Here is a 57,262-nt window from a genome sequence, read left to right as displayed (position 1 = left end):
TTGTGTGGGTCGCCGGTCGCAGCGTTGCGGATGGGCACGATAGTCGTTGATGGCGTCTACCAGTTGCCGTTGCCCATCGGCGTGGGCGGGGCTTGCAAAAACGGGGAGCAGGGAAAACAGGCACAGCGAAGAAAAGCGCAAGGCAACGACAGTTTGGCGCATGGATGGACAACTCTGATGAGATGACAACGAAGAAAGTGGGGAAAAGCGCTGGGCTATGACTGGTGCCTTGAAACAAGGTTCACGGCGGGCAGCTGTCTATTTTCGGGCGAAGCCATGAGTCCGACGAAGGGTGTCGGCAGGTCTGTATGATGGGACTTTTTCGCCCCAGACAAGGATCAACCCATGGGTTTGAGCAAACGCGATCAGGCGCATATCGAACGGCGCCTGGTCGCCACCCTGACCGAGGCGTGCGAGACGGCCAAAGCGGAAATCGTCGGGTTCCAGTGGTTGACCCATATCGTCGACTACGCCCGGTTTCCGGCCAGCCTCAAGGTGGTTTGGGTCTTCGATACCCAGGCCAACCGGGAGCAGGCGCTGGCCAAGGGGCAGGGCGAACGCATGGTCGAATTCACCGCCATGGCCCTGGGTGAGGCGCAGGTTCAGCTCAGTCCGGTGGCGGCCCATGTGCTGTTCGACTCTGAAGAAGCCTGCCAGCGGGATAACGCCGGAAACTGGCAGCAAAGGCTGACACGCAAGCGTTAGGCTGGCTGATCGGTTTTGGCTGGAGCAGCCTCTGTCGCGACGTCCGGGGTTTCGCTCGGCCGCAACCTGAAGCGACAGACATGCCCGCCGCGTACCATGCACTCGCTGTGCTCGACTTCGCCGCCGCCCAATGCGCCGATCAAGGCCAGGTCCAGTTCGCAGACCACCGGGTGCTCGGCGGCGAGGCGATGGAACACGCAGTTATGCGCGACGATTTCCGGGGTGTCGCCCGAGCGAAAAAACACTTCGGCTTCGTAGCCCGCCTGGTTCATGTGCTGGACGATCCTGGCTTCATCCACGACCTGCTGTTCACGATCAGAAGCCAGCTTGCGGCCCATGCTGCGCATCAGTGAAGTCAGGGCTTCTGGACCGATGATGCCAGCCACTTCATCAATCAAAACGCTGGCCAGTAGCTGATAGTGGCGAGGGAACTGCTCCCGCGCGTGGTCGGTGAGCCGATACAGCTGCTCCGGACGACGCCCCGTCGGCCGGGTGTCGCCGCGCAACACCAGACCGTCACGCTCCAGCGCCGCCAGGTGTTGGCGGATCGCCGTGCGCGTGACGGCCAGGTGTTCAGCCAGCTCGTCAATGCTCATGCCGCCCCCATGGTGCAGCAGTGCATTGAGCAAGTCCTGCTGTGTTCGGCCCAGTCCTTCCAGCATGATGTGCCCTCGCGCGATATCAGAACTTGTCCGGGAATTGCTTGACCAGCGCGCCGGTCAACGCGTCGGCCAGGGCCAGGATGTGCGTGCGCATCATCGCCCAGGTGCGGGCTTCGCCGGCGTAATCGTGCGCGGCAAACTCATCGATCTGGGCTACGTGGTGACCGCCATGGGCCGACAACATGTTGACCAGTGTGGCTTCAGGCAGATTGGGGTTGGCGGTGGCCAGAAACACCGCAATCGCCTTGGCATTGCTGGTCAACTCGGTGACGGCGGCCTGTTTGCCCTTGGCGTCTTTGACGACGGTGGCATCGCTGTAGTGTTTCACCGCGCCCCAGTGACCGGCAAGCAGCTTGAGGAGTTGATCCGCCGCTGGTTGGCCGTAGAGCGGGGCGATGCTGTTGGCGATTTTGGTGGCGTTGTCGACCACCTGGTCCGCCGCGACTTTGGCTTGCTTTTTGTCGGCGGATTGATTGGCCAGCGCGTAGTTTCTGATCCAGAAAATGTGTTCGACCCAAAGGTCACGCTCGGCCAGGCGCGTGGTCAGCGCGGGGCTGTCGGCAGCGGCGGGTGAGGCGGCAGGCGTCTGGCTCCAGACCGGTTGCGCACAGAAAGCCAGCAGGAGCAAAGCCAGGGTTTTGATATTCATGACGGCACCCTCTGAGAGTGGGAATGTTCGACAATATCAATATAGGCATAAAAATATGTTTTTATTGGGCGTTGGCGAATTCTCGGATGAACGGCCATAGCCTGCCGCGGGAAGCGACTTGGCTGTTTGTGGCGAGGGGGCTTGCCCCCGTTCGACCGCGAAGCGGTCGCAAAACAGTGACATGCTGATTACCTGACATACCGTATCGTCTGGATTCGGGACTACTTCGTAGTCCAACGGGGGCAAGCCCCCTCGCCACAAAGATTGTTGTTCCCTTACAACCCATCCCCCAGCGCCTTGAGGTATTCAGGGCTTTCGCCAATCGAGTTATGCCCCGTCCCCGGTATCACCTGCAGCGACGCCACACCTTTGGCGAAGTGTGTATACAAACGTTCTGTGCTCGGGCGCGGAATCACTTCGTCATGCTCGGCCGCGATCAACAATGTCGGCACGGTGATGCGGGCGGCGTAGCGCCATGACGGGTATTTGTCCTTCAATAACCAGCGCACCGGAAACCAGCGGAACTGACGGGCGGCCAGCCCTTCGAGGCTGTTGTAGGGCGTGATCAGCACCAGTCGCGCGGCCGGGCGTTCGCTGGCAAGGCGCACGGCAACCCCGGAACCCAGGCTGCGTCCGACCACTGCCACATGCGGATGGCTGGCATACACCTGGTCGAACAAGGTGATGGCGTCGCGGGCAATGGCCTCTTCGGAAGGCGAGCCGGAACTCCCGCCATAACCCCGGTAATGCAGCAGGTACAGCGCGTAGTCAGGGAACGCTTGGGTGAACTCGGGCAGGTTGCGCGAGACGTCTTCGGCATTGCCACCAAAATAGATCAGCGCGTTGGGGCCCTCGTGCGGTCGGACGGAGACCAGCACCTGTGCGTCGGCGACCGGCAGGGTGAGCAGCGTTGCGGCTGTCCCGACGGCGCGCGGTTGCGGGTAATAGATCAGCGCCCGTTGAAACACGAACAGCGCGACGCACAGCGCCAGGTACAGCGCGGCGACGATGACAACGAGTAACACCAGGGTGCGTGACATTCGACTAACGTTAGTGGGCGGCATGACTGCTCGGGGTTTGAAAGTGGCTAGCGCAAGGCTTCCTGAGTGTAGTCAATCGACCCTTGGCGCGGGTTATCCGGGGTGTCGGCGCAACAGGCCGGACCCGAGCGACTGGTGAGAAGCGTTTTATGAGCCATCCTGAGGGTTACACCCGTAGAGAAGTACTCACGCTGGCTGCCGGTGCTTCGGCGGTCTTCACGTTCGGTCCGGTGGGTGCACAACCCGAGCCGTCGACGGGAACAGGAGGCAAGACCATGCAGACCCGCGCCATTCCCTCCAGCAACGAGTCCTTGCCGATCGTAGGGTTGGGCACTTACCGCGGATTCGATGTCGAGCCTTCGCAACCGGCCTACAAGGACTTGCCCGCGGTGCTGGATGCCTTGTTCGACAAGGGTGGCAAGCTGATCGACAGCTCGCCGATGTACGGTCGCGCCGAACAGACCATCGGCGAGCTGCTGTCGATCCATGAGCCGCGCTCGCCGGCCTTCCTGGCCACCAAGGTGTGGACCCGGGGCCGCGAAGAAGGCATCGCGCAGATGGAACAATCCTTCGCCCTGTTGCAAACCGACCGGATCGACCTGATGCAGATCCACAACCTGCTGGACTGGCAGACGCACCTGCCGACCCTGCGCCACTGGAAGGAAGCAGGGCGTATCCGCTACATCGGCATCACCCATTACACGGCGTCGGCCTATGAAGAAGTGGAAGCGGTACTCAAGGCCGAGCCCCTGGATTTCTTGCAGATCAACTATGCCCTGGATGATCGCGGCGTCGAGAAACGCCTGCTGCCGTTGTGCCGCGAGCGGGGGGTGGCGGTGATCTGCAACCGACCGTTTGGCGGTGGCGGCTTGCTGGCCAAACTCAAGGATAAGCCGCTGCCAGGCTGGGCGGCGCAAGTCGGGGTCAAGAGCTGGCCGCAACTGGCGCTGAAGTTCCTGCTGTCGCATTCGGCGGTGACCTGCGTGATTCCGGGCACCGGCAACCCGCGCTACATGGCGGAAAATGCCCGGGCCGGTTTCGGCCCGATGCTGACCGATGCCCAGCGTCAGCAACTGATTGCGCTGGTGGGCTAACGACTAGCTCCAAGCGTTGCGGCGAGTCGTCGAACCTCTCCTATACTGTCTCGCGTCCATGCCGTTTAAAGCGCAATCGTTGCCCTGACGGCGTCCCTGTCCATCACTGCAAGGAGATCGAACATGGCTATCCGCATTGGCGACGAAGCACCGGATTTCACCGCCGAAACCACCGAAGGCACCCTCAATTTTCACCAATGGATCGGCGATGGTTGGGCCATCCTGTTTTCCCATCCCAAGGATTTCACCCCGGTATGCACCACCGAACTGGGTTACCTGGCCAAACTCAAGCCGGAATTCGACAAGCGCAACACCAAGGTCCTGGGCCTCAGCGTCGACCCGGTCAGCGACCACAACCGTTGGGTCGGCGACATCGCCGAGACCCAGGGCGCGGCGGTCAACTATCCGCTGATCGGCGATGAAAACCTGGTGGTGGCCAAGCTCTACGACATGATCCACCCCAATGCCAGCGGCGGCGCGCGCACGGCGGTGGACAACGCCACGGTGCGTTCGGTGTTCATCGTCGGCCCGGACAAGAAGGTCAAGGCCATGCTGATCTACCCGATGAGCGCCGGGCGCAACTTCGATGAAGTGCTGCGCCTGCTCGATTCCCTGCAATTGAATGCCAAGCACACCGTTGCCACTCCGGTTAACTGGCGGCCGGGTGAAGACGTGATCATCCCGACCTCGGTGTCTGATGAAGACGCGAAGAAGAAATACCCGGATGGCTTCAAGACCCTGAAGCCGTATCTGCGGACGGTGGCTCAGCCGAAGTAGTCACCTGCAGTGATACCGCCATCGCGAGCAGGCTCGCTCCTACAGGTTCCTGAGTCGTTCACAGACAGGTGTTTCGACCCGGACCCTGTGGAAGCGGGCTTGCCCGCGATGGGGCCAGTCTTGCTGGCCTAAGACTTTTATTCAAACCAGATACTTTTAAACCACCCCAACGTCCGCTCCCACGCCGCCGTAGTGCAGCATCACCGGGGCCTTGATTCGGGGCACCCGCGGTCAGACCGCCGAAGGTAAACAGCGCGGCGCGGTCGAGAAACTCCCGGCGGTTGATCTTGCCGTGGGCGTAGTAGTCGTAGAGTTCCAGCAGTTCAGGGGCGAAGTCTTTGGCAGTCAGACGGGTCATTGTTTCAACTCCTCTCGGCTGGTTTAACACGGACCCTGTGGGATCTATGGTGGATGTTTGGTATGCATTCTGTTCATTTCAGGCACTGCGCCCCGGCCTTCGCGACTTGCGCATCCTGCCCGGGCTTGACACCCGACACCCCGACAGCACCAATCACCTGCCCTTCGAAAACAATCGGTACGCCACCCTCAAGCGAAGTCAGCAAGGGGGCTGACAGGAAAGCGTAGCGCCCGGCGTTGACCATGTCCTCATAGCTTTTCGATTCGCGCCGACCTAGGGCCGAGGTGCGCGCCTTTTCGGTGGCGATGTAGGCACTGCCCGGCGCACAGCCGTCGAGGCGTTCGAGGGCCAGCGGGTGGCCGCCGTCATCGACCACCACTATGGTCACGGCCCATTGATTGGCCTGTGCTTCGGCGCGGGCAGCGGCGAGGATCTGCTGGACTTCGGTCTGGCTCAGGACGGCTTTGCTGTTCATGGGCATCTCCAGGATTCGGTTAAGGCAGGGCGGCTTCGACCAGTTCGATCCAGTGCCGCACCGGGGTTCGGCCCGCGCCGTCGAGGTGCGACTGGCAGCCAATGTTGGCCGTGACAATGACCTCGGGATGGCCGCTCTCCAGGGCGTTGAGCTTGTTGTCGCGCAGTTGCCGCGACAGTTCGGGCTGGGTCAGCGAATAGGTGCCCGCCGAACCGCAGCACAGGTGTCCGTCGGGGACGGAGGTCAGGTTGAAACCGAGTCCGGTCAGCAGCGCTTCCACGGCACCGCCGAGTTTCTGCCCGTGCTGCAAGGTGCAGGGGCAATGGAAGGCCAGGCGTTGCGAGGCGTGGATGCCGAGCTTTTCCAGCGGTTCGCCGCGCAACACCTCCACCAGGTCCCGGGCCAGCTCGCTGACCTTTTTCGCCTTGTCGGCATAGGCCGGGTCGCTGGCGAGCAGGTGGCCGTAATCCTTGATGAAGGCGCCGCAACCGCTGGCCGTCTGCACAATCGCCTCGGCGCCTTTTTCGATGCCCGGCCACCAGGCGTCGATGTTGCGTCGGGCGCGGTCGAGGCCGGCGGCCTGGGCGTCCAGGTGGTAGTCCACGGCGCCGCAGCAACCGGCTTCGCGGCTCGCGATGACGCTGATCCCCAACCGGTCCAGCACCCGCGCCGCCGCGGCATTGGTGTTGGGAGACAGGCTGGGCTGCACGCAACCTTCGAGCATCAGCACCTGACGCTCACGCAGGGTCATGGGCCGCGGCTTGGCTGGGTAGACATTGCGTGGCAACTTGCTTTGCAGGGTGCCGGGCAGCAGCGCGCGGAACACCTGACCGCTATTGACCAGGGTCTTGAACAGCTCTGGATGCGGCACGGTCTGCCGCAACCCCTCGCGCAACAGGCGCTGACCAAGGGGGCGCGGCACCGCCGCATCGACCACCGCGCGGCCGATGTCCAACAGGTTGTGGTAGTCGACGCCCGACGGGCAGGTGGTTTCGCAGTTGCGGCACGACAGGCAGCGGTCCAGGTGCTGTTGAGTCTTTTGCGTGACGTCGTTGCCTTCCAGCACTTGCTTGATCAGGTAGATACGGCCCCGTGGTCCGTCCAGTTCATCGCCGAGCAATTGATAGGTCGGGCACGTGGCATTGCAGAAGCCGCAGTGCACGCAGGTGCGCAGGATGCTTTCGGCTTCCGCGGCGCGGGGCAGATGGCTGGCGCGTTCACTCAAGGTCGTCTGCATGGTTCAAAGCTCCGCGTACAGGCGTCCGGGGTTGAAAATGCCCCGTGGATCGAGTTGTTGTTTCAGGTTGCGGTGATAACGCATCAGCGCCGGGGGTAGCGGATGGAAGGGGCTGTCGCTCAGGCCGTGGCTGAAGCAGGTGACATGGCCGCCGACCTCGTCGACGACCTGGCGGATGTACGCTGCATCGGCATCGGATTTCAGCCAGCGCTGGGCGCCCCCCCAGTCGATCAACTGGTGCCCCGGCAGCGACAGAAGCGGTGTGTTGTGTGGCAGTGACAGGCGCCAAAGCGGCTGGTCTTGATCGAAGAAACTCAAGCGCTGTTCGTTGAGATCGTCCCACCAGCAAGCCTCCAGCCGTTCACCCCCGAGGCGCTCATGGGCCGCCGCCACCGAACCTTGACCGCCCTCAAGCCGCAGGTGCAGGCGTGAACCGTCGTGACAGGCCGCGCTGATCGGCAACGGCTGCTGGCCCCATTCCGCCAGGCGCAACAAGGCCCGCTCGGCGTCCATTTCCAGGCTGATGCTTAAGGCTTGCCGGGGTTTTGGCAGCACTTTGAGGGAAACTTCGGTGATCAGCCCGAGGCTGCCGTAACTGCCGGCCATCAGGCGCGACAGGTCGTAGCCGGCGACGTTTTTCATCACCTCGCCACCGAAGCGCAATAGCTTGCCCTGGCCGGTGATGACCCGCGTGCCAAGAATGAAATCCCGCACCGAACCGACCCACGGGCGCCGAGGTCCGGATAGCCCGCAGGCGATCATGCCGCCGACGGTGGCGCCGTCGCCGAAGGAGGGTGGCTCGCAGGGCAGCATCTGTTGCGCGGCGTCCAGCACCTGCGCCAGCTGCGACAACGGTGTGCCGCAACGGGCGGTGATCACCAGTTCAGTCGAGTCGTAGCTGACGATGCCCCGGTGCGAGCGGGTGTCGAGAATTTCCCCGGCGGTGGTGCGGCCGAGAAAGGCTTTGCTGTTGGAACCCTGGATGCGCAACGGCGTGGCGTTTTCCAGCGCCTGATTGACCTGCTCCAGGAGGCACTGGCTGTCATCGAAATCTTCAGGGCTGCGCATCAGAAACGCTCCAGCTCGGGGAAGGGCAATTGACCGCCGTGTATGTGCATGGCACCGAATTCGGCGCAGCGGTGCAGGGTCGGAATGTTCTTGCCGGGGTTGAGCAGGCCGCTCGGGTCGAAGGCGGCCTTGATGGCATGGAACAGGGTCAGCTCATCGCTGTTGAACTGCGCGCACATCTGGTTGATCTTCTCGCGGCCCACGCCGTGTTCACCGGTGATGCTGCCGCCGACTTTCACGCACAACTCCAGAATCTTGCCGCCCAGGGCTTCGGCGCGATCAAGTTCACCCGGTTGATTGGCGTCGAACAGGATCAGCGGATGCATGTTGCCGTCGCCGGCATGGAACACGTTGGCCACCCGCAGGCCGTATTCGTTCGAGAGCTCGGCGATGGCGTGCAGCACGCCGGGCAGTTCGCGACGGGGGATGGTGCCGTCCATGCAGTAGTAATCCGGCGAGAGGCGGCCCACCGCCGGGAAGGCATTTTTGCGCCCGGCCCAGAAACGCACGCGCTCGGCTTCGTCCCTGGCCTGGCGCAATTCGATGGCGCCGGCCTGTTGCAGCACCTGGCGCACCCGCTCGCAGTCATCTGAGACATCGGCTTCAACGCCATCGAGTTCGCACAGCAGAATGGCCTGGGCATCCACCGGATAACCGGCGTGGATGAAGTCCTCGGCGGCGCGGATGACCAGGTTGTCCATCATTTCCAGGCCGCCGGGGATGATGCCGGCGGCAATGATGTCGCCGACCGCGCGCCCGGCTTTTTCCACGGAATCGAACGCCGCCAGCAGCACTTTGGCGGTCTGGGGTTTGGGCAGCAGCTTGACCGTGACCTCGGTGATCACTCCGAGCAGGCCTTCGGACCCGGTGAACAGCGCCAGCAGGTCGAAACCGGGGGAGTCGAGGGCGTTGGAGCCCAGGCTCAGGTGCTCGCCATCGACGGTGAGGATGTCGACCTTGAGCACGTTGTGCACGGTCAGGCCGTACTTCAGGCAGTGCACGCCACCGGCGTTTTCCGCGACGTTGCCGCCGATTGAACAGGCGATTTGCGAGGACGGATCCGGCGCGTAATACAGGCCGAAGGGTGCCGCCGCCTGGGAGATCGCCAGATTGCGTACGCCGGGCTGAACCCGCGCAGTGCGGGCGGCGGGATCGATGTGCAGGATGTTGTTGAAGCGCGCCATCACCAGGAGTACGCCTTTCTCCAGGGGCAGCGCACCGCCGGACAAGCCGGTGCCGGCGCCACGGGCCACGACGGGGACGTGCAGCTCATGGCAGACCTGAAGCACCCCCTGGACTTCGTCGATGTATCGGGGCAGCACCACGAGCATCGGCATGGTGCGATAGGCCGACAATCCGTCGCATTCGTAGGGCTTGAGTTCCTCGCGCTGATGCAGGACTTCCAGGTTCGGCAAGCGGGTTTGCAGGGCCTGCAACAGCGCCTGTTTGTCGACGTCGGGCAGGGCGCCGTCAACGCGTTCATCGTAGAGAATGTTCATCGGTTCATGACTCCCGCTGGAGGCCACTGATGTACATCATTGGCCCGCAACGGCCGACTGTCCATGGGATGTTTGTCAGCCTGAAGCGAGCATTCATTCAATGAGTTTGCGCAGAAAATGCCAACGCCCGGGTGAAGGAACCCGGGCGTTGCAAGCGTTGGGAGCAGGGTGCGCAGACTCAATGCCCGCCCACCACCATATGGCTGAACGGCGCGACGTAGGCCTGCAACGACACCAGGCCGCCGACCAGGATCGCCAGCACAATCGAGTGGAAGAACACGTAGCGCAGGATTTCCCCTTCATGGCCGTACCAGCGGGTGGCCGTGGAGGCGACCACGATCGACTGGGCGTCGACCATCTTGCCCATGACCCCGCCGGAACTGTTGGCGGCGGCCATCAACACCGGGCTGATGCCCAACTGCTCGGACGTCACCCGTTGCAAGCCGCCGAACAGAACGTTGGACGCGGTGTCCGAGCCGGTCAACGCCACGCCGAGCCAGCCGAGCAGGGTGCCGAACATCGGGTAGAAAATGCCCGTCGCGGCGAAGGCCAGGCCCATGGTCGCATCCAGCCCCGAGTAACGCGTGAGGAAGCCCAGCGCGAGCATCGCCGCAATGGTGATCAGCGAGTAACGCACCACCCACAGGGTGCGCAGGTACTGGTGAATCAGTTGCGGGATCGAGTAACCCATCAGCAAGCCGCCGATGATCGCCGACAGCAGAATGCCGCTGCCGGTGGCGGTGAACCAGGTGAACTTGTACACCGCCTCTTCGGTTTTCGGCGCGGCCACCACGGGCGGGACTTTCTCAACCTGCAAATGCAGGGTGGTGAAGGTCACGACCGGCGCAAACAGCGGGTTCGCCTCGCGCATCGGCTTGCCCTGCGGATCGAGTTTGGCTGAGCTGGTTTGCGGGTCAATCGCCGGGCGGGTGTCGAAGGTGTTCTTGAAGCTCTGGGTGCCCCAGATGAACACGAAGACCGTGAGGATGATCCACGGCATCCACGCCCGCATCACTGCCGGTTTTGCCTCATTGGCAAAGGTTGCAGTGGGGACAGGCTTTTCGTCGTGCTCGACGTCGATCTTCGAGTCGTCGACCCGCCCGGACAGGGCGGCGGAAGTGTGCACAGTGGCCGGCTTCCACACCTTGAGGAAACCGGTCAGGCAGGCCATGGAAATCAGTGCGGCGATCACGTCCACCAGCATCGGCCCGTGAAAGTTGGACACCAGGAATTGCGGCACGGCAAAACTGACCCCGGCCACCAGGATCGCCGGCCAGATTTCCAGCATCTTGCGCCAGCCGGCAAAGGCCCAGATCAACCAGAACGGCACCAGCACCGAGAAGAAGGGCAACTGCCGGCCGACCATCATCGACAGCTCCATTTCATCCAGCCCGGTGACCTTGGCCAAGGTGATGATCGGCGTGCCGAGGGCGCCGAACGCCACGGGGGCGGTGTTGGCGATCAGCGCCAGCCCTGAAGCGGCGAGCGGCGAGAAGCCCAGCCCGATCAGAATCGCCCCGGTCACCGCCACCGGCGTACCGAAACCGGCCGCGCCTTCGAAAAACGCACCGAAGCAGAAGGCGATCAGCAGCAATTGCAGGCGCCGGTCATCGGTGATGCGCGCCAGGGAGTCTTGCAACACCTTGAACGAGCCGTTCTCGGTGGTCAGGCGATGCAGGAAGATGATGTTCAACACGATCCAGCCAATCGGCAGCAGACCGTTGGCCGCACCGAACAGCGCCGCCGAACCTGCCATGTTCGCCGGCATGCCGAAGGCGAATATCGCGATCAGCAAGGCCGAGGCCAGGGCGAGCAACGCCGCCAGGTGCGCCTTGACATGGAAAAACGCGAGGGACGCCAGCATCACCACCACCGGCACAGCCGCCATGAGCGTTGAAAGCACCGGGTTACCGAACGGATCGTAGACTTGCTGCCAGACCATGTTCCACCTCTGCATTTTATTGTTGGACGTGCAGATCCCCTGGGGGGAGGTGGTCTTCAGTATAGGTGGCATTGCGCCGCTGTCAGGGCAGGCCCTCCGGTCCAGCGGGTCGGCGCAGTTCCGGGGGCTGAGCTAGCATGGCCAGTAGGGTTTGAATTCAGTCAGGGGAGCAATGCAGTCATGACCGAGCGCCATATGGAGCACAAGGAAACGCTATCGAACGGATGCAACATCAAGGTCAAGGCCGAGATATTGAAGGATGGTTCGTTGGGCATGTTCATCGGTGTCTATCGGCCGGACGGCTCGACCATCGATGAAAACCACGATCCACGGCCGCACATGCTGGACATGGAAGCGGCGATGGATTGGGGGATCGATATTGCCAAGGGGATCGGCAACAGTCAGCGAACGTTGTGAGCGGTGCCGTCCGTGCCCGGGCGACCGGCGGTCGCTGTCAGAACCCGAACGAACGGGCCGAGCCTTTTGCCAGTTCGACATCCAGCAGATGCCCGACCAGCACGTCATTCAAAAACCGGAACTGATCATTGAGCCCGACCACTTCGTTGCTGAAGTGATGATCGGCTGCCGGGATCAGCAACGCCTCGAACTTCTCGTCGAACAGCAGAGTCAACTCTTTACGTGACTCGAATTCCTGCGCGTAGAAATTGTTGCCGAACACCGGAAAACGTACGGCGAGGGTGACAGTGTGAATCATGATGTTAGCTCCTCGCTCAGGACGTACCAGGCAAACACACCCAATGTGAACGCCGTCAGGGCCAGGCAGGTCAGCAGATGGATCAGCATGAAGTTCCCCTCCGATTCGGGGTTTCGTGTTGGCTTGGGATCGATCCTACGCTGACGGCCATCAAGCGGAAGGCAATCGCGGCGATGGTGATTATCAACGCAAGTGATGGTGGTTTTTTCGCTGTTGATGCGGGCCCTTTCGCGGGCTCCGGGAGACTGCCACCTATACTTAAACCGAAAGTTTCGCGTGTCGGGCATTTCGCCTGGTGCCAACAGCTGGAAGCCGCTATCTTGAACCTGCGTTCGCTGATCATTGCCGTGCTGGTGGTGTTGGCGGGGTGTGCCACGCCTGTGCGCGCGCCGGTGGAAGTGGCACCGGTCATCGTTCCTGCCAGCACCTGGCAACAAGTGGACCGGGAGATCGTCGCAGCGTCGCAGGCGGCCACCGAGGAGACCAAAATCTACGCCCGCGGCGCCATGGAATACTGGCGCACACGGGTCTATGAATTGACCGAACAGAATTTCATTCCGTGGTTCAGCAGTTACTGGACCCAGGAATGGCTGTCGATGAAGGTCAGCTGGTACACCGTCAGCGCCAAGGGTGAGCAGGACTCCGTGGAAAAACGCCTGGCGGCGTACCTGCTCGAAGCCTATCAGGAGAAGGTCCTGGCGCCGGTAGCCGTGGAAGTCGATCCCGATGCGATTCTCGGCCTGGCAGCGGCGTTCTATGTCGACATCCTCAAGGAAGAGCTGCAGAAAATCTCCAACCGCCACGGCGTGCCGATGGCCCAACTCAACGGGCGCATCCAGAAAGTCCCGGCCATCGCCCTCGGGCCTCCGCCGACGAGGGACGCTTCGTTGTACCAGGTCGTGCACACCGAACCGCTGAACTCCTTGCCGGCCTTCGCCGCGCTGATAGACAAAGTCCATAAGGCCGGTGGCGACAAGGGGGTGGGCTCGACCGACACCGCGATGGCGCCGGTGGCCAGGCGCGCCAGCCGGCGGATGGAAGCCGAGATGGCCCCGCGCGGGGCCGCCAGCGCCGTGGCCGCAGCGACCGGGAAACTGGCCGGTGGCTTGATCACGCTAGGGGTGGCTGGCATTCGCGCATTCATCCAGGCCTTTGACCGGCCCGATAGCGAGGCGCTGATTCGCCGTAGCCTGGGCAATACCTTCGACAAGGCCTGGACCAAACTGGTGCAGAGCCCGACCAGCGGCGTCATGGCCTGCACGCTTTACATGGCGGCGCAGATCGAAGGCAGCCTGGCGGACCGTACTGCACCGCCGGTCGGTTTGAGCACCGGCACTGTCGATCGGACGCCAGCGCAACCGACTATCCAGCAGCACACCCCATGACCCAAGGAGAGCACTCATGTCTTACGTCGATGGTTTTATCGCTGCCGTACCCACCGCCAACCGTGAGCAATACATCAAGCACGCCAAAATCGCCGCCTCGGTCTTCAAGGAAAACGGTGCCTTGAGCGTGGTCGAATGCTGGGGCGAGGATGTCCCGGAAGGCAAGGTCACCTCGTTTCCAATGTCGGTGAAGCTCAAGGACGGCGAAACCGTGGCCTTTGGCTGGATCATCTGGCCGGACAAGGCCACCCGCAATGCCGGGATGGACAGGATGATGCAGGACCCGCGCATGAAGCCGGACGTCAATCCAATGCCCTTCGACGGCCAGCGCATGGTCTACGGCGGGTTCGAAGTACTCCTCCAGGCCTGACGCCACACGCAGGGTCACTCCGGCGTCGGGGTGATCCTGCAACTCTTGCGCTGGCGGATCTCGTCGTCCGTCGGCCGCTCGCGGATGAACTCGAAGCGCGGCTCGCCTTCGCTGTAATGCACCAGCCAGCCCCATTCCAGCTTGAGTTCATCCTGGCCGGGCTCGGGCGGGCTGGCCCACCATGGTTCCTTGCTGATGATCTGTCGCATGGCCCCCTCCGGTTTTTCGGGATGCTAGGGGGCGTTCTCAATTAGTTTTCACGACGGGAAAACTAATTGAGAACACCCCCTGGAACTATAACGCGCATGTCCCACGGCGCCACAAATGCGCTGGCCGGTACGCAGGTGTTGAGTACACTCAGGCAGTCTTCCCACGAGGTGCCCTGCATGAACGACGAATCCCGCGAGCCGTTCAAGCGGCTGTTCTTTGCGCTGAACTGCTCCCCGGCCCAGCGTCGGGAGATAGCGCAGTGGCGCAGTGCGCTGCAACTGCGTAATGGACGGCCGGTGCCGGCGGAAAATTTTCACCTGACGCTGAAGTTTTTGGGGGCGGTGGGCGTGGCGCAGGTTGCCGAGATCTGCACCGCTGCGGCGTCGATCCGCACACCGGGCGAGCGCTTGACGGTGGTGCTGGACCGGCTGGACGTGTGGCGCAGGGCCGGGGCGCTGGTACTCGCGCCGAAGCAGGCGCCCCCGGCATTGCTGCGCCTGGTGTATGCCCTGGAACAGGCGATGTTGCCGTTCGGCCTGGAGCAAGCCCCAAGGGAATACCGTCCGCACCTGACCCTGGCGCGGGACTATCGGGCGCCGGTGCCGGAGTCCGCAACGGCGCCGGAATTCTTCCTGCGTGCCGACCGGTTCACCTTGTTCGAATCCCACAAGGGACGTTATCGGGCACTGGCGGAATGGCCGCTGCTTGATTCTGACCGCCCATAAAAAAAGCGCCCGAGGGCGCCAAAATTCACCTGAGCCGAGGGAGCCAGGTGAGACCGTTCTACTTGCAGGAGAGGCAGCGGTGGTAAGGCGCTGCGTGAACGGAAAGTGTTGAACCCCCACCGATTAAGTGTGGGGTTCTGGATTATTGGCCTAACTTCACCTTGGTCCAGCCACGGGTCATGACCCGCTGGACGGCGATCGGCTGGTCCGGCACGGCATAGAGCGTGGCCATCACTGCTTCCGGCGGGTAGGAGCCCGGATCGTTGCGGATCGCTTCATCGACCAGTGGCGTGGCCGCAGCGTTGGCGTTGCTGTAGCCGATGCTGTTGGTGATGTCGGCAATCACATCGGGGCGCATCAGGAAGTTCATGAACAGGTACGCGTTCTCGACGTTGGCGGCATCGCGGGGGATGGCGAGCATGTCGTAGAAACTGGCGGCGCCTTCTTTCGGGATGCTGTAGTCGATCTTCACCTTGTCCCCGGCTTCCTGGGCGCGGGCCTTGGCCTGCAGCACGTCGCCGGAGTAACCGACGGCCACGCAGATGTTGCCGTTGGCCAGGTCCGAGATGTATTTCGACGAATGGAAGTACGCCACGTTCGGGCGGATCTTCATGAACAGCGCCTCGGCTTCGGCGATGTGCTGTTTGTTCTGATCGTTCACCGGGTAGCCCAGGTAGTGCAGGGCGGTCGGGATCATTTCAGTCGGCGAGTCGAGGAAACTGATGCCGCAGGCTTTGAGCTTCTCGGCGTTTTCGGGTTTGAACAGCAGGTCCCAGGAGTTGGTCGGGGCGTTGGCGCCGAGCACTTCCTTGACCTTCTGCGGGTTGAAGCCGATGCCGATCGAGCCCCACATGTACGGGATGGCGTGGGCGTTATCGGGATCGCTCGCGGAGGCGTTTTTCAGCAGCACCGGGTTGAGGTTTTTCCAGTTCGACAGCTTCGACTTGTCCAGTTCCTGATAGACACCGGCCTTGATCTGCTTGGCCAGGAAGCTGTTGGACGGCACGACGATGTCGTAGCCGGATTTGCCTGCCAGCAGGCGTGCCTCAAGGGTTTCGTTGCTGTCGAAGACATCGTAGGTCACCTGGATGCCAGTCTCGTCCTCGAACTTCTTGACGGTATCCGGGCCAATGTAATCCGACCAGTTGTAGACGCGCAGAACCTTGTCATTGGCCTGGGCGCCAGTGGCGATTGCGCCCAATAAGGACAGTGTCAGCAGAGTCCTGCCAAACATTTTCATCGGTACAACTCCATTTCTTTTTATTCAAAAACAGTGAACACAAAACCTGTGACGAGCGAGCTTTTGTGGCGAGGGGGCTTGCCCCCGTTCGGCTGCGCAGCAGCCGTAAAACCAGTGCGTTAGGTGTAACTGAAACACCGCGGATTCCGGTTTTGGGGCCGCTTCGCGACCCAACGGGGGCAAGCCCCCTCGCCACAAAAGCCCCCTCGCCACAGTTAACTGAGCAGCGACGACTAGGCCGTGGCTTCCAGCATTTTCTTTTCAGGCTGCTGCCAGGATTCGCTGGCGGTCTGGTCCATGGCTTCCTGGATCGCGCGCTTGCGGGTGGCTTCGGCACGGCGGCTGAAGTACCAGACCATGAAGGTCACGATCGACACTGCCAACAGGATCAGGCTGGCCACGGCGTTGATCTCGGGCTTCACGCCCAGGCGCACCGCCGAGAACACTTCCATCGGCAAGGTCGTGGAACCCGGGCCGGACACGAAGCTTGCCAGCACCAGGTCATCGAGCGACAGGGCGAACGACATCATGCCGCCGGCCGCCAGTGACGGCGCGATCATCGGAATGGTGATCAGGAAAAACACCTTGAACGGCTTCGCACCCAGGTCCATGGCCGCTTCTTCGATGGACAGGTCCAGCTCGCGAAGGCGGGCGGAGACTACCACCGCAACATAAGCGGCACAAAACGTGGTGTGGGCGATCCAGATGGTGACGATGCCACGCTCCACCGGCCAGCCGATCAACTGCGCCATGGCCACGAACAGCAGCAACAGCGACAGGCCGGTGATCACTTCAGGCATCACCAGCGGCGCGGTGACCAGGCCACCGAACAGCGTGCGGCCCTTGAAGCGCGTAACGCGAGTCAGCACGAACGCCGCCAGGGTACCCAGTGCCACTGCCGCGATGGCGGTGTAGCAGGCGATTTCCAGCGAGCGCAGAACCGAACCCATCAACTGACTGTTGTCGAGCAAACCGGCGTACCACTTGATCGACCAGCCACCCCACACCGTCACCAGCTTGGAGGCGTTGAACGAGTAGATCACCAGGATCAGCATCGGCAGGTAGATAAACGACAGGCCGAAAATCAGCATGAACTTTGAAAATTCGAAGCGTTTCATCCCCGTGCCTCCATCTCTTTGGCCTGGCTGCGGTTGAACAGCAGAATCGGCACAATCAGGATCAACAGCATCACCACCGCCAGGGCAGACGCCACCGGCCAGTCGCGGTTGTTGAAGAACTCTTGCCACAACACACGGCCGATCATCAGAGTTTCCGGGCCGCCCAGCAGTTCCGGAATCACGAACTCACCGACCACCGGAATGAACACCAGCATGCAACCGGCGATGATGCCGTTCTTGGCCAAAGGCACGGTGATTTTCCAGAAGCTGTTGAAGGTGCTCGAACCCAGGTCCGATGCGGCCTCCAGCAGGCTCTGGTCGTGCTTGACCAGGTTGGCGTACAGCGGCAGCACCATGAACGGCAGATACGCATACACCACGCCGATGTAGACGGCGATGTTGGTGTTGAGGATCTCGATCGGCTGCGACGTCAGCCCGGTCCACATCAGGAACGCATTGAGCAGGCCGTTGTTGCTGAGGATGCCCATCCACGCATAAACGCGGATCAGGATCGCGGTCCAGGTCGGCATCATGATCAGCAGCATCAGGACGTTCTGCGCTTCCTTGCTGGCCTTGGTGATGGCGTAGGCCATCGGGAAACCGATCACCAGGCACATCACAGTGCTGAAAAACGCCACCTTCAACGAACCCAGGTAGGCGGACAGGTACAGCTCATCCTGGCCCAACAGGGAGTAGTTGCCGATGTTGAGCATCAGCTGGAATTTCTGCTCGGCGAAGGTGTAGATCTCCGAGTAGGGCGGAATGGCCAGGGCCGCTTCCGAGAAGCTGATCTTCATCACCAAAAAGAACGGCAGCATGAAGAACAGGAACAGCCAGATGAACGGAATCCCGATGACGAACTTGCGCCCGCTGGGGACCCACCTCAGGAATTGCTGATTGAAGGTTTTCATGCGCGCAGTACCACGCCGCTGTCGTCTTCCCACCACACGTAGACCTGATCGTCCCAGGTCGGACGCGCACCACGGCGTTCGGCGTTGGCCATGAACGACTGGACGATCTTGCCCCCAGGCAGCTCGACGTAGAACACCGAGTGGCCACCCAGGTAGGCAATGTCATGCACCTTGCCGGCGGACCAGTTGTAGCGGTTCTCCGGCTTGACGGTGCTGACCAGCAGTTTTTCCGGGCGGATCGCGTAGGTGATCGACTTGTCCTGCACCGACGTGCTGACGCCGTGACCGACGTAGATCTTCTGCTCCAGGTCCGGGCTGTGGATGATCGCGTGACCTTCCAGGTCCTCGACCACGGTGCCGTCGAAGGCGTTCACGTTGCCGATGAATTCGCAGACCATGCGGCTGACCGGTGCTTCATAAATGTCCACCGGGCTGCCGATCTGGGCGATCCAGCCCAGGTGCATGATCGCGATGCGCTGGGCCATGGTCATGGCCTCTTCCTGGTCGTGGGTCACCATCACGCAGGTCACGCCGACGCGCTCGATGATCTCCACCAGCTCCAGTTGCATCTGCGAGCGCAGCTTTTTATCCAGTGCGCCCATCGGTTCGTCGAGCAACAGCAGCTTCGGACGCTTGGCCAGGGAGCGAGCCAGGGCCACGCGCTGACGCTGGCCACCGGACAGTTGGTGCGGCTTGCGCTTGGCGTACTGGGTCATGTGCACCAGACGCAGCATCTCCTGCACCCGGGCGTCGATTTCGGCCGCTGGCAAACGGTCCTGCTTGAGGCCGAAGGCGATGTTCTGCGCCACCGTCATGTGCGGGAACAGCGCGTAAGACTGGAACATCATGTTGATCGGTCGTTCGTACGGCGGCATGTCGGTGATGTCGACGCCGTCGAGCAGAATCCGGCCTTCGGTCGGGCGCTCGAAACCGGCGAGCATGCGCAGCAGGGTCGATTTGCCGGAACCGGAACCACCGAGCAGGGCGAAGATTTCACCCTGGTGGATTTCCAGGGATACATCGTCCACAGCGGTGGTTTCGTCGAATTTCTTGGTGACGCGATCGATTTTCACCAACACCTTTTTCGGTGCCTGGTGACCCTCAAGAGCCTTCCTGTAGATGCTGGAGGCGTTTGCCATGTGAAACTCCCAACAGGTTTCAGTCGCCCGGCCAACACGGCCCGGCTTAATAGTGGATTGCAAACCCGTATCGGGGACTTCGGTCAGAACACAGGGATTTGCGTTTGCTGATCGAACTCACCCATACCGCTCGGGTTTATTCGGCGCCGCCATCCTGGCTGCCTGGTCGTACTTGTTGTTATTGCAGTGTGTTGTTTTCGCGAGCGGGGCACGCAAAAGCGCCTGCCCGCTCGCGTTGGGCAGTTAATCGTTGAATGTGGGTATCAGTTCGTCAGCTCGAGTGACGCAGTGCCGCCCGTTGCCGGCAGGCTTCGCCGAACGCCTGGAAAATACTCAGATAAGGAGGGTTGTTCAGCACTTGCCATTCCGGGTGCCATTGCACGCCGAGGGCGAAGGCCTTGCTGTGCTCGACCGAGATCGCCTCGATCAAGCCATCGGGCGCGACGGCTTCGGCGCGCAGACCGGGCGCGAGGCGCTCGATGCCCTGGCTGTGAATCGAGTTCACCTGGAACACCGCAGGCAGGTCCAGCGCTTCGAACACACCACCAGGCTGCACGTTCACCCCGTGGGCGGGAGCGTATTGCACGGCCAGGTCCGGATGGTCGGCCTCGCGATGGTCGAGGAAGCCCGGCAGTTCATGGACCTTCTGATGCAGGCTGCCACCGAACGCCACGTTCATTTCCTGGAAGCCACGGCAGATGCCGAGCACTGGAACGCCCGCTGCAATAGCGGCGCGGATCAGGGGAAGGGTGGTGGCATCCCGTGCCGGATCATGATCCGTACCGGGGGCGCTGTCGGGGCCTTGATAGTGGAAGGGTTCCACGTTCGACGGCGAGCCGGTCAGCAACAGACCGTCGAGCTGCGGCAGCAGGTCATCGATTTCGGTCAGGTCGCCTAAGGAAGGAATAACGACAGGCAGCCCTAGCGCGGCAACGCTGACAGCACGCAAGTACTTGTCACCGCTGATGTGGTAGGGGTGCAGGCCAATCTGTTTGACGCATGCAGTAACGCCGATCAATGGCTTGAATGCCATTTTTATCACCTCGAAGTTTCACACTTGAACGAGCTTTTCTGGAGCTTAGCCTTGTTGATTTTAATTAACAACTCTCATGTAAAAAATTCTAAACGCCGAACGTCCGATCTTCAGGGTTTACGCGTGTTTGAGGGCGTACCTGGCACTCCCGTCCTTCTGAAAGGCCCGAAAATAAACGCTGAACGGCCAGGTGTTCGCTATTGACTTCACTTTGCCTTTCGGATTGACTGGGCTCGTGAAAGGGCAGTGAACATAATAATTAACAGCTAAATAGGTGCAACATGTCGGTCCCTCTGCGTACCGTTCAACTCAACGAAGCAAACGCATTCCTTAAGAAATATCCTGAGGTTTTGTACGTCGACCTTCTGATTGCGGATATGAACGGTGTGGTGCGCGGCAAGCGCATCGAGCGCACCAGTCTTCATAAGGTTTACGAGAAAGGCATTAACCTGCCGGCGTCCCTGTTTGCTCTGGACATCAATGGTTCCACGGTGGAAAGCACCGGCCTGGGTCTGGACATCGGCGACTCCGACCGGATCTGCTACCCGATCCCCGGCACCCTGAGCATCGAACCCTGGCAGAAGCGCCCAACCGCGCAACTGTTGATGACCATGCACGAACTCGAAGGCCAGCCATTCTTCGCCGACCCGCGTGAAGTGCTGGCCAATGTCGTGCGCAAGTTCGACGACATGGGCCTGACCATCTGCGCGGCGTTCGAGCTGGAGTTCTACCTGATCGACCAGGACAACGTGAACGGTCGTCCGCAATCGCCACGTTCGCCGGTATCCGGCAAGCGTCCGATGTCGACCCAGGTGTACCTGATCGACGACCTCGACGAATACGTCGATTGCCTGCAGGACATCCTCGAAGGCGCGAAAGAGCAGGGCATCCCGGCTGACGCTATCGTCAAGGAAAGCGCCCCGGCGCAATTCGAAGTCAACCTGCATCACGTGGCTGACCCGATCAAGGCGTGCGACTACGCGGTCCTGCTCAAGCGTCTGGTGAAGAACATCGCCTACGACCACGAGATGGACACCACCTTCATGGCCAAGCCGTATCCGGGCCAGGCGGGCAACGGTCTGCACGTGCACATCTCGATTCTCGACAAAGAAGGCAACAACATCTTTGCCAGCGAGGATCCCGAGCAGAACGCCGCGCTGCGACACGCGATCGGCGGTGTGCTCGAGACCCTGCCGGCGCAGATGGCGTTCCTTTGCCCGAACGTCAACTCGTACCGTCGTTTCGGCGCGCAGTTCTACGTGCCGAACTCGCCGAGCTGGGGCATCGACAACCGTACCGTAGCGGTACGTGTGCCGACCGGTTCGCCGGACTCCGTGCGCATCGAACACCGCGTGGCCGGTGCCGACGCCAACCCGTACCTGTTGATGGCTTCGGTGTTGGCCGGCGTGCACCACGGCCTGACCAATCAGATCGAACCGGGCGCCCCGGTGGAAGGCAACAGCTACGAGCAGAACGAGCAGAGCTTGCCGAACAACCTGCGCGACGCACTGCGCGAGCTGGACGACAGCGAAGTCATGGCCAAGTACATCGACCCGCTGTACATCGACGTGTTTGTGGCGTGCAAGGAAAGCGAGCTGGCCGAGTTCGAGAACTCCATCTCGGACCTTGAGTACAACTGGTACTTGCACACGGTCTAAAGAACCACTCAAATCCCTGTAGGAGTGAGCCTGCTCGCGATAGCGTCATCACATTCAATAGTGATGCTGATTGATCCACCGCTATCGCGAGCAGGCTCACTCCTACAGGGGTCGGATTACCAAGTTTTGATGGATGGGCGTTCGCTCGTCCTTCATCTATTCCCCTGCGTCGAGTCACAACCATGACAAACACTCGCAGCGATTGGGAGCAGCGCTTCCAGTCCCTAACCATCGAAGGTCGCGCATTCATTGACGGCCAGTACTGCGCAGCCGCCAGCGGCGCGACGTTCGAATGCATCAGCCCCGTGGACGGTCGTTTCCTGGCGAACGTCGCCAGCACCGACGAAGCCGACGCCAATGCGGCGGTCGCCGTGGCGCGCCGTACCTTCGAATCCGGCGTATGGGCCAACCTGGCCCCGGCCGAGCGCAAGCGCATCCTGATCCGTTTCGCCGATCTGATCCTGGCGAACCAGGAAGAACTGGCCCTGCTCGAAACCCTCGACATGGGCAAGCCGATCAGCGACTCCATGAGCATCGACATTCCAGCGACCGCCAACGCGATCCGCTGGACCGCCGAAGCCATCGACAAGATCTACGACGAAGTCGCCGCCACACCCCAGGATCAACTGGGCCTGGTGACTCGCGAAGCGGTCGGCGTGGTCGCGGCCATCGTGCCGTGGAACTTCCCGCTGATCATGGCCAGCTGGAAATTCGCTCCGGCCCTGGCGATGGGCAACTCGTTCATCCTCAAGCCTTCGGAAAAGTCGCCGCTGACCGCGATCCGCATCGCGCAGCTGGCGCTGGATGCCGGCATCCCGAAAGGCGTGTTCAACGTCCTGCCGGGCTACGGCCATACCGTCGGCAAGGCGCTGGCGTTGCACATGGACGTCGACGTGCTGGCCTTCACCGGCTCCACGGCGATTGCCAAGCAGCTGATGATCTACGCCGGGCAGAGCAACATGAAACGCGTCTGGGCCGAAGCCGGGGGCAAGAGCCCGAACGTGGTGTTTGCCGACGCGCCGGATCTGCGCGCGGCAGCACAGGCTGCGGCCAGCGGCATCGCCTTCAACCAGGGCGAAGTCTGCACCGCCGGTTCGCGTTTGTTGGTGGAGCGTTCGATTCGCGAGCAGTTCATTCCATTGCTGGTGGAAGCCCTGCAAGCCTGGAAACCAGGTCATGCGCTGGATCCTGCAACCACCGTCGGTGCGGTCGTCGACCAGCGTCAACTGGACAACGTGCTGCGCTACATCGGCATCGGCAAAGAGCAGGGCGCCCAACTGATCGCCGGCGGCAGCCGCACCCTCGAAGACACCGGTGGCCAGTACGTGGAACCGACGATTTTCGACGGTGTGACCAACGCCATGACCATTGCCCAGGAAGAAATCTTCGGCCCGGTGCTGTCGGTCATCACCTTCGACACCTTCGATGAAGCCCTGGCGATTGCCAACGACAGCATCTTCGGCCTGGCCGCCGGCGTGTGGACCAGCAACTTGAGCAAGGCCCACACCTTCGCCCGTGGCCTGCGTGCCGGCAGCGTCTGGGTCAACCAGTACGACGGCGGCGACATGACCGCGCCGTTCGGCGGGTTCAAGCAGTCGGGTAACGGTCGGGACAAATCGCTGCACGCGTTCGACAAGTACACCGAACTCAAGGCGACCTGGATCAAGCTCTAACACCTTTACAGCGACGGCCGCCGACACGCTGTCGGCGACCCTCGGAGAAATGTATGAAACAAGACTCTTTTAACCAACAGCATGTAAACAGCTACTACGCCGCCACCCGCAACTTCACCGGCGATTTTCCGGTGCTGGAAGGGGCGGTGGACTGCGACGTCTGCGTGATCGGCGCCGGCTACACCGGTCTGTCCTCGGCCCTGTTCCTCGCCGAAGCGGGCTACAGCGTGACCGTGCTCGAAGCAGCCAAGGTCGGCTTCGGCGCCAGCGGTCGCAACGGCGGCCAACTGGTCAACTCCTATAGCCGCGACGTCGATGTCATTGAAGAGCGCTACGGCGACAAGACTGCCGAAATCCTCGGCAGCATGATTTTTGAAGGCGCCGACATCATCCGTCAGCGCATACAGCACTACGACATCCAGTGCGACTACCGTCCCGGCGGTATCTTCGCGGCGATGAACAAGAAGCAACTCAACGGCCTGGCCGAGCAGAAGAAGAGCTGGGAACGCTACGGCAACAAGAACCTGAAAATGCTCGACGCGGCTGACATCAAGCGCGAAGTGGGTTCCGATGCCTACGTCGGCGGCCTGCTGGACATGCAGGGCGGCCACATTCACCCGCTGAACCTGGCACTCGGTGAAGCTTCGGCCATCATCGGCCTGGGCGGCAAGATCTACGAGCAATCGGCGGCGGTGGAAATCACCTACGGCGAGCCCATCACCGTGCGCACCGCCAAAGGCGTGGTCAAGGCCAAGTACCTGCTGATCGCCGGTAACGCCTACCTGCCGCAGGGCCTGGACAACCGCGTGACCAGCAAGAGCATGCCGTGCGGTTCGCAGATCGTCGTCACCGAGCCGTTGTCGGAGCAGCAAGCGCGTAGCCTGATCAAGAACAACTACTGCGTCGAAGACTGCAACTACCTGCTCGACTACTACCGCCTGACCGCCGACAACCGCCTGCTGTACGGCGGTGGCGTGGTCTACGGCGCACGCGAGCCGGACGACATCGAACAACTGATCCGCCCGAAAATCCTCAAGACCTTCCCGCAATTGAAGGACGTGAAGATCGACTACCGCTGGACCGGCAACTTCCTGCTGACCATGTCACGCATGCCGCAATTCGGCCGTATCGAGAAAAACGCCTACTACATGCAGGGCTACAGCGGCCACGGCGTCACCTGTTCGCACCTGGCCGGCAAACTGATTTCGGAAATGATCCGTGGCGACGCCGAGCGCTTCGACGCGTTTGCCTCGCTGCCGCACATGCCGATGATCGGCGGGCGTACCTTCTCGGCCCCGTTGACCGCCCTCGGCGCCGTGTACTACTCGCTGCGCGACCGTTTCGGCATCTAAGCTTTACCTCGCCGGCGGCATCTCCCCAAAGGGTGCTGCCGGCTTTTTAATCCCTGAAACACCGCCGCCCTTTGTGGGAGCGAGCTTGCTCGCGATAGCGGTCTGACATTCGACATTGATGTTGACTGACCCGCCGCCATCGTCGGAGCGCCGCCCGGAGCAAGCTCGCTCCCACAGGTCTTGTGTCTTGGCTGAGAATTTTCATCAACCGGTTCTTTTCTTCTGCCGTTTATCGAACCTGCTGAGCATTACGAACAAACGTGATTTAATAGCCGCCTTTCACGTTTCCGGGACCGGAAAACGGCGTGATCCGCGCCTGCACTCCACCCCCATTACCCTTAAGTAGCACGCACATAAGGCTGTCATGGACACGGGCTCACGACTCAAATTAGTACGCGAAAGCTACAAAATGTCCCAGCGCGAGCTGGCCCGGCGTAGCGGCGTCACCAATGCAACCATCTCCCTGATCGAACAGAATCGGGTCAGTCCTTCCGTCAGCTCCCTGAAGAAGTTGCTGGAGGGCATCCCCATGTCCCTGGCCGACTTCTTCACCTTTGATCAGCCACCCCGCGAGCACCAGTACGTCTTTCGCGCCAACGAACAGCCCGACCTCGGCCGCCATGGCCTGCGCCTGCTGCTGATCGGCGCGTCCGTGCCAAGCCGGCAGATGCGTTTGCTGCGCGAGCAATACGCACCGGGCGCCAGCTCCGGTGAAGAGCCGATCGTGCATTCCGAAGGCGAGGAGTGTGGGCTGGTGACCCGGGGTACCGTGGAATTGACCGTGGATGGCCAGGTGAGCGTGCTCAACGCCGGGGATGGCTATTACTTCCCGACGACCTTGCCGCACCGGTTTCGCAATATCGGGGCGGATGAGGCGGAAATCATCAGCGCCAACACACCGGCGAACTTCTGATAAGCGCTTTTCGGGCAGGGTTCATCAACAACCAGCCGTCAAAAACCCGCATCTGATGCGGGTTTTTTTATCATTCGAATCGGGTGCCTGCCAGGCATCTTGAAGTGCAGCGCTGGTCATTCCCGCTGCTCAAGACGAAATACTGCACCCTTTGCGGGTTACTTCGATCTGTTGATAGTCGGCGCGGTTTTCTTTCTGCAGGGTGGCCAACAGAGCCAAAGTGGCTTGCGGATCATTGAGCGGTAATGTCTTGAGCACCTCGACATCAACATCCCACCACTTGCTGTCGATCAGCGCCTCAATCAACTCGGGTGTGTGCCGATACTTGACGACTTTTGCCGGGGTGCCGGCAACAATGGCGTACGGTGGCACGTCATGGGCAACCAGGGCGCGAGTTGCAATGACAGCGCCAGTGCCTATGGTCACGCCTTCCAGGATCATCGCGCTATGGCCGATCCAGACGTCATGCCCAATCGTGATGTCCACAACCTCCGGGTCGTAAACCAGCGCCGTGTCGGTATATTGGAAGGGATGTGAACTGAGCCAGTCCAACGGATGCGAGCTCTTTTGCTGGCCGATAAAACAGCTGCTACTGATGGAACAAAACCTGCCAATGGAGGAGACCGCCGAAAGGAAGCAGTCACTGCGGATATAGGTATGGGCACCGATTTCCAGCTTTTTCGACTCTATGACCACATTCCCAAGCGTCACGCCTTCTTCTATGGTCAGTGTCGTTCTTTTGTGCAGTGACAATAAACCGCCCGCCACTTTGCATTTGTGTTTGCGAATCCATCTTTTCCAGTAACTATTTCGCAAATAACTGATTATTTTTTTCATGAAAAGCTGTCTTGGATATCCGTTACAGGGCTTGGCCTGGCCCCATGAGCCAACAGTCGAGTCTAAATGAATCAGCTGCGAAATTGCACTCTACTTGACCACCCGCTTGCGTTCGACCTGACCACCGATTGCATCGGATTTGACCAGCACGCTTTGTAACCATGATCGGCAGAGAACGGCCAATAGCAGCCCTTCATGATCGGCTGCTATTGGCCAAAAGGTAGCACTGGCCTACACCGACCTACGGCGAGTGCCAGCAGATCGCAAGAGTCGCACTATTTCGATACCACCAGCGCCGGTGGCTGCCAACTGCCCTCACCCGCGGGAAGAATCGAAGGTGGCGTGGCTTTCGGCCAATAGAGGCGCATCACCAGATAGGCCGTGTCGTCAGGCGCGGGCAACCAATTGGACTCCTTGGTCTTGCCCGGCGAATCCTTCTGGATGTACAGCGTCAGTGAACCATCCGCGTTCTTTTTCATGGCCGACAGCATCGGCGAATTGATCAGGTAGCGGTTGATCGGATTCTTGATCAGCAGTTGGCTTTTGCCGTCGTACATGGTCACTGACCAGAAGGCATTGACTGGCGGCAATTTGCCGGCGGGGAAGGTGAGCGTGTAGCTGTGCTTGCCGGTATTCAACGTCTGGCCATTGCCATCGGTACGAGTAATGGGGTACATCGCCTCGGCGGCGTCATTACCGTACAGACCAGCCTTCGCGGCGCCAGACCGCATCAGCCAGTCGCCTTTGTAGAACGCCTGGTCGCCGAAGAACGCGCCAACACTCCAGCCGTTGATATTCTTCATTCCGCTCGAGAGGAATTTGTCGACCTTCTCGTCGCCGGCCTTCATCCCGAGCAGGACCACGGCCTTGTGCTCGAGCGAGAGGTCCTTGAATTCGAAGTTCCGTCCAGGACCTACGCCGATACTGGCCAGCCTGGCCCGGATCTCCTTGTCGTCATCCGATGCTGGCACATACTGCAGCGCGGCCGACAGGTACTCGAAGAAGTTGGCCTTGATGCCATCCGTGGTGGCCGGCACGAAATCAATCTTCGACGCAGCGAGCGGCGCAGGTTGATGGAGGAAGGCGGACAACGACTGGATCTTATAGCCCGCCTGCAACTTCTCGACATTTGGCATGTCCGCCGGATTGAACAGCTGGGTCCGGATCAGGGTCAGTGCGAAGGGAGTCGTGGAGCTGAACACCTTCTCGATGCCTGGAGGTGTCGCTCCCTTCCAGTCGGGGCCTGCAATCATGTAGCTCCCGGGCGCGCTGGCAGTTGCCCGGCTCCCGATGTAGCCGTAGTTGTAGGTGTTGCCGTCGATCAGTTGCACCGAGTAGTAGCGCTTTTTGGAGACGGCCGGCACGGTAATCACGAGTGGCTCTGCACGCAGGTCGGCCCAGAGTATCGAGTACGGCGTGTCGCTGTTGGGTGTAATGATGGCGGTGTCAGCCGGTGTCGCGACCCGATGATCGTTGTGCAGTTGGTTGAAGGGGGCCTTGAACTGGCTAGACTTGGAGTCCACCGCGAATTCGTTCATCACGGCGTAATTCATAACCAGCGGCAAGCCGTAGATAAAGCCTTCCTCGGCGATCGCCTTGGTTTGCTCCAGACTCGGCGCGGGCACGCCCTTGGCCTCATCCGCCTTATCTGCCTGCGTGATCGGATCGTTCTTGCTCGCACACCCCGCAAAAAGCGTTGAACCCACTACGACGAGTGCCGCAGCCATTGTCCAGCCCCGGTTAAACTTCCTGTTCATTTCTACCTCGTTAGTTTGAGCAAGCTGGCCCGTGGGCCTTCATGGCCACGGTGAAATAATTTGAATACTTCTTGTGGCGAAGCGCCTACTCACGCGCTCAGGGAGTGTAGATCACAATAAGCCAGCATCCCCTTGCGCAGCTGAGCAGCTCAGATTCAGTTCCGGAGTATTTACGCGCCGCCGTTACGGACCATTTGGCTTCGAGAACAGCCAATCGTGATCTGCAGCCAAAAAGCGGATGGTCAGAGATTAACTCTCGAGATCCGCCAAAGACCGCTACGGGTCGTTCTCTGCCGGTCATGGCCACGCAGCGTGATGGTCAAGTCCCATGCAAACAGCTGGTCAGGTCCTATGCAAACAACTGGTCAAGTCAGTGCAATTACCCATCGGCGGAGGAGATGAATTTTTTAGACGGTATTCAAAAACAGTTCCGGTGCGTCAGTCTGCTGATGGCTTCTGTAGCCAACTGAACGGTGGTCATTGAAAATCCGCAGAAATGCGGGTTTTTTGTGCTTGAAAAATGTCACTGCTTCTTCGGCCCCTCAAACCCCCGCTGCTCGATCACGCCAAACACATCCCGCACATCCTGAAGCAGAATCCGCGAAATGTTGGTGACGGTGTTGATGTCGTTTTCGGCGTAGTCGGGGAGGCTGGTGCAGGCCATGAGGTTGAGGTATTGCAGGACGGCGTTGAGGCGTTCGGCGGCGCAGTTGTGAAGTTCGCGCAGCGGGGCGTCGCTGTCGATGAGGAGGACGGGGTAGCTGGTGGCGATTTGTTTCATTGGGGTGAAGCGGCGGTGTGGGGTGTTCATCATTTTTAAGCTCACTCAAAAAATTAATGAAGCGCCACCTTTTTGCTGCGAAACAATTAGGTGGCAGTTATACGCAGGTTCGCAGACCGAGCCACAACCCAAAACCCGGCAGATCCGAAGATCTCCCACGTACAACCGCCATAAAACGTAATGCTGGCGAAGTTTGCCAGAATTGTTGTTTGACGGTGTAAGGGTGTGTGTTGTTTGGGCTGCGAAACCCAACCGCCAACTCAAGTCAGCGACCGGCGCACATTAGGCATCCATTTCGACGGCTGCAACCGGCCTGTAGGACGCCAAAAGCCCCCTGTGGCGAGGGAGCTTGCTCCCGTTCGGCGGCTCTGCCGCCGTAAAACCGGGCACTGCGGTGTGTCTGAGGAAATGAGTTGCAATGGATGAGGGCTGCTTCGCAGCCCAGCGGGAGCAAGCTCCCTCGCCACGGGGGGTAAATTCCTACATGTTTTTCGGATGTCAGGGATGTGTGATGAGGAGGCGCGGTGAGTTGCATATAATCGACAAGCCCCATCCATCGGCAAACGCCGGCAAGGCTTCGATCGGATGAGCGTAGACGGTTTGGCGGTGGGTGACTTCATGGAACCAACTTCGTCTATAACGTCTAAATTTCAGGGACTATTCCCCACCACGAAGGAATGAATCATGTTCAGGACTCGATCATTGATTGCAGCTGTTACCTGTTTGACTCTGGTCTGTGGCTCGGTGACGGCGCTGGCCGATCCCGGTAACGGCCAGGGCAACGGGAAGGCCAACCATGGCAACCAGGGTGGTCATGGCAACAAGAACAAGAATTCCGGCGGTGGCGGGGACTGGAGCAATGGCCCGAGCATCAACCGGGGCAGCGTGCTCGAGATCATTGGCGTGAATACCGGCTACTGGAGCCCCGGGCCTGACTTGCCACCGGGTATTCAAAAGAACCTTGCCCGAGGCAAGCCGCTTCCACCCGGCATCGCCAAAAAACTGGATGGCCGACTGGTCGGCAGGCTGCCCCACTATGATGGCTACGAATGGCAGCAAGTCGGCACGGACCTGATCCTGGTTGCGCTGGCCACCGGGCTTGTCTATGAAATTCTCGACGGTGCGTTTGATTGACGTGTGGAAGGTAGTCTTCCCGCTGATTCAAGGTGCTCCAGCCGTCTGTCGTGGTACTTGAACTGTTGGAGGGATATCGCGTCATACGTCACGCGATATCAACCTCCTACGGAAGCAATCATGCTTTTTAAAAACAAGAGTCTCGTTGCTGTAATGTCATGCGCCATGATGCTTGCAGCCGCCCCTTTGCTGCCTAGTGGCCTGTCGATCATGGGTTCCGCCTACGCGAAAGACGGCGGTGGCGGTGGCGGTGGCGGCGGAAACGGCGGCGGTGGCGGCGGTGGTAATGGCGGCGGAAATGGTGGCGGTAATGGCGGTGGAAACGGCGCAGGCCACGGCGGCGGCATGGGTGGCGGACACGCCGGTACAGGCCACTCCGGCAGTAACGGCCGCGGCAACGGGCTGGACAGCGACCATGCCGGCAAATCCGTGCGCGACCATGGCCTGAGCGGGAACCACTACGGTAGTGAGCGCAACGATGACAACGGTCATGGCACCACGACCTCAGGCATCGCCCATTCCAAGGATACTCGCGGCATCTCCAAGGCCAGGGCTATTTCGGCCTCGACGCCGGGTGAGCACAACACCAAAGGCTTGAGCAAAGCAGGGCTGTCGACCTCGAAAAAAACCCATTGAGTTCGCGACGACGGATCAGTTTCTAGAAAAGCAAAAAACCCGCTGCAAGGCGTAATACCGTTCATTTAAGAGATAGAGCGAGCAATAAGTAACCTGTGGCGAGGGAGCTTGCTCCCGCTGGACTGCGCAGCAGTCCCATTTTAGGGCCGCTTCGCGCCCCAGCGGGAGCAAGCTCCCTCGCCAGAGATACAGTGTTCGTCCTTAAGTGAACAGCATTACGCTGCAAGGCGGGTTTTTTATGCCTGGAAATTGATCGGCGACCACCGCGCATCTCGTTTTCCGCCAGCACAATGGGCATTACACGGACAGAAAACGAGCCACCTGGACACATCGCGCAGTGATTTGCGTTTGCAGGCGATTTGTCATGTTCAGCGCCATTTCAATGTAGATATTAGTCAGCCCAACGCGATTTCAATGAGGCTGCACTGTGTTCCAACGACTTGTGTGTTCGCTGTCTGTTTTGAGCCTGTCCATCGCTGCCGCCCAAGCTGCCGAGACAGTCCCCCTCAACACCCCGCGCCTGAAGAGCATCGACAACTTCCGCGATGTCGCCGGTCTCACCACCGCGTACACCACGGCCAATGACGGTACGATGCGTGGCGGGGTGTTTTACCGCTCCAACGCGCTGACGCCGTCGGCGGCGGATCTGGCGACCCTCAACGGCCTGGGCATCAAGGCGGTCTACGATCTGCGCACGCCCAGCGAGATCGCCGCCACGCCCGACAAGATGCTCACGGGAGCGACGTACACCAACATCGACATCATCGGCGGCTCCACGTCGGGTGCGAACGTCACCAACATTGCGTTCCACAGTGCCGCCGAAGCCACCGCCATGATGCAGGACACCAACCGTGATTTCGTCCGGAACCCGGGGATGCGCAGCGAGTTCAACCAGCTGTTCAATGAGCTCGCCACGGTTGACGGCGCCGCGCTGTTCCACTGCACCGCCGGCAAGGACCGCACGGGCTGGACCGCCGCTGTGCTGCAAAGCATCGCCGGGGTCGACGATGCCACCATCATGAGCAACTACCTGGCGACCAACGACTACACCGCCGCGCGCATCAAGGCGACCCTGGCGGCGTTGCCTCCGAGCCTGGCGACCATCTATGGGCCGCTGATCGGTGTGGAGGCCAGTTACCTGCAAGCCGGCCTGGACCAGGTGACCGCGCAATACGGCACGATGGACAACTACCTCAAGGAAGGCCTCGGCCTGTCCCAGGAAACCATCTACGTGCTGCGCGGCAAGATGGTGTTCTACAACAGCCTGCCTGGCGCAGCGGACCTGGCCGGCAACGCCGCGGCCGGCGCGCAGTTGTTGCAACAACTGCAGAACAGCAACCTGTCGGGCACCTACAGCGCCTACAACTACTACCTGCAGTCGGCCATCGATGCCCGCAGCCTCGGGGGCGTCGAGTCCACCGTCGGCGGTCAGGTGCATGCCGACGCCGCGAGCTATCTGCTGCGCCAGGGCGCGATGATCGAACAGGCCAGCGCGCCGTTCACCAGTGGCATCGACCTCAAGGCCGGGCAATATCGCCTGTGGAGCACCGCTCTGGCGGGGTATCTGGGCACCGATGGTTCGTCCCAGGCCTCCAGCAGCAACGAGCATAGCCAGGGCATGATGATCGGCCTGACCCAGCGCTTTTCCGAACAGCTCAGCGCCCATGCCGGCTTCGGCTACAGCAGCGGCAATGTCGGTGGCGCAGGTGGCGAGGCCGATACCGACCTGACCTTCTTCAGCGTCGGCGCACGCTTTGCCCCGAACGGCCTGGAGCGCGGCCTGTTTGTGGATGCCGATGCCAGCGCCGGCTATCTCGATTACGAGAGCAAGCGCGAATTGGGCGGTGGTCTGGGCACGGCCAAGGGCGACAGCCATGGCAACCTCACCGGCGCGACCCTGGCGCTCGGTTACCGTGTACCGGTAAACGGCGTGACCCTTGAGCCGAGCCTCGGCGTGCGGATCAGCCACGTCAACCTGTCGGGCTTCCAGGAAAAAGGCAGCGAGCTGGCCCTGGATGTCGACGGCATCCACGAGACCCGCAAGAGCGCGGTGGCCAACCTCAACGCATCCTTTGCACCTGTCGGCCTCGGTGCCTGGCAAGTGGTGCCGGGCGTGCAAGTGGGCTACGAGCATGTGTTGGGCGACCATGAAGTCGACAGCGAAGGGCAACTGCTGGGCCTGGACATCGAACAGCAAGCCGCCTTCGACAACCGTGACCAGTTCACCGGTGGCGTCAACGTCATGGCCAACCTTGGCCCGTGGAGCGTGGGGGCAGAAGTCGGCGCCAGCGGCGGCGGCGACAGCCACGGCTTCAATGGCGGGCTGAAGGCCAGTTATCTGTTCTGACGATCAGTTAAGGCAATTTGTGGGAGCGAGCTTGCTCGCTCCCACAATGTCTCAATTGGTCGCTATCGGCCGCGTTCGCAGGCCCTTTCTCACGTCTGCGGGGCTGATGCCGTAGGCACTCTGGAAATACTGGCAAAACCGGCCGACATTGCTGAAGCCAAGTTGCAAGGCCACGTCTGTCACCGACGGCGACACCCCTTGGGACAGCGCGGCAAAGGCGCGCTCCAGACGGACCTGGCGCTGATAGGCAACGATCGAGGTGCCCATGAAACGCTGAAAACCTTCCTGCAATGCGCGCAGGCTGACGTTGGTCAATTGCGCCAGCTCGGTGCCGCTGGCCAGGTGGTCGGGGTGCTCCTGGATGTACTCGACGGCCAGCTTCACATGCCGTGGCGCTATCAGTGGGGAAGGGCGCTGAAGAGCTTCGGTGAAGTTGTGCGGCCAGGCTTCCAGTACCGCATCGACCAGCATTTCGCGAAGGCGCGAAGGCATCAGCGAACCTGTGTTGATCAGCAGGTCGAACTCGGTGCCTGTGGCCAGTTCAATCAACGCCCGGATGCCCTGCAAGGCCGACACATTCAGGTCCACCACAGGTTCGAAATGGACCTTTTGCAGGATAGGTTTGCCCAGCAGCGTCGACAGGCGCTCGGTAATCAGCTGGCGGCTGATCGAAATCCCGTGCTGTGCGTGGTTGTCGACAAAGCGCGCCGAGCGGACCTCGGCTTTGTCGATCGCCAGGCCGATCTGCGCGAAACCGACCGACTCGGTAACGTGGTTGAAGATGATCTTCCCGGCGGTGGGAATGACAAAGGTGATTTCATCAAGGGGGGCGGGAAAAGCCACCGTGAAGTCACCGCGATAGTGCATGCGACGAAAACTGACACCTTCGTGCCGGCCGTAGACCCCGCCGATGATGATGTTTTTCGGCGGCGGCGGAGAGTCGCAATAGAGGTTGCCGAACAGGCTCGAGAACAACGCGCCGAAGTCGTCGCAGCTCATGTCGTTGGACCTGATGATGATTTGCTTGCGCGTCGTGCTTGCGTACACCTGAAGTGGCACCTTGAGCGGATGGGCAAAGCCCTGGTACAGGGAACCGGGCGATCAGAGATCGAGCGGATGCGGTTCGGGAAAGCGCTTGGACGTTATCAGTGAGTAATGACAGGCTTGTTACCGGTTGTTGCCGCCGGCCCCGGTTCCGTTCACCCGACGCCACCGCTCGCACCGGACAACCGGTGGCACGAGCGGTACCGGGGCGTGAGCCGACCTGAATCGGCCGCGGCTATTTCACCGGTTCTGTTGCCTTGATATCCCCGCAAAAGATATCGACGTTGCCATCGGTCGAAGCCGTTCGCACGACCACCGAATACTTGCCGTCAACCAGGGTTTGCAACGGCACAGGCGCGGTTCTGGTAAAAGACCAGCCGCGTACGGGCTGGCGTTCGGTGTTGACGGTGTCGTTCATCGCGTAGGCGACTGACCCGGGTTGCTCGCAGCTGCCATTATTGATGAAGGAGTAAAGACGCAGGGGCAGGGTAACCCCCATTGGAGCACCGCTGATGAAGAAACTGAGCCCGGTTTTCTTGTCCCAGTCGGTCAAGGTGACGGTGCCGATCTGGCCGGCGTTTTGCCGGGTGGCGACCAGGTTGACGTTCACGCCGTGGGTCGATGAAGTGGTGCAGCCGAAAAGGCTTGCCGCAACCATGAGTGCGGCCAGTGAGGTTCTGAGCTTCATTGCCAAACTCCTGAGTTGAAGAACTGCAATGGGGGGAATTAGCGGGTATAGCTCATTTATTGCTTTCATGACGTCGTCCATATAAGGCTTTCCATTTTTTAGTGGTGATGGTGGGGCGTCTGTCTCCTTCGCCAGCCATGTGGCGGCGTAGCCGTGCAAACCGGCTACATTTGTAACTGGTCGAGTCTGCGTGGATTGCTTGCTGGCACACGCGCTTCGATGCCGATGAAGGTTTGCAATGGTTATGCGTGCAGTTAACGGATTGTGCGGTCAGTTGAGCCCACTCATCATCCGCACGGGACGATTTGCCACTGGAGTGACTGATGAATCAACAAGGCAGCCATCCGCAAGAGCGGATTCCAGGCACCCCACAGCGGGGAACCTTGCGCAGCCTGTTGATCCCGGAGTGGCTCGGCAGCTACCGGCCAGACTGGCTGCGAGGCGATGTGGTCGCCGGGCTGACGGCAGCGGCCGTGGTCATTCCAAAGGCGCTGGCGTACGCCACTATTGCCGGCCTTCCGGTGCAGGTCGGGCTGTACACGGTGCTGGTGCCGATGGTGATCTATGCCGTGCTCGGCACGTCGCGCCCGCTTAGCGTCAGCACCACGACCACCCTGGCCATTCTCGCCGGCTCCGCGTTGGGCCAGCTCAGCCCCGATGGCGATGCGGCGACCTTGCTCGCCGGCTCCGCCACGCTGGCCCTGATGGTGGGCGCGATCCTGATTGTCGCCGGGCTGCTGCGCCTGGGTTTCGTCGCCAATTTCATTTCCGAGCCGGTGCTGGTGGGGTTCAAGGCCGGCATCGGCGTGGTCATCGTGCTCGACCAGTTGCCCAAGCTGTTGGGCACGCACATCGACAAAGGCGGCTTCCTGCACAACCTGGTGGCCACGGTCCAGAGCGTCGGCCATGCCTCGCTGCCGACCGTGGCGGTCGGCGTGTTCATGGTCCTGCTGCTGGTGGGAATGAAGCGCTTTACACCACGACTGCCAGCGCCTTTGATTGCGGTGGCGCTTGGCATCATCGGCATGAGCCTGTTTGGTCTGGAGCGCTTTGGTGTGTCCGCCGTCGGCGTGGTGCCGATCGGACTGCCCGCGCCGACCCTGCCGGTATGGTCGATGGCCGAGACCCTGTGGTCCTCGGCGATGGGTATCGCGCTGATGAGTTTCACCGAAACCATCGCGGCGGGGCGCGCGTTTGCCCGCAGTGACGAGCCCGCGCCACAACCGAACCGGGAGCTGCTGGCCACGGGCGTTGCCAACATCGGCGGTGCGTTTCTCGGGGCCATGGTCGCCGGTGGCGGGACCACCCAGACGGCGGTGAACCGCCTGGCCGGCGCCCGTTCGCAACTGGCCGCACTGGTCACCGCCGCACTGGCACTGGGCACGTGCCTGCTGCTGGCACCGCTTATTGGCCTGATGCCCAACGCCACGCTCGCTGCCGTGGTGATCGTGTATTCGGTGGGCCTGATCGAGCCGGCGGAATTTCGCGAGATCCTGTCGGTTCGCCGTACCGAATTTGCCTGGGCCGTGGTGGCCATGATCGGCGTGATACTGCTGGGCACGCTGCAAGGGATCGTCGTGGCGATCATCGTCTCGTTGCTGGCCCTGGCCTATCAGGTCTCGGACCCGCCCGTGCATGTCCTGGGACGCAAGCCTGGCACCAATGTGTACCGACCGCAGTCCGCCGAGCACATCGATGACGAACACTTTGACGGGTTGCTGTTGCTCAGGCCCGAAGGGCGGGTGTTCTTCGCCAATGCCGAGCGCATCGCCGACAAGATCCGGCCGCTGATTGACGTGGCGAACCCCAAGGTCGTGGTCCTGGACCTGCGCAGCGTGTTCGACCTGGAATACACCGCGCTGAAAATGCTCACCGGGGCGGAACAGCAACTGCAGGAAAAAGGCATTTCATTGTGGCTGGTGGGCATGAGCCCGAGCGTATGGGAAATGGTCATCAAGGCACCCCTGGGCCATGCGCTGGGCGAGGCGCGCATGTTCCTGAACCTGGAACTGGCGGTTGAACATTATCAGCGCAGTCGACGCTGAATGAACGCGGCCGGGGGCGCTCCGGACGCTATGTGACGCATTGAAGGAGTTAACGGGCATGGCGAAGAAGAAGGCGGCAAGCAAAAGCAAACCGGTTGAAAGCGGCAAGCTCAAGAACAAAGTGTATCTCGAGGAGCTGGCGCAGCTGCATGTCGAGATGGTCAAGCTGCAGGAGTGGGTGCAGCACACGGGCGCCAAAGTCTGCATCATCTTCGAGGGCCGTGACGGCGCCGGCAAGGGCGGGACCATCAAGGCGCTCACCGAACGGGTCAGTCCGCGGGTGTTCCGGGTAATGGCGTTGCCGGCGCCGACCGAGCGGGAAAAAAGCCAGATGTATGTGCAGCGTTATCTGCCGCACCTGCCGGCGGCTGGTGAAGTGGTGATCTTCGATCGCAGCTGGTACAACCGCGCCGGTGTGGAGCGGGTCATGGGCTTTTGCAGCGAAGAACAAGTGCGCAATTTTCTCACCGTGGTGCCGCGCGTCGAGCAGGCACTGGTGGAATCGGGAATCATCCTGATCAAATACTGGCTTGAAGTGAGCCAGGAAGAACAGACCCGACGCCTCAAGGAGCGTATCACCGACGGGCGCAAGATCTGGAAGCTGTCGCCCATGGACCTCAAGTCCTATAACCGCTGGTACGACTACTCCCGTGCCCGGGACGACATGTTCGAGGCCACCGACACCGAATTCGCCCCGTGGCGGGTTGCCAACTCGAATGACAAGCGACGGGCGCGACTGAACATCATCAGCGATGTGCTGAACAGTATTCCTTATGAAGAAGTACGGCGGGCGAAAGTGAAGCTGCCCAAGCGCCAAAGTCCCGGCAACTATCGGGATCCGAACTATCCGTTCAAGTACATCGCAGAGAAATTCTGAAGTCTGCCTGGTCTGTGCTGCCTGTTCCCGGTTCTGGACCGGGCGCAGGCAGTCATGACATTCCACCCCACCCCTGGTTTTCCTGGAAAACCGTATCGACTGGTTTCACTGCGACTGCATTGAGTCGCCTTCAAAGCACGCCAATAAGCTATTTGTAGGAAACTTCTTAAATAGCGTAGGGAAATTGCTTTTTATAGTGAAAGTAAGTTCCCAGCGCGGTGTGCGTTCGGTCTTTATATGTTTGTCGTGGGTAGAATGACTTCGTACGATAGTTCACCATTGCCTCCGGAAAGTTTTAAGCTTTTGTTTCATTGATTGCAGTTTCACTTCAAAAGGTTCATTTTTTTTGCGGCCGAGACAAGGTCGCGAACGATGGCTGTTAGTTTGTCTGGATATGTCAATGCAATGGCTGAACCAGATTTTTGTAGTTGATTATTTGTAACTGTGCATGCAGTTACAAATATCCAAGGAGGATTTATGGCTTCTGGTAGTTTTCAAAACGAAGTGCCAAAGGCACGAATCAACATCAAACTCGATTTGCATACTGGCGATGCCCAGAAAAAAACCGAATTGCCGCTCAAGTTGATGGTGATGGGTGACTACAGTAACGGCAAGGAACAGCGCCCTTTATCCGAGAGAAGCAAAGTCGCCATCGACAAGAACAACTTCGATAGCGTACTGGCCGAATTTTCTCCCGAGCTCAAGCTGGCGGTGGCCAATACCCTGGTGGAGGATGCCAGCGACGCGGAGGTCGTTCTGGGTTTCCAGAGCATGAAGGATTTCGAGCCAGAGCAGGTGGCCCGGCAAATTCCGCAGCTGCGCGCACTGCTGGCAATGCGCAACCTGCTGCGCGACCTCAAGTCCAACCTTCTGGACAATGCCAGGTTTCGTCTGGAGCTGGAGCGAATCCTCATGGACGAGGCACTGACTGACGAACTGCGAGGCGAGTTGGCTGCATTGGCTCCGCAAGCCGTTCGTTAATTAACCTCGGTCTGTTTAAAAGGAAGTTTTCACAATGTCTATCGAACATTCTCACATGCAATCGCGTGGCACTACGGTGTTGCCTGAAGAAAGCCAGGGTGTGTATGGCGCACTGTTTGGCAAGATCAATCTCAATCCGGTAAAAGCGTTGGGCGAGATTGAAATGTTTCAAAGCTCCGAGGCACTGTCGGACGTTTCTGTCGATGAGCGTGTTACCGCTGCGGTCAGTGTTTTCCTGAAGTTGATAAAGCAGTCTTCGCGCAAGGTCCGGCGTCTGGACCGGACACTGCTGGATGAACATATCGCATCGCTGGATGCGCAAATCAGCCGCCAATTGGACGCTGTGATGCATCACCCGGATTTCCAGCGGGTCGAGTCCACCTGGCGCGGCGTGAAATCGTTGATCGATCAGACCGATTTCCGCCAGAACGTGCGGATCGAATTGCTGGATATCAGCAAGGATCACCTGGTCCAGGATTTCGAGGATGCACCAGAGATCGCGCAAAGCGGTCTGTACATGCATACCTACACCCAGGAGTACGACACACCGGGCGGTGAGCCGATCGCCGCTGCCATTTCCAACTTCGAATTCGACCGCAGCCCGCAAGACATTGCCTTGCTGCGCAGTATTTCCAAAGTCTCGGCAGCAGCGCACATGCCTTTCATTGGCTCCGTCGGCCCAGCCTTTTTTGGCAAGCGCTCTATGGAAGAAGTGGCCGCCATCAAAGACATCGGCAACTACTTTGACCGTGCCGAATACCTCAAGTGGAAAGCGTTCCGCGACAGCGATGATGCGCGATACATCGGTTTGCTCATGCCCCGAGTGCTGGGCCGTCTGCCTTATGGCCCGGACACCGTTCCGGTGCGCAGCTTCAACTACATCGAAAGCGTCAAGGGGCCGGACCACGACAAGTACCTATGGACCAACGCCTCGTTCGCCTTCGCTGCCAACATGGTCAAGAGCTTCATCGCCAACGGCTGGTGCGTGCAGATCCGCGGTCCGCAGTCTGGCGGCGCGGTCACCGACCTGCCGATCCACTTGTACGATCTGGGCACTGGCAATCAGGTGAAGATTCCTTCGGAAGTGATGATTCCGGAAACTCGCGAGTTCGAGTTCGCCAACCTCGGTTTCATCCCGCTGTCGTACTACAAGAACCGTGACTATGCGTGCTTCTTCTCGGCCAACTCCACGCAGAAGCCGGCGTTGTACGACACCCCGGAGGCCTCCGCCAACAGCCGGATCAATGCGCGCCTGCCGTACATCTTCCTGCTGTCACGCATTGCCCATTACCTGAAGCTGATCCAGCGCGAAAACATCGGCACCACCAAGGATCGCCGTTTGTTGGAGCTGGAGTTGAACAAGTGGGTCAGCGGGCTGGTCACCGAGATGAACGATCCGGGCGACTCGCTGCAGGCTTCGCACCCGTTGCGGGCTGGCCGGGTCACCGTCGAAGACATCGAGGACAACCCGGGCTTCTTCCGCGTCAAGTTGTATGCCGTGCCGCATTTCCAGGTGGAAGGCATGGACGTCAACCTGTCGCTGGTTTCGCAGATGCCCAAGGCGAAAGCCTGATTCCTGCTCACACCCACGCCACTTCGTAGGGATACGACCTCATGAAAATCGACCGCCCCTTGTGGGCCGCGGGGGCATTGCTGTCCCCACAGCAATTCCAGCAGCAGGCGCGCTGGGAGGCCTGGGCCAACGAGTGCCTGGCTCGTCTTTGCCTGGTGCACCCTTGGGGCGTTCGCAGTGTCGCCTTCGACCTGGAAGCTCTGCGCCTGGGCACGCTCAAGGCCACCCGGCTCAATCTGCGGATGCCGGACGGTACCCTGATCGACAGCGATCAAGTGGATCGGCTGCCCCCCGGTCTCGACCTGTCGCGCCTGCAGACCGGTGACAGCCAGACAGCTACCTTGCTGCTGGCCCTGCCGCTGGAGCAGGCCAATGGCAACAACTGCCTGTTCGATGGCGGGCAAGGGGATCGGCCTACCCGATATCGCCAGGACTGGCGACGGGTGCAGGACATCTACACCGATGAGGTGCAATCGGTCGGCGTGCTGGAACAGGTGCTGAGCCTGCGCTTCGAGCACGACGAGAACGGCGATTACCTGACCTGTCCCATCGCACGGTTGATGCGCGACGGGCAGGGCGCCTGGAGCCTTGACCCCGATTACATTCCGCCGTTGCTCAGTTTCGCCGCGCACCCGGGGTTGCTGACGCAATTGGATAACCTGTTGAGCCAGCTGTCCTCCAAACGCCAGCGACTGATGGGCATGCGCCGCGAAAGCAATCAACGCATGGCCGACTTCGCCGTTGCCGACGTGTCATTGTTCTGGCTGCTCAATGCCTTGAACACTTACCAGCCGGTGTTGGCCGATCTCAAGGCCTGGCCTGCGCGACCTCCCGAGCAGGTCTATCTGGAGTTGACGAAACTGGCCGGCAGCCTGCTGACCTTTTCCCTCGAACACGATGTCGAGCAGATTCCGCCTTACCGCCACGAAGACCTGGAAAGTGTGTTCCCGCCACTTTTGCGCATGATTTCCACCTTGCTGGAGGCCAGCCTGCCTTCGCGGGTCATTGCCCTGGACCTTGAAGAAAGTTCGGCCAATCGCTGGCAGGTGCGCCTCGATGACCATCGACTGCGCGAGCCAGACAGCGCCGACTTCTACCTGTCGGTGCGTTGCCGCCTGCCAGCGGTGCAACTGCAGAGCCAGTTCCCGCGCCTGTGCAAGATCGGTACACCGGACGAAGTCGATCAACTGGTCAACGCCGCCCTCGACGGCGTGCCGTTGCAGTCCCTCAGCCATGTGCCGGCGGCCATTCCCCTGCGCCTGGAAAACCAGTACTTCGCCCTCGACCTCAACCATGTCAAGGGCAAAGCCATTCTGGCTCAGGGCGTTTGTGCCTTCTACGTCCCGAGCACCCTGGCCGACGTCAAACTTGAACTGTTCGCGGTACTACGTGCATGAACCTGATCGAAACGAAAAAACACGACGCGGTTGATATCGACGCATTGCTGCAGGACAGCTACCTGCTGGTGGTCGAGTTGCGGCTGGGTGCCTCGGCGCAGAACAGCGATGAAGTCAAAGCGTTGTGCGTGCAGCAAGTCGAACGCCTTCGCCAGTCGCTTGCAGAGGCGGGGCTGACGCAACGCAGCATCGACCATATCAGCCATGCGCAATGCGCGTTGCTGGATGAAACCATGCTCAACCTCACCCGCGACAATGCCCATTCGCGCTGGGCCAGCGAACCCTTGCAAACGAAGTTTTTCAATCGCCATCAGGCCGGGGTGTTCCTTTATGAGGACATGCGTGAGGTGCTGCGCGAACCCGCAGCGGATCCGCTTGTGTTGACTGCGTTCCAACGGGTATTGACCCTGGGCTTCAAGGGTCTTTATGCCGATATCAATGATCCGGAGCGCGAGCAACTGTTGACCACCCTGAATGAACGGGTCGCCCCTTTGCAATTGCATCGGCGGTCGACCGCAACGGTCAGCGGCGGTCGAGGCCTTACGGTGAGCCCGGGCCTGCGCTCGCCCCTGGTCAATGCCCTGGTAGCCGGCCTGTTGCTGGTCGGTGTCTGGTACGGGCTCGATCAGTGGTTGGGTAGTCTTGTGGCGACGCTATTGTCCGCAGCAGCCTGAGGTGAGCCAATGACGCTCAAACTCAAACAAGGGCTCTGGCTGTGGGCAGGGGCGCTGGCCTTGATGCTGCTGGCGATCATCCCGCTTGGCGGATGGACGCGTGTGGTCGGGGTCTTGATCGTTGTCGGCAGTGTTGCGCTGGCGTGGGGCCGGGCAGTGCGTCAGGCAGCGCTGCAACGGGACCTGCCCGGTTCGCTCGATGATTTCGCAATGCCACCGGCGAACTACCGCCATCCTGTGGTGCTGGTCTGTGGCGACGGCCTGTCCGGCCTGTTTGGCGAGGGGGGCGCCGATCATCCTGCGCAGCGCTTGACCGAGCAGGGATGTTACTTGCGGGTCTCCCGTGTGGAACAGCTGCCGGGGCTGGTCGACAGCATCATGACCTTGCGTCCCCAGTGGGGCGGACAGCTCAGTGTGATGTTTGTCGTCAACCCGGGCGAGCACACCAATGCCGGGGTGCTGGCCGGGCAGGTGCGCACCTTCAATCATCAGGTCGCGCTGACGCGCAAGCGCGGCTTTAGCTTGCCGTTGATGCTGGTCAGCTATCTGCAGTCCCCTGCAGCCAAAGGGGCCTGGTTCAGTTGGGGCGCCGGCCAGGACCGCTGCAACATTCTGCAGGCGGGGACCAGCTTCAGCCCGAACGACTGGTACCGGCAGTCCGCTTGCAGTGAAGTCCATACCCAACGTTTGCAGGCCGGCATCCAGCTCAACAGTGCAGCTGCCTGGCTGGACGAACATGTCCTGGCGCACTTCACCCGCCGTGAAGGTCGCCACGCTATCGGCCTGCCGCTGGTGTGGGCCTGCACCCTGGTGCCGACACTGCCCGGTTATGTGCCCGGCAACTTGTGGCGGCAATGGCAGCGGGACAAGACCGCGCTGCTGGACGCCGATGGCGCTATACAGGAAACGGGGGAGCCGTTGCCGTTTCCTGACCCTCTGCTGAGTCTGCTGCCCCGGCAGCCTCAACCATCACCCAAGCGTGGCGCAATCGTGATCGCGGTATGGGGGTTCACGTTTGCCACCGTTGTCGCCCTGATCAGCTCGGCCTGGCAGAACACCTTGCTGCTGCGCCAGGTCAGTGACGACCTGCGGCGCTACACGTCCATTGCCCCGCCGACGCGTCTTGAGCAAGCCGAATTCGCCCGGCGTGAGGATGCGTTGAACGTGCTGCGCGAGGACGCGGTTCGCCTTGACGCCTACTACCGCCTGGGCGCCCCCATGGCTCTGGGTTTTGGCCTGTATCACGGCGAGCGCCTGCGTGACCGGGTGTTGACGACCATAGCCGATCACAAGCAACCGTCGACCCGCCCGCTGGCGGCACGTACCGCGCGAACGGTGCGCCTGGACAGTCTGTCGCTGTTCAGCAGTGCCAGCGCCCGGCTCAAGCCCGAATCAACCAGGGTGCTGATCGATGCCCTGGTCGGCATCAAGGCCCAGCCTGGCTGGCTGATCGTCATCGCCGGGCATACCGATGCCGTGGGCAGCGACGAACACAACCTGCACTTGTCCCGTGCTCGGGCGGCAGCGGTACGTGAGTGGATGCAACGCATGGGCGGCATCCCCGACAGCTGCTTCGCGGTGCAGGGCTTTGGCAAGAGCCAGCCAATCGCGAGCAATGACACCGAGGCGGGGCGTCAGGCCAACCGTCGCGTCGATATCCGTCTGGTGCCGGAAGCGGGGGCCTGCGCGCTACCCACGGCCGGGGCCGACGTTCAACTCCCTGCCGCAAACGCGGCATTTGTGTACTGAGAAAAGGAGCTTCACATGGCAATTCCCGTTTACCTGTGGCTGAAAAATGACGGCGGTGCGGACATTAAAGGTTCAGTGACCGTGCAAGGTCGCGAAGGCAGTATCGAGGTGGTCGCTCACAACCACAGCGTCTACATCGCCAGCGACGATAACACCGGAAAATTGACCGGTACGCGGACCCATGCTCCGTACGTGTTCACTAAGGAAATCGATGCTTCCAGCACATACCTCTATAAGGCTGCTACTACAGGCCAGACACTCGAGAGCGCCGAGTTCAAATTTTATCGCATCGACGACGCTGGCCAGGAAGTCGAGTACTACAACACCCTGCTTAAAAAAGTGAAGGTAGTGAAGGTCGAGTCGAAAATGCACGACGTCAAAGATCCGGACAAGGCGAAACTCAACCACCTGGAAGAGGTTGAGTTGCGCTACGAGGAGATCTTCTGGGACTTCAAGGACGGAAACCTCAAACACGACGATAAATGGGACAAACGTAGTAGAGGGTAACGTTGAATAACCAGCAGGCAGGCCTCTGCCTGCTGGTTCCGGTGCACTGGGTTGAGCGTCTGTGCGCGGACGTTCAACCCAGCCCATCCCGACACTTTCCATCGCCCTGACCGACTATCCGCTGACCCTTCAGCACAAGGACGTACCTCCATGACCGACAACTCCACGCGCCTGCTTCGCCGCCTCAATCCTTACTGCGCCCAGGCGCTCAGTGCAGCGGCCTCCTTGTGTCAAAGCCGAGCCCATGGGCAAATCAGCATCGAACACTGGCTGCTCAAGTTGCTGGAGCAGGGCGAGGGCGACCTGACCCTGATCGCCCGTCGTCATGAATGGGACATGGACGCACTGTGGCGCGGTCTGCTTGACCATCTCGACAGTCTGCCGCGCAGCGTGCAAGGCAAGCCGCAGTTGTGCGGCAAGTTGCACAAACTGATCGAGAGCGCCTGGTTGCGCGCGTCGCTGGAAGGGCATGACAGCTTGCGATCGGCGCACCTGCTGGGCGCGCTGCAGGACAGTCCGCAACTGCTGGATAGCGATGCGGCCTGGCTAATGCTGAGCCTCAGTGAAATCCAGTTGCAGCAGCTGTCGACGCTGCTCGATCAACACTCCGAAGAACGCCCGCAAGTCCAACAGCAAAGTGCGTTGGACCAGCCCCCGGCGTTACCTGTCCCCGGAGCTGCCGTGCACGATGCCTTGCAAGCGGTACTGGACAGGTTCACCCAGGACATCACCGCCAAGGCGCGGGCCGGGCAGATCGACCCGGTGTTCGGGCGTGACGATGAAATCCGCCAGGTCATCGACATCCTCAGCCGGCGGCGCAAGAACAACCCGATCCTCGTCGGCGAGCCCGGCGTCGGCAAGACCGCGCTGGTCGAAGGCCTGGCCCTGCGCATTGCCGATGGCAACGTGCCGGACAGCCTCAAGGCAGTCAGCGTGCGCACCCTGGACCTTGGCCTGCTGCAAGCAGGCGCCGGGGTAAAAGGCGAATTCGAACAACGCCTGAAAAACGTCATTGACGCCGTGCAGCAGGCGGCCAACCCGGTGCTGCTGTTCATCGACGAGGCTCACACCCTGATCGGCGCCGGTAACCAGGCGGGCGGGGCGGATGCGGCGAATCTGCTCAAGCCGGCCCTCGCGCGAGGCGAATTGCGCACCATCGCCGCGACCACCTGGAGCGAATACAAACAGTACTTCGAGCGCGATGCCGCCCTGGAGCGGCGCTTCCAGATGGTCAAGGTCGACGAGCCGGACGATGCCAGCGCCTGCCTGATGCTGCGCGGCCTCAAGGCCCGTTACGCCAGCCATCACGGCGTGCACATTCAGGACGCGGCGGTGCAGGCCGCGGTCAGCCTGTCGCGGCGCTACCTCACGGGCCGCCAGCTGCCGGACAAGGCCGTCGACCTGCTCGACACCGCCAGCGCGCGGGTGCGCATGAGCCTCGACTGCGAGCCCCAGGCACTGGTGCGGCTCAAGGCCCGGCATGCCGCGCTGGAGCTGGAGCGGCGCGCACTGGAACAGGATGTGCAACTCAATGGCAGCGACTTGAGCGAACGATTGACGCTGATCGCCGGGCAGCAGGTCGAGCTGCAACAACAGCAGGATGACCTGCTGCACCAGTACCGCTACGAACTCGACCTGACCTGTCAATTGCTCGATGCCCGTCAGGCTGAACCGGTCCGCAGCGACCTCTGCGCGAAACTGCAGGAGCAATTGCTGCGGGCCCAGGGCAGCCAGCCAATGCTGTCCCTCGACGTCGATGCATGCAGCGTTGCCGAAGTCATCGCCGACTGGACCGGCGTGCCCCTGGGCAGTTTGCTCAAGGACGAACAGGCCAGCCTGCTGGACCTCGAACAGCAACTGGCCGAGCGAGTGATTGGCCAGGACCATGCCCTCGGTGCCCTGGCGCAGCGCCTGCGCGCGGCCAAGACCGGCCTGACCGAAGAGCAGGCGCCGCTCGGGGTATTTTTGCTGGTCGGCACCAGCGGCGTCGGCAAGACGGAAACCGCCCTGGCGCTGGCGGACTGCTTGTTCGGTGGCGAAAAATCGCTGATCACCCTCAACCTGTCCGAGTACCAGGAAGCCCATACCGTCAGCCAGCTCAAGGGCTCGCCACCGGGTTACGTCGGTTACGGCCAGGGCGGCGTGCTCACCGAAGCGGTGCGCCAGCGGCCCTATAGCGTGGTGCTGCTGGATGAAGTGGAAAAGGCCCACCGCGACGTGCTCAACCTGTTCTACCAGGTGTTCGACCGCGGCTTCATGCGTGATGGCGAAGGACGTGAAATCGACTTCCGCAACACTGTCATCCTGATGACCTCCAACCTCGGCAGCGATGAGCTGCAAAACGGTCTGCGCGAACAGCCCGAAGCCAGCGACAGCGACTTGCACGAATGGCTGCGACCGCTGCTGCGCGAGCACTTCCAGCCGGCGTTGCTCGCCCGCTTCCAGACCCTGATCTACCGCCCGCTGCTGGCCGACGCGCTCAAGCATATCGTCGCCTTGAAACTTGCCAAGGTCGCCAGGCGCCTGCACAGCCATTACGGCCTGACCTGCCAGGTCGAGGATGGCCTGCACGATGCATTGGTCGCCGCCTGCCTGCTGCCCGACACCGGTGCGCGCAACATCGACAGCCTGCTCAACCAGCAGATTCTGCCGGCGCTCAGCCAACAGCTGCTGCAGCGTCAGGCCGCCAAATACAAAACCCTTGGCGTGACCCTGGGCTTTAGTGAAGAGGAGGGCATCACGCTGCAATTCACCGACGGACCTTCAGTCGTTGCACCTGAGGGCCGAGCATGAACCCTGTCTTCGGCCACAACCGCCACACACTCAAGATCGACAAACTCGACACCCACCTCGACGTCCTCACCTTCGAGGGCCATGAGTACCTGAGCCAACCGTACCTTTACCGCATCGAATTCACCGCCAGCGACCTCGACATCGGCGCGGAAAAATTCATCGGCCAGTACGCCGAGTTCAGCCTGTACGACGCACCGTCCAACGTGCCCGTGTTCGACTGGGAAGTGCCCAAACCGCCCAAGCCCCTGCGCACCGTCTATGGCCGCATCACCGCCTGCCAGCGCCTGTCCGGCTCAATCGACGAAGCCCGCTACGAAGTCACCCTGCAACCGCGCCTGGCCCTGCTCGATCGCGGCCAGCAAACGCGGATCTATCAGCACCAGTCCGTGCCAGACATCGTCAAAAGCATTCTGCGCGACCGCCACGGTCTGGACACCGGGCACTTTCGCTTCAACCTCAAGCGCGAGTACCCGCCGCGCGAGCAGGTGATGCAGTACCAGGAAAGCGACCTGGCTTTCATCAGCCGGATCCTGGCCGAGGTCGGCATCTGGTACCGCTGCATCCAGCACGAAGAGCTCGCCTTCGACGTCGTCGAGTTCTGCGACGACCAGCGCTGCTACCAGTTCGACGTCGAACTGCCGCTGCGCTCGCCGTCGGGCTTCAGCAACAGCGTCGAGGACAGCGTCTGGGCCCTGCAAACCCGGCATAAGGTGGTGGAACAGCAAGTTAGCGTGCGCGCCTATCACCCCGAGGACAGCCGCGCCTACCTCGACGGCGAGGTCGACCAGACCCTCGGCGAGCCCACCACTCACGGCGTGGCCACGACCCGTGGCGTCGCCGATAACACCTACGGCGACGCCTACCACTACGCCGAACCCTACCGCGTGCTCGGCAAGTCCCACCTGCGCGACGAAGACCTGCAAAGCGAAAGCGGCTTTTTCTATGCGCGCCTGCGCCACGAACGCTACCTCAACAACCAGACCCACCTGAGCGGCACCAGCAGCAGCGCCACCCTGGCCCCCGGCCAGGTCCTGACCATCAGCGGCGACGCCCCCAAGGCCTTCGCCTCCCGGGTGGTGATCACAAAGATCACCACCCGCGCCGCCCGCGACCGCAGCCTGACCTGCGATTTCGAGGCCATGCCCTACGCCTTGCGCCTGTGCTTTCGCCCAGAGGTCCCACCCAAACCACAGATCGCCGGCACCCTGCCGGCACGCATCACCCACCCCCAGAGCAACCCCCTCTACACCGAAATCGACATGCAAGGGCGCTACCGGGTCAAGTTCCTCTTCGACCGCGACACCTGGCCCGCCGGCCGCGAAAGCAAATGGCTGCGCCAGGCCCGCGCCTACGCCGGCGACACCTACGGCCTGCACCTGCCACTGATCGCCGGCACCGAAGTGGCCATCGCCTTCGAGCAGGGCGACCCGGACCGCCCCTACATCGCCCACGCCCTGCACGACGATCAGCACCCGGACCTGGTGACCCAGCGCAACGACCACCGCAACGTGCTGCGCACGCCGGCCAACAACAAGTTGCGCATGGATGACACGCGGGGGCAGGAGCACGTCAAGCTCAGTACCGAGTATGGCGGCAAGAGTCAGCTGAATCTGGGGCATCTGGTGGATGGCCAGCGGAAGAAGCGGGGGGAAGGGTTTGAGCTGCGTACGGATGATTGGGGCGCCATCAGAGGCGGCAAGGGCGTCTTCATCAGTGCCGATGCGCAGCTCAAGGCGCAAGGCCCGGCGCTGGATATGGCGCGTGCATCCAACCAGATCGACGGGGCGAAACAGCAAATTGCCGACTGGCAAACCATCGCCCAGGCCCACCACAGTCGTCAGCCGGGTATCGACGGTCTGCAGCAATTGCAAGCCGATACTCAAGATCTCAAAGCCCCGGCGATTCTACTCAGCGCGCCTAACGGCATCAGCGCGGTGACACCCGCCAGTGCGCTGTTGAAAAGCGGTGATTCGTTTTATCTGCAAAGCAACAACGAGATCAATCTGGCCGCTGCTCAACGCTTGTCTGCCCACGCCAATCAAGGCATTTCCCTGCTGGCCCAGCAGGAAGGCATGCGCCTGGTGTCAGGCAAGGGACCGCTGGAAATTGAATCCCATGGCGACCTGATGAACCTGATTGCCCAACACGACATCACCATGCAATCGGTGCAGGGCCATCTGCAACTGACGGCCAGAAATGGCATCACCCTGGGCTCCGGCGAAGGCTGTATCCGGATTACCCCGCAGGGCAGGATCCAATTCCTCAGTCCAGAGGTGATCGACTTCTACGGGCGATGCATTTTCAGTCCGCCCGCCGGCGAAGCGTTTCCGTTGCCTGAACTGCCAGGCTCGGTGTGCAAGGCGTGCCTGAAGAAGGCTCAGGCGAAAGCTCAGGGTTTCGTTCTCAGGGAGGCACGAGGATGACGGCTGTTGCTCACACAAATTGGCTGGAGCTGCTGGAAGTCTCCTGCGCCAAGGCCTCTATCAGCTGCCTGGACGTCATCATCGACCAGGCGGGCAGCGCCACCCCGTGGCTGCCCAGCGTGCTCAGTGTCGAACCGGCGATTCCCTGGCATTCATTGTTCACCGGGTTACCGGAGGCCGGTGCCGATGAACTGGCTCCGTTGTTGGTGCGCATCGATCTGGCGCAGCCACTGCAACGGCAATGGCTGATCGGGTTGATGCAGGCGCTGCGGGGTGGCTCGCAACTGTTGGTGCTGGCCTCCCATTGGCCTTTCCAGCACTTGGCCGAGTGCCTGGGGCGCTGCCTGGAAGCCGTCAACGGCGGCTACCCGGGACTTCTGCGTTACTACGATCCGCGGGTATTTCCGTTGCTGTTCAGTCACGTGCTTGAACCTGCTCAACAGCACATCCTGCTGGCCCCGGCGGTGTTCTGGAGCTGGCTCGATCGCGATGGCTCACCGCAGCGCCTCCTGGGGAGCAGCCAACCGCCGGAAAGGCCCGAGTGTTTCAGCCTCATCGAACTCAGTGACGATCAATTGGACATCCTTGGGTGTGTCAGCGATGCCACTTTGGTCGTGAAACGACTGAGGGATGCCTTTCCTTTGGAGTGGGGCGCCGAACGTCGTTTCCGCGCTTGCTACGTGGCCATGATCGAGGCAACTGAAGCCGGGTTGCTATCTGAGTCTCAGCGAGAAGCCTTTGTTCTTGAAAAGGTGCGAACCACAGGAGTGGAGTCACCGTGGAAACCCGCGAAATGAAGCCTATGCCTAAATCATCAGTCGCTAGTCATTGGGGGACAACCTTTTGCGTTCTGATCGGTGCTTTGTTTGCTCAAAGCACCCAGGCCAGCACGCTCGAAGCCATCAATCACACCCATTGGGCTATCAACCAGTTCAGCGTTAATGGCCGCTCGGGTCTGGATGCCATTGGTCCGTACCAAGGCGGGGGTGGGGGATGTTGTTACATCGCGCCTTCGCGTTGGCAGCCGGGGATGACAGTACGGGTCGACTGGGAAACAGGAGCTGGTAGCACGGCGGGGTACCCCGGCTTTGGTGATTGGCCCAAGTATCTGGCTTGGGTTGACAAAATCGAGGCTCAGAAACGTCGGCACAGCAAGAAGGTTCCTGTTCCCGACTACACCGGCCAGAAAGTCTGCGGCCTCACCGTGCACTTCCTGCCCTGCGATGAGCTGCAGGTCACCACCTCCTGCTACGCCTACGGCAGCCCCGAATACCCGATCAAGACCCCGTTGCAATTGCCGGAGCCCTCGTCATGTCCGAAGTAAAACACGCCCCCGTCTGGTACCCGCCGCAGTTCCCATTGCAGGGCCGCTTGCCAACCCGGGCCGCGCAGGTTCATCAGAATCAGCATCGCCAGAACAGTCAGGAGCATGACTACCACGACGCCTTGAGCATCGCGGCCGGTCGCCGGGTGTTGCCACCCTGCTGCAAGACCGTGCACATCAGCCTGTTTTTCGACGGCACCGGCAATAACCTCAACAACGACCTGTACCTGTCCAACCCCAAACACCCGACCAACGTCGCGCGTTTGTTCCGCGCCAGCATTGGCGACGGCCATGCCGGCGGCACCGCTCACGGTTCCAGTACCGCCCGCGGCCTGACCGACGCACCAGGCACCGGCAATGGCCAGTTTTTCAAGTACTACATGCCCGGCGTCGGCACGCCCTTTACCGAAGTCGGTGATCTGGACTACTACTGGATGGGCCTGGCGCTCGCCAGCTATGGCGAGGAACGCATCAACTGGGCGCTGATGATGATCCTCGACGCCCTGCGCCGTACGCTGGGTCAGCCGCGGCTGGACAACACCAGTTTGCTGGCGGCGGTCCGGGCCATGGGCAGCCTGCCGGGGCTGGAGTGGGCGACCGGTTCCGGCAACCGCCTTCGTGAGTTTTACAAACAGTTCTCCGCCCTGACTCGGCCGTTGCGCATCGCCCTGCAGCAGCACCAGCCCGGGCAGGTCAAGCTGCTGGGGCTCAAGCTTTATGTGTACGGATTTTCCCGCGGTGCGACGGCGGCGCGAGCGTTTGTCAGTGCGCTGAACCAACTGTTGGCCCGGGCCACGCAGAGCCTGAGACTGCTCGACCTGCACTTGCCGGTGAGCGTGGAATACCTCGGGCTGTTGGACACCGTGGCCTCGGTGGGGCTTGCCGATATCATCCCGGGGGCGAACGGCCATATGAGCTGGGCCGATGGCAATCAGCAGTTGCCCGCCAACCTGGTCAAGCGCTGTTTGCACCTGGTGGCCAGTCATGAGCAGCGATTGTGTTTTCCGTTGGAGTCGATTCGCCGTGCGCAGGGGGGCTACCCGGCGAACAGTGTCGAGGTGATCTACCCGGGGGTGCATTCAGATCAGGGTGGAGGGTATCCGCCTGGGGATCAGGGGAAGGCTTTTAGCGTGGACAGCATCGAGGGGGACGGTCTGTTGTTGTCGCAGATCGCCTTGCATGATCTGTATGCCGACGCGTTTGCTCATGGCGCACCGTTTAAAGTACCTAAGGATGCCCTACCTATAGAGTTACGCCAGGACTTGTGGCGGGCGATGGAATTTGATTTGCAAGAGCAGTATGACGTTTCTGAAATTTTGGTGAGCCGCTTCAACGCTTGGCGGCAGGTGACTCTCGCCCTTGAGCCCGCACTGGCCCCGCTTACCCTCCAACAAATCGAACACTACGAGCCACTCCTCGCCAGCGAAAGTCTGGAGCAGGCCCTGCAAACCCAGTTGGGCTGGATCACCGCCTGGCGCATCGACCGCTATGGGTTCGGCAGCCTGATCGGCACCGACTTCTACCGCGAGGCCAGCGACAAAGAAGCCGACCCGCAAGAGCGCAAGGACGCCGAGGACAAGCGCGACGCCAAGCAGAAAGAAGTCGAAGACCGGCGCAAGCTACAACACAACCGCGAACGCCGGGAGGATGTAGCAAAAACGCCGTTTGAACCCGGGGTCAAGGACTTCGATGCCGACATGGCGCAAACCCAGTTGCGCGAAGCCGCCGAGGAGTTCGCCGCGGCCTACCGGAGCCCCGGATCGCCGCGCACCATCGCCCGGCGCGTGGTCCTGCTGGCGCTGGGTCAGCAACCCTATCAGGCCTATGAAGGTATTCTTGCCGAGCATCTGCGCATGAAAGCTGCGGGGCGAGCCTTGGTCAGCCGGTTGTTCCCGGCCCCCAGCGACTGGGGCAACCACCGCGACGAACACACCCGCGGGCATGTGGCTGAACACCTCAACGCTGCGCAGCCGGAGGGCCTGCTGCGCGCCCTGTTCGACGATCAGGTCCACGACTCCCGGGCCTGGTTTCTCTATAACTTGGGGCGTGAGCCCGGAGGTCACTATTTCAACGAGCGCATGGTGTTCTTCGGTGACCTCGGCCGTCGGGATCTGGCGCTATATGGAGAAGAGGGTGCCGTTCAACTGGCGGGGGGCAAGACCGTACCCACGTCCGAGTCCGTTCGTTCAACGCCACCGGTGATGGATGCCGAGCGCCTCGCTGAAGTCCATCGCGCCATCGACGCGATCTGGGATGCCTATGACGCTAGCGGCGGCGAGGTGAACGATGCGCTGGTCTGAGTTGGCTGTCCGCCATTCGCGACAAAGAGTCGACATCAGGCTCACGAGGCGCCCGTTGCTCGGCACCCTGTGGGGCCTCGCCGTGACCTTGCTCACGCAAACCGTCCACGCCAGCACGATCGAAGGCATCAACCATACCCATTGGGCGATCAACCGATTCAGCGTCGATGGACGCTCGGGCATCGACATTATCGGCGCGTACCAAGGTGGTGGCGGTGGGTGTTGTTACATCGCGCCGTCGCGCTGGCAACCGGGGATGACGGTGCAGATCGATTGGGAGACTGGAGTGGCTTATCCCGATGGGTTCCCCGGTTTTGCTGATAGGCCCAAGTACTTAGCTTGGAGAGATGAAATGCGCTCCTATAAACGCCAACACACCCAAGTAGTCCCCATCCCCGACTACACCGGCCAGAAAGTCTGCGGCCTCACCGTGCACTTCCTGCCCTGCGATGAGCTGCAGGTCACCACCTCCTGCTACGCCTACGGCAGCCCCGAATACCCGATCAAGACCCCGCTGCAATTGCCGGAGCCCTCGTCATGTCCGAAGTGAAACACGCCCCCGTTTGGTACCCGCCGCAGTTTCCGCTGCAGGGCCGCTTGCCCACCCGGGCCGCGCAGGTTCATCAGAACCTGCATCGCCAGAACAGTCAGGAACGTGACTACCACGATGCACTGTGCATCGCGGCAGGTCGCCGCGTACTGCCACCCTGCTGCAAAACCGTGCACATCAGCCTGTTCTTCGACGGCACCGGCAATAACCTCAACAATGACCTGTACCTGTCCAACCCCAAACATCCGACCAACGTCGCGCGTTTGTTCCGCGCCAGCATTGGCGACGGCCATGCCGGCGGCACCACCCACGGCTCCAGCACCGCCCGCGGCCTGACCGATGCGCCAGGCACCGGAAACGGCCAGTATTTCAAGTACTACATGCCCGGCGTCGGCACGCCGTTCGCCGAAGTCGGCGACCTGGACTACAACCTGTTCGGCCTGGCGGGCGCCAGCTATGGCGAGGAGCGCATCAACTGGGCGCTGATGATGATCCTCGACGCCCTGCGCCGTACGCTGGGTCAGCCGCGGCTGGACAACACCAGTTTGCTGGCGGCGGTCCGGGCCATGGGCAGCCTGCCGGGGCTGGAGTGGGCGAGCAGCTTCGGTATTCGCCAGCGCGAGTTTCAAAAGCAGCTCAGCGCCCTGTCCCGACCATTACGCATCGCCCTGCAGCAGCGCCAGCCCGGGCAGGTCAGACTGCTGGGGCTCAAGCTTTACGTGTACGGGTTCTCTCGCGGTGCCGCGGCGGCGCGAGCGTTTGTCAGCGCACTGAATCAGCTGTTGGCCCGGGGCACGTCGAGCCTGAAGCTGCTCGATCTGGAGTTGCCGGTGAGCGTGGAATACCTCGGGCTGCTGGACACCGTGGCCTCGGTGGGTCTTGCCGATATCATTCCGGGGGCGAACGGCCATATGAGCTGGGCCGATGGCAATCAGCAGTTGCCCGCCAGTGGGTTGGTCAAGCGTTGCCTTCATCTGGTCGCCAGCCATGAGCAGCGGTTGTGTTTCCCGCTGGAATCGATTCGCCGTAAGCAGGGGGGGTATCCGGACAACAGTGTTGAAGTGATTTATCCGGAGGTGCATTCGGATCTGGGTGGAGGGTATCCGCCTGGGGATCAGGGGAAGGCTATTGGAAGGGATGACCGTCTGCTGCTGTCCCAGATTGCTTTGCACGATCTGTATGCCGATGCTTTTACTCATGGTGCACCCTTAAAAGTTCCGCCACCTTCCTTGCCAGTAGACATGAGCCATGAGTGTTGGCGAGCGATGGAGGCTGATGTTGAAGTAGAGTTCGGTGTGTCTCCAACTCTGATAACTCGCGTCAACGCCTGGCGACAGGTGACTTTGGGCCTCGACCCCGCACTTCGCCCACTCTCCATCGAACAATCCGAACACTATGGACCACTCCGCGCCAGCGAAAGCCTGGAACAAGCTCTGCACGCGCAAGTGGGCTGGATCACCGCCTGGCGCATCGACCGTTATGGCTTCGCCAGCCTGATCGAAACCAATTTCTACCGCAAGGCCAGCGACAAAGAGGCTGATCCGCAAGATCGCAAGGCGGCCAAGGCCCGGCGCGAAACCGAGCAGCAGAAAATTGAGGCCCAACGGAAGGTGCAACAGCTTCTCGAACATCTTGGGCGTACCGAGAAAGCGCCGCAGGACCCCGGGGTCAAGGACTTCGATGCCGACATGGCGCAAACCCAGTTGCGCGAAGCCGCCGAGGAATTCGCCGCCGCCTACCGGGGCACCGAAAAGCTGGGCAATATCGCGTTGCTCATGCTCCAGCTGGCGCTGCCCCAGTTCTCGTTTCTGTCCACCGAATTGGCCCGTGCCGAGCGCCAGCGCATCAAAGCCGCGGGACGAACCTTGGTCAGCCGGTTGTTCCCGCCTCCCACGGACTGGGGCAACCACCGCGACGAAAACACCCGAGGGCATGTGGCTGAGTACCTCAACGCCACGCAGCCCGAGGGTCTGCTACGTGCCCTGTTCGACGATCAGGTCCACGACTCAAGGGCCTGGTTTCTCTATAAGTTTGGGCGTGAGCCCGGAGGTCACTATTTCAACGAGCGCATGGTGTTCTTCGGTGACTTCGGCCGTCGGGATCTGGCGCTGTATGGGGAAGAGGGTGCCGTTCGACTGGCGGGGGGCACGACCGCACCCGCTATCGAGACTTCACCTTCAACGCCACCGGTGATGGACGCCGAACGTCTCGCCGAAGTGCATCGAGCCATTGATGAGATCTGGGACGCTTATGACGCCAAGGGCGGTGAGGTTAACGATGCATTGGTTTGAAGTGACGTTTCGCCGTGCAGTAAATGCAACTGGCTCAATACTCACGGGGCGCTCGCTGCTTGGCGCCCTGATCGGACTTGCCCTGACGGTGCAGACAGAATTCGTCCATGCAAGCACCCTCGAAGCGATCAATCATACCCATTGGGCCATCAACCAATTTAGCGTCAATGGCCATTCGGGGCTGGACATCATCGGTCCGTATCAAGGAGGGGGCGGGGGGTGCTGTTACATCGCGCCTTCGCGCTGGCAACCGGGCATGACAGTACGCGTCGAATGGGAGACGGGAGTTGCTTATTCGTATGACAATCCAGGTCTCTCCGATGAGGCTAAATACGACGCCTGGCTTGACAAAATCGATGCGCGAAAACGCCAACACACCCAAGTAGTCCCCATCCCCGACTACACCGGCCAAAAAGTCTGCGGCCTCACCGTGCACTTCCTGCCCTGCGACGAACTGCAGGTCACCACCTCCTGCTACGCCTACGGCAGCCCTGAATATCCGATCAAGACCCCGTTGCAATTGCCGGAGCCCTCGTCATGTCCGAAGTGAAACACGCCCCCGTCTGGTACCCGCCGCAGTTCCCGTTGCAGGGCCGCTTGCCAACC

General features: G+C 61.1%; 51 protein-coding genes and 1 pseudogene (1 of these 52 cut by a window edge). 30 read left to right on the top strand and 22 right to left on the bottom strand.

Annotation, left to right across the window (positions count from 1 at the left end; all coding sequences use genetic code 11):
* Nucleotides 1-162: the beginning of a CAP domain-containing protein gene (locus VC35_RS21395; RefSeq protein WP_046042430.1), read on the bottom strand. 699 nt of this gene lie to the left of the window's left edge; only the first 162 of its 861 coding nucleotides appear in the window; it begins with the start codon at nt 160-162; its stop codon lies beyond the left edge, outside the window.
* Between the two features lie 183 nt (nt 163-345).
* Between VC35_RS21395 and VC35_RS21390 the strand changes: the two genes are divergently transcribed.
* Nucleotides 346-705 (top strand): hypothetical protein, encoded by a 360-nt coding sequence (locus VC35_RS21390; RefSeq protein WP_046042429.1) that lies wholly within the window; start codon nt 346-348, stop codon nt 703-705.
* Here VC35_RS21390 and VC35_RS21385 read toward each other — a convergent pair.
* The 3 genes from VC35_RS21385 to VC35_RS21375 form a co-directional block, all read right to left on the bottom strand.
* Nucleotides 702-1,367, bottom strand: coding sequence for a helix-turn-helix transcriptional regulator (locus VC35_RS21385; RefSeq protein WP_046042428.1), 666 nt, complete (start codon nt 1,365-1,367; stop codon nt 702-704). The genes VC35_RS21390 and VC35_RS21385 overlap by 4 nt on opposite strands.
* A 19-nt stretch (nt 1,368-1,386) precedes the next feature.
* Nucleotides 1,387-2,016, bottom strand: coding sequence for a hypothetical protein (locus VC35_RS21380; protein ID WP_046042427.1), 630 nt, complete (start codon nt 2,014-2,016; stop codon nt 1,387-1,389).
* Between the two features lie 275 nt (nt 2,017-2,291).
* Nucleotides 2,292-3,080 carry an alpha/beta hydrolase gene (locus tag VC35_RS21375; protein WP_046042426.1) on the bottom strand — a complete coding sequence of 263 codons (789 nt, stop codon included), beginning with the start codon at nt 3,078-3,080 and terminating at the stop codon, nt 2,292-2,294.
* Nucleotides 3,081-3,205: 125 nt separating this feature from the next.
* Between VC35_RS21375 and VC35_RS21370 the strand changes: the two genes are divergently transcribed.
* A complete protein-coding gene (locus VC35_RS21370) occupies nt 3,206-4,150 on the top strand; it encodes an aldo/keto reductase (RefSeq protein WP_185754824.1) in 945 nt (314 codons plus the stop codon).
* A gap of 123 nt (nt 4,151-4,273) precedes the next feature.
* On the top strand, nt 4,274-4,927 hold the full coding sequence (locus tag VC35_RS21365) for a peroxiredoxin (RefSeq protein ID WP_046042424.1): 654 nt from the start codon (nt 4,274-4,276) through the stop codon (nt 4,925-4,927).
* A gap of 220 nt (nt 4,928-5,147) precedes the next feature.
* Here the strand turns inward: VC35_RS21365 and VC35_RS29615 are convergent.
* From VC35_RS29615 to VC35_RS21340, 6 genes and pseudogenes are all read right to left on the bottom strand, one after another.
* A pseudogene (locus tag VC35_RS29615) lies at nt 5,148-5,285 on the bottom strand (YghX family hydrolase); the annotation flags it as partial.
* A gap of 73 nt (nt 5,286-5,358) precedes the next feature.
* The gene (locus VC35_RS21360) at nt 5,359-5,760 is read right to left on the bottom strand and encodes a heme-binding protein (RefSeq protein WP_046042423.1); all 402 of its coding nucleotides are present in this window, start codon (nt 5,758-5,760) and stop codon (nt 5,359-5,361) included.
* 19 nt (nt 5,761-5,779) lie between these two features.
* Nucleotides 5,780-6,997, bottom strand: a complete 1,218-nt coding sequence (glcF, locus tag VC35_RS21355) for a glycolate oxidase subunit GlcF (RefSeq protein ID WP_046042422.1) — start codon at nt 6,995-6,997, stop codon at nt 5,780-5,782.
* Nucleotides 6,998-7,000: 3 nt separating this feature from the next.
* Nucleotides 7,001-8,065 carry a glycolate oxidase subunit GlcE gene (glcE, locus tag VC35_RS21350; protein ID WP_046042421.1) on the bottom strand — a complete coding sequence of 355 codons (1,065 nt, stop codon included), beginning with the start codon at nt 8,063-8,065 and terminating at the stop codon, nt 7,001-7,003.
* Nucleotides 8,065-9,564: a glycolate oxidase subunit GlcD gene (gene glcD / locus VC35_RS21345; protein ID WP_046042420.1), complete on the bottom strand. Its 1,500-nt coding sequence runs from the start codon at nt 9,562-9,564 to the stop codon at nt 8,065-8,067. Before glcD ends, glcE begins: the two co-directional genes overlap by 1 nt.
* Before the next feature lie 178 nt (nt 9,565-9,742).
* Nucleotides 9,743-11,506 carry an L-lactate permease gene (locus tag VC35_RS21340; RefSeq protein WP_046042419.1) on the bottom strand — a complete coding sequence of 588 codons (1,764 nt, stop codon included), beginning with the start codon at nt 11,504-11,506 and terminating at the stop codon, nt 9,743-9,745.
* 180 nt (nt 11,507-11,686) lie between these two features.
* Here VC35_RS21340 and VC35_RS21335 point away from each other — a divergent pair, with 180 nt between their 5' ends.
* Nucleotides 11,687-11,923, top strand: coding sequence for a hypothetical protein (locus tag VC35_RS21335; protein WP_046042418.1), 237 nt, complete (start codon nt 11,687-11,689; stop codon nt 11,921-11,923).
* Nucleotides 11,924-11,960: 37 nt separating this feature from the next.
* On the opposite strand, the gene VC35_RS21330 is transcribed toward VC35_RS21335, so the two are convergent.
* Nucleotides 11,961-12,221, bottom strand: coding sequence for a hypothetical protein (locus tag VC35_RS21330; RefSeq protein WP_046042417.1), 261 nt, complete (start codon nt 12,219-12,221; stop codon nt 11,961-11,963).
* 320 nt (nt 12,222-12,541) lie between these two features.
* On the opposite strand from VC35_RS21330, the gene VC35_RS21325 reads away from it, so the two are divergent.
* Nucleotides 12,542-13,606: a lipoprotein gene (locus tag VC35_RS21325; RefSeq protein ID WP_046042416.1), complete on the top strand. Its 1,065-nt coding sequence runs from the start codon at nt 12,542-12,544 to the stop codon at nt 13,604-13,606.
* Between the two features lie 16 nt (nt 13,607-13,622).
* Nucleotides 13,623-13,976 (top strand): DUF1428 domain-containing protein, encoded by a 354-nt coding sequence (locus VC35_RS21320; RefSeq protein ID WP_046042415.1) that lies wholly within the window; start codon nt 13,623-13,625, stop codon nt 13,974-13,976.
* Nucleotides 13,977-13,990: 14 nt separating this feature from the next.
* Here the strand turns inward: VC35_RS21320 and VC35_RS21315 are convergent, their stop codons facing one another.
* The gene (locus VC35_RS21315) at nt 13,991-14,185 is read right to left on the bottom strand and encodes a hypothetical protein (RefSeq protein WP_046042414.1); all 195 of its coding nucleotides are present in this window, start codon (nt 14,183-14,185) and stop codon (nt 13,991-13,993) included.
* A gap of 177 nt (nt 14,186-14,362) precedes the next feature.
* Between VC35_RS21315 and thpR the strand changes: the two genes are divergently transcribed.
* Nucleotides 14,363-14,911, top strand: a complete 549-nt coding sequence (gene thpR, locus VC35_RS21310; protein ID WP_046042413.1) for an RNA 2',3'-cyclic phosphodiesterase — start codon at nt 14,363-14,365, stop codon at nt 14,909-14,911.
* A 142-nt stretch (nt 14,912-15,053) separates the two neighbouring features.
* Here the strand turns inward: thpR and VC35_RS21305 are convergent, their stop codons facing one another.
* The 5 genes from VC35_RS21305 to VC35_RS21285 all read right to left on the bottom strand — a co-directional run bounded on the left by VC35_RS21305 (nt 15,054) and on the right by VC35_RS21285 (nt 20,352).
* Entirely contained in the window at nt 15,054-16,151 is a 1,098-nt protein-coding gene (locus VC35_RS21305; protein WP_046042412.1) for a polyamine ABC transporter substrate-binding protein, read from the bottom strand.
* A 233-nt stretch (nt 16,152-16,384) separates the two neighbouring features.
* Nucleotides 16,385-17,269 (bottom strand): ABC transporter permease subunit, encoded by an 885-nt coding sequence (locus VC35_RS21300; RefSeq protein WP_046042411.1) that lies wholly within the window; start codon nt 17,267-17,269, stop codon nt 16,385-16,387.
* Nucleotides 17,266-18,180, bottom strand: a complete 915-nt coding sequence (locus tag VC35_RS21295; RefSeq protein ID WP_046042410.1) for an ABC transporter permease subunit — start codon at nt 18,178-18,180, stop codon at nt 17,266-17,268. The genes VC35_RS21300 and VC35_RS21295 overlap by 4 nt, the downstream gene beginning before the upstream one ends.
* Nucleotides 18,177-19,319 (bottom strand): polyamine ABC transporter ATP-binding protein, encoded by a 1,143-nt coding sequence (gene potA / locus VC35_RS21290; RefSeq protein WP_046042409.1) that lies wholly within the window; start codon nt 19,317-19,319, stop codon nt 18,177-18,179. Before potA ends, VC35_RS21295 begins: the two co-directional genes overlap by 4 nt.
* Before the next feature lie 271 nt (nt 19,320-19,590).
* On the bottom strand, nt 19,591-20,352 hold the full coding sequence (locus VC35_RS21285) for a gamma-glutamyl-gamma-aminobutyrate hydrolase family protein (RefSeq protein WP_046042408.1): 762 nt from the start codon (nt 20,350-20,352) through the stop codon (nt 19,591-19,593).
* 281 nt (nt 20,353-20,633) lie between these two features.
* Between VC35_RS21285 and VC35_RS21280 the strand changes: the two genes are divergently transcribed.
* The 4 genes from VC35_RS21280 (at nt 20,634) to VC35_RS21265 (ending at nt 25,948) form a co-directional block, all read left to right on the top strand.
* Entirely contained in the window at nt 20,634-22,010 is a 1,377-nt protein-coding gene (locus VC35_RS21280; protein WP_046042407.1) for a glutamine synthetase family protein, read from the top strand.
* A 182-nt stretch (nt 22,011-22,192) separates the two neighbouring features.
* Nucleotides 22,193-23,683 (top strand): aldehyde dehydrogenase, encoded by a 1,491-nt coding sequence (locus tag VC35_RS21275; RefSeq protein WP_046042406.1) that lies wholly within the window; start codon nt 22,193-22,195, stop codon nt 23,681-23,683.
* Nucleotides 23,684-23,736: 53 nt separating this feature from the next.
* The gene (locus tag VC35_RS21270; protein ID WP_046042405.1) at nt 23,737-25,035 is read left to right on the top strand and encodes an NAD(P)/FAD-dependent oxidoreductase; all 1,299 of its coding nucleotides are present in this window, start codon (nt 23,737-23,739) and stop codon (nt 25,033-25,035) included.
* Between the two features lie 364 nt (nt 25,036-25,399).
* Nucleotides 25,400-25,948, top strand: a complete 549-nt coding sequence (locus VC35_RS21265; protein ID WP_046042404.1) for a cupin domain-containing protein — start codon at nt 25,400-25,402, stop codon at nt 25,946-25,948.
* Between the two features lie 129 nt (nt 25,949-26,077).
* Here VC35_RS21265 and VC35_RS21260 read toward each other — a convergent pair whose 3' ends face one another.
* The 3 genes from VC35_RS21260 to VC35_RS21250 form a co-directional block, all read right to left on the bottom strand.
* Nucleotides 26,078-26,785, bottom strand: coding sequence for a CatB-related O-acetyltransferase (locus VC35_RS21260; protein WP_080925358.1), 708 nt, complete (start codon nt 26,783-26,785; stop codon nt 26,078-26,080).
* A gap of 275 nt (nt 26,786-27,060) precedes the next feature.
* A complete protein-coding gene (locus tag VC35_RS21255; RefSeq protein WP_185754828.1) occupies nt 27,061-28,512 on the bottom strand; it encodes a DUF1254 domain-containing protein in 1,452 nt (483 codons plus the stop codon).
* A gap of 553 nt (nt 28,513-29,065) precedes the next feature.
* Nucleotides 29,066-29,353: a fructose-bisphosphate aldolase gene (locus VC35_RS21250; protein ID WP_185754827.1), complete on the bottom strand. Its 288-nt coding sequence runs from the start codon at nt 29,351-29,353 to the stop codon at nt 29,066-29,068.
* 654 nt (nt 29,354-30,007) lie between these two features.
* Here VC35_RS21250 and VC35_RS21245 point away from each other — a divergent pair.
* The 3 genes from VC35_RS21245 (at nt 30,008) to VC35_RS21235 (ending at nt 33,440) form a co-directional block, all read left to right on the top strand.
* Complete coding sequence (locus VC35_RS21245) at nt 30,008-30,457, top strand: anti-virulence regulator CigR family protein (protein ID WP_046042401.1); 450 nt, start codon at nt 30,008-30,010, stop codon at nt 30,455-30,457.
* A gap of 120 nt (nt 30,458-30,577) precedes the next feature.
* Complete coding sequence (locus VC35_RS21240; protein ID WP_046042400.1) at nt 30,578-31,093, top strand: hypothetical protein; 516 nt, start codon at nt 30,578-30,580, stop codon at nt 31,091-31,093.
* Between the two features lie 427 nt (nt 31,094-31,520).
* Entirely contained in the window at nt 31,521-33,440 is a 1,920-nt protein-coding gene (locus tag VC35_RS21235) for a tyrosine-protein phosphatase (RefSeq protein ID WP_046042399.1), read from the top strand.
* Between the two features lie 51 nt (nt 33,441-33,491).
* Here the strand turns inward: VC35_RS21235 and VC35_RS21230 are convergent, their stop codons facing one another.
* Nucleotides 33,492-34,439, bottom strand: coding sequence for an AraC family transcriptional regulator (locus VC35_RS21230; RefSeq protein ID WP_223466685.1), 948 nt, complete (start codon nt 34,437-34,439; stop codon nt 33,492-33,494).
* Nucleotides 34,440-34,719: 280 nt separating this feature from the next.
* Nucleotides 34,720-35,172, bottom strand: a complete 453-nt coding sequence (locus tag VC35_RS21225) for a hypothetical protein (RefSeq protein WP_046042397.1) — start codon at nt 35,170-35,172, stop codon at nt 34,720-34,722.
* Nucleotides 35,173-35,495: 323 nt separating this feature from the next.
* Between VC35_RS21225 and VC35_RS21220 the strand changes: the two genes are divergently transcribed.
* The 16 genes from VC35_RS21220 to VC35_RS29095 all read left to right on the top strand — a co-directional run bounded on the left by VC35_RS21220 (nt 35,496) and on the right by VC35_RS29095 (nt 57,206).
* A complete protein-coding gene (locus tag VC35_RS21220) occupies nt 35,496-37,217 on the top strand; it encodes a SulP family inorganic anion transporter (protein ID WP_046042396.1) in 1,722 nt (573 codons plus the stop codon).
* Between the two features lie 58 nt (nt 37,218-37,275).
* Complete coding sequence (ppk2, locus tag VC35_RS21215) at nt 37,276-38,094, top strand: polyphosphate kinase 2 (RefSeq protein WP_046042395.1); 819 nt, start codon at nt 37,276-37,278, stop codon at nt 38,092-38,094.
* Between the two features lie 477 nt (nt 38,095-38,571).
* Nucleotides 38,572-39,075: a type VI secretion system contractile sheath small subunit gene (tssB, locus tag VC35_RS21210; protein WP_046042394.1), complete on the top strand. Its 504-nt coding sequence runs from the start codon at nt 38,572-38,574 to the stop codon at nt 39,073-39,075.
* A 34-nt stretch (nt 39,076-39,109) separates the two neighbouring features.
* Nucleotides 39,110-40,648 (top strand): type VI secretion system contractile sheath large subunit, encoded by a 1,539-nt coding sequence (gene tssC, locus VC35_RS21205; RefSeq protein ID WP_046042392.1) that lies wholly within the window; start codon nt 39,110-39,112, stop codon nt 40,646-40,648.
* 41 nt (nt 40,649-40,689) lie between these two features.
* Nucleotides 40,690-42,045 (top strand): type VI secretion system baseplate subunit TssK, encoded by a 1,356-nt coding sequence (gene tssK, locus VC35_RS21200; RefSeq protein WP_046042391.1) that lies wholly within the window; start codon nt 40,690-40,692, stop codon nt 42,043-42,045.
* Nucleotides 42,042-42,719, top strand: coding sequence for a type VI secretion system protein TssL, short form (gene tssL, locus VC35_RS21195; protein WP_046042390.1), 678 nt, complete (start codon nt 42,042-42,044; stop codon nt 42,717-42,719). Before tssK ends, tssL begins: the two co-directional genes overlap by 4 nt.
* 9 nt (nt 42,720-42,728) lie before the next feature.
* Nucleotides 42,729-44,468 (top strand): OmpA family protein, encoded by a 1,740-nt coding sequence (locus VC35_RS21190; RefSeq protein ID WP_046042389.1) that lies wholly within the window; start codon nt 42,729-42,731, stop codon nt 44,466-44,468.
* 15 nt (nt 44,469-44,483) lie between these two features.
* Complete coding sequence (tssD, locus tag VC35_RS21185) at nt 44,484-44,975, top strand: type VI secretion system tube protein TssD (RefSeq protein WP_046042388.1); 492 nt, start codon at nt 44,484-44,486, stop codon at nt 44,973-44,975.
* Between the two features lie 150 nt (nt 44,976-45,125).
* Nucleotides 45,126-47,768, top strand: coding sequence for a type VI secretion system ATPase TssH (gene tssH, locus VC35_RS21180; RefSeq protein ID WP_046042387.1), 2,643 nt, complete (start codon nt 45,126-45,128; stop codon nt 47,766-47,768).
* Nucleotides 47,765-50,191, top strand: coding sequence for a type VI secretion system Vgr family protein (locus VC35_RS21175; RefSeq protein ID WP_046042386.1), 2,427 nt, complete (start codon nt 47,765-47,767; stop codon nt 50,189-50,191). The genes tssH and VC35_RS21175 overlap by 4 nt, the downstream gene beginning before the upstream one ends.
* On the top strand, nt 50,188-50,988 hold the full coding sequence (locus VC35_RS21170) for a toxin Tle1 chaperone Tla1 (protein ID WP_046042385.1): 801 nt from the start codon (nt 50,188-50,190) through the stop codon (nt 50,986-50,988). Before VC35_RS21175 ends, VC35_RS21170 begins: the two co-directional genes overlap by 4 nt.
* 5 nt (nt 50,989-50,993) lie before the next feature.
* Nucleotides 50,994-51,515: a Tli1a family immunity protein gene (locus tag VC35_RS21165; RefSeq protein ID WP_046042562.1), complete on the top strand. Its 522-nt coding sequence runs from the start codon at nt 50,994-50,996 to the stop codon at nt 51,513-51,515.
* Nucleotides 51,503-53,815, top strand: coding sequence for a T6SS phospholipase effector Tle1-like catalytic domain-containing protein (locus tag VC35_RS21160; protein ID WP_046042384.1), 2,313 nt, complete (start codon nt 51,503-51,505; stop codon nt 53,813-53,815). The genes VC35_RS21165 and VC35_RS21160 overlap by 13 nt, the downstream gene beginning before the upstream one ends.
* On the top strand, nt 53,802-54,365 hold the full coding sequence (locus tag VC35_RS21155; RefSeq protein WP_080925356.1) for a Tli1a family immunity protein: 564 nt from the start codon (nt 53,802-53,804) through the stop codon (nt 54,363-54,365). The genes VC35_RS21160 and VC35_RS21155 overlap by 14 nt, the downstream gene beginning before the upstream one ends.
* Nucleotides 54,353-56,656: a T6SS phospholipase effector Tle1-like catalytic domain-containing protein gene (locus tag VC35_RS21150; protein WP_046042383.1), complete on the top strand. Its 2,304-nt coding sequence runs from the start codon at nt 54,353-54,355 to the stop codon at nt 56,654-56,656. Before VC35_RS21155 ends, VC35_RS21150 begins: the two co-directional genes overlap by 13 nt.
* Nucleotides 56,643-57,206, top strand: a complete 564-nt coding sequence (locus VC35_RS29095) for a Tli1a family immunity protein (RefSeq protein ID WP_080925355.1) — start codon at nt 56,643-56,645, stop codon at nt 57,204-57,206. The genes VC35_RS21150 and VC35_RS29095 overlap by 14 nt, the downstream gene beginning before the upstream one ends.
* Nucleotides 57,207-57,262 lie beyond the last annotated feature (56 nt).

The organism is Pseudomonas fluorescens (assembly GCF_000967965.1).
GTDB classification, from domain to species: Bacteria; Pseudomonadota; Gammaproteobacteria; order Pseudomonadales; family Pseudomonadaceae; genus Aquipseudomonas; species Aquipseudomonas grandcourensis.
This window is presented reverse-complemented; position numbering and strand designations above follow the sequence as displayed.

Excerpts from the sequence above, each read along its gene's own strand:
- VC35_RS21390 (WP_046042429.1), top strand. The coding sequence starts at position 346 with ATGGGTTTGAGCAAACGCGATCAGGCGCATATCGAACGGCGCCTGGTC.
- VC35_RS21385 (WP_046042428.1), bottom strand. The coding sequence starts at position 1,367 with ATGCTGGAAGGACTGGGCCGAACACAGCAGGACTTGCTCAATGCACTG.
- VC35_RS21380 (WP_046042427.1), bottom strand. The coding sequence starts at position 2,016 with ATGAATATCAAAACCCTGGCTTTGCTCCTGCTGGCTTTCTGTGCGCAA.
- VC35_RS21375 (WP_046042426.1), bottom strand. The coding sequence starts at position 3,080 with ATGCCGCCCACTAACGTTAGTCGAATGTCACGCACCCTGGTGTTACTC.
- VC35_RS21370 (WP_185754824.1), top strand. The coding sequence starts at position 3,206 with ATGAGCCATCCTGAGGGTTACACCCGTAGAGAAGTACTCACGCTGGCT.
- VC35_RS21365 (WP_046042424.1), top strand. The coding sequence starts at position 4,274 with ATGGCTATCCGCATTGGCGACGAAGCACCGGATTTCACCGCCGAAACC.
- VC35_RS21360 (WP_046042423.1), bottom strand. The coding sequence starts at position 5,760 with ATGAACAGCAAAGCCGTCCTGAGCCAGACCGAAGTCCAGCAGATCCTC.
- glcF (WP_046042422.1), bottom strand. The coding sequence starts at position 6,997 with ATGCAGACGACCTTGAGTGAACGCGCCAGCCATCTGCCCCGCGCCGCG.
- glcE (WP_046042421.1), bottom strand. The coding sequence starts at position 8,065 with ATGCGCAGCCCTGAAGATTTCGATGACAGCCAGTGCCTCCTGGAGCAG.
- glcD (WP_046042420.1), bottom strand. The coding sequence starts at position 9,564 with ATGAACATTCTCTACGATGAACGCGTTGACGGCGCCCTGCCCGACGTC.
- VC35_RS21340 (WP_046042419.1), bottom strand. The coding sequence starts at position 11,506 with ATGGTCTGGCAGCAAGTCTACGATCCGTTCGGTAACCCGGTGCTTTCA.
- VC35_RS21335 (WP_046042418.1), top strand. The coding sequence starts at position 11,687 with ATGACCGAGCGCCATATGGAGCACAAGGAAACGCTATCGAACGGATGC.
- VC35_RS21330 (WP_046042417.1), bottom strand. The coding sequence starts at position 12,221 with ATGATTCACACTGTCACCCTCGCCGTACGTTTTCCGGTGTTCGGCAAC.
- VC35_RS21320 (WP_046042415.1), top strand. The coding sequence starts at position 13,623 with ATGTCTTACGTCGATGGTTTTATCGCTGCCGTACCCACCGCCAACCGT.
- VC35_RS21315 (WP_046042414.1), bottom strand. The coding sequence starts at position 14,185 with ATGCGACAGATCATCAGCAAGGAACCATGGTGGGCCAGCCCGCCCGAG.
- thpR (WP_046042413.1), top strand. The coding sequence starts at position 14,363 with ATGAACGACGAATCCCGCGAGCCGTTCAAGCGGCTGTTCTTTGCGCTG.
- VC35_RS21305 (WP_046042412.1), bottom strand. The coding sequence starts at position 16,151 with ATGAAAATGTTTGGCAGGACTCTGCTGACACTGTCCTTATTGGGCGCA.
- VC35_RS21300 (WP_046042411.1), bottom strand. The coding sequence starts at position 17,269 with ATGAAACGCTTCGAATTTTCAAAGTTCATGCTGATTTTCGGCCTGTCG.
- VC35_RS21295 (WP_046042410.1), bottom strand. The coding sequence starts at position 18,180 with ATGAAAACCTTCAATCAGCAATTCCTGAGGTGGGTCCCCAGCGGGCGC.
- potA (WP_046042409.1), bottom strand. The coding sequence starts at position 19,319 with ATGGCAAACGCCTCCAGCATCTACAGGAAGGCTCTTGAGGGTCACCAG.
- VC35_RS21285 (WP_046042408.1), bottom strand. The coding sequence starts at position 20,352 with ATGGCATTCAAGCCATTGATCGGCGTTACTGCATGCGTCAAACAGATT.
- VC35_RS21280 (WP_046042407.1), top strand. The coding sequence starts at position 20,634 with ATGTCGGTCCCTCTGCGTACCGTTCAACTCAACGAAGCAAACGCATTC.
- VC35_RS21275 (WP_046042406.1), top strand. The coding sequence starts at position 22,193 with ATGACAAACACTCGCAGCGATTGGGAGCAGCGCTTCCAGTCCCTAACC.
- VC35_RS21270 (WP_046042405.1), top strand. The coding sequence starts at position 23,737 with ATGAAACAAGACTCTTTTAACCAACAGCATGTAAACAGCTACTACGCC.
- VC35_RS21265 (WP_046042404.1), top strand. The coding sequence starts at position 25,400 with ATGGACACGGGCTCACGACTCAAATTAGTACGCGAAAGCTACAAAATG.
- VC35_RS21260 (WP_080925358.1), bottom strand. The coding sequence starts at position 26,785 with ATGAAAAAAATAATCAGTTATTTGCGAAATAGTTACTGGAAAAGATGG.
- VC35_RS21255 (WP_185754828.1), bottom strand. The coding sequence starts at position 28,512 with ATGGCTGCGGCACTCGTCGTAGTGGGTTCAACGCTTTTTGCGGGGTGT.
- VC35_RS21250 (WP_185754827.1), bottom strand. The coding sequence starts at position 29,353 with ATGAACACCCCACACCGCCGCTTCACCCCAATGAAACAAATCGCCACC.
- VC35_RS21245 (WP_046042401.1), top strand. The coding sequence starts at position 30,008 with ATGTTCAGGACTCGATCATTGATTGCAGCTGTTACCTGTTTGACTCTG.
- VC35_RS21240 (WP_046042400.1), top strand. The coding sequence starts at position 30,578 with ATGCTTTTTAAAAACAAGAGTCTCGTTGCTGTAATGTCATGCGCCATG.
- VC35_RS21230 (WP_223466685.1), bottom strand. The coding sequence starts at position 34,439 with ATGAGCTGCGACGACTTCGGCGCGTTGTTCTCGAGCCTGTTCGGCAAC.
- VC35_RS21225 (WP_046042397.1), bottom strand. The coding sequence starts at position 35,172 with ATGAAGCTCAGAACCTCACTGGCCGCACTCATGGTTGCGGCAAGCCTT.
- VC35_RS21220 (WP_046042396.1), top strand. The coding sequence starts at position 35,496 with ATGAATCAACAAGGCAGCCATCCGCAAGAGCGGATTCCAGGCACCCCA.
- ppk2 (WP_046042395.1), top strand. The coding sequence starts at position 37,276 with ATGGCGAAGAAGAAGGCGGCAAGCAAAAGCAAACCGGTTGAAAGCGGC.
- tssB (WP_046042394.1), top strand. The coding sequence starts at position 38,572 with ATGGCTTCTGGTAGTTTTCAAAACGAAGTGCCAAAGGCACGAATCAAC.
- tssC (WP_046042392.1), top strand. The coding sequence starts at position 39,110 with ATGTCTATCGAACATTCTCACATGCAATCGCGTGGCACTACGGTGTTG.
- tssK (WP_046042391.1), top strand. The coding sequence starts at position 40,690 with ATGAAAATCGACCGCCCCTTGTGGGCCGCGGGGGCATTGCTGTCCCCA.
- tssL (WP_046042390.1), top strand. The coding sequence starts at position 42,042 with ATGAACCTGATCGAAACGAAAAAACACGACGCGGTTGATATCGACGCA.
- VC35_RS21190 (WP_046042389.1), top strand. The coding sequence starts at position 42,729 with ATGACGCTCAAACTCAAACAAGGGCTCTGGCTGTGGGCAGGGGCGCTG.
- tssD (WP_046042388.1), top strand. The coding sequence starts at position 44,484 with ATGGCAATTCCCGTTTACCTGTGGCTGAAAAATGACGGCGGTGCGGAC.
- tssH (WP_046042387.1), top strand. The coding sequence starts at position 45,126 with ATGACCGACAACTCCACGCGCCTGCTTCGCCGCCTCAATCCTTACTGC.
- VC35_RS21175 (WP_046042386.1), top strand. The coding sequence starts at position 47,765 with ATGAACCCTGTCTTCGGCCACAACCGCCACACACTCAAGATCGACAAA.
- VC35_RS21170 (WP_046042385.1), top strand. The coding sequence starts at position 50,188 with ATGACGGCTGTTGCTCACACAAATTGGCTGGAGCTGCTGGAAGTCTCC.
- VC35_RS21165 (WP_046042562.1), top strand. The coding sequence starts at position 50,994 with ATGCCTAAATCATCAGTCGCTAGTCATTGGGGGACAACCTTTTGCGTT.
- VC35_RS21160 (WP_046042384.1), top strand. The coding sequence starts at position 51,503 with ATGTCCGAAGTAAAACACGCCCCCGTCTGGTACCCGCCGCAGTTCCCA.
- VC35_RS21155 (WP_080925356.1), top strand. The coding sequence starts at position 53,802 with ATGCGCTGGTCTGAGTTGGCTGTCCGCCATTCGCGACAAAGAGTCGAC.
- VC35_RS21150 (WP_046042383.1), top strand. The coding sequence starts at position 54,353 with ATGTCCGAAGTGAAACACGCCCCCGTTTGGTACCCGCCGCAGTTTCCG.
- VC35_RS29095 (WP_080925355.1), top strand. The coding sequence starts at position 56,643 with ATGCATTGGTTTGAAGTGACGTTTCGCCGTGCAGTAAATGCAACTGGC.